A 57,671-nucleotide genomic window follows, 5' to 3' on the forward strand; every position below is an offset into this window, starting at 1 on the left:
TTTCTGTGACTTTGAAGTCTTCATAATCCCTTGGATTGTCGCAGATCGGAATGAAAGTACCTTCATAATAACCACGTTTTATCTTTTTTACTTTAAAAAAAATAACGCTTAAATCGTATTTTTTAGCCAGCATTTCTGATCCCGTGTGAACAGGAACCTCGATTCCCATAAAAGAACTCGAGTGAAAAATACGATCCAATTTTGGTGATTGATCACTTGCCAAACCGTAAAGACTAAGAATTCCGTCTCTCTGGTTTTGGGCCATAAGCGGAATTGTTTTTCGGGTTTCTACTAATTCAGTATCGTATTTAGATCTGATTTTTCGAACCAGTTTATCAAAGTATGGATTGGCGATTTTTTTATAAACACCGACACCTTTAAAGAGTAATTTTTTGTTAATCGTCAGAATCCATTCAAAACTGGCATAATGAGACGTGACCAAAATGGCACTTTTGCCCTTTTTTTCATATTCTCTAATGACCTCCATATTGGTTACGGTAAACCTTTTCTCCATTTCTTCAGGAGAAATGCTCATGGTTTTGATCATTTCAAGAAACATATCACACATGTGCTGATAAAATTTCTTTTCGATTACTTTTCTTTCCGCATCACTTAAATGGGGTAATGCTAAAGCCAGATTCTCACGAACCACTTTTCTTCTGTACCCTAAAACATAATAGACCAGAAAGAATACAAAATCAGAAAACCAATAAAAGATTCGAAAAGGAAGTATAGAGATAAGCCAAAGAATAGGATAGGCTAAAATATAAACGAGGAATTGCATGTAATTTTTTTTTACAAATATAAAAGAAAAATGAATAACGACCGATATTTTGGTTTCTTACTCACTTGTGTTGAAGAATGATTATATTTACATTTCACAATAAACATTTTTTATGAATACCATTTTGATTGGGATAATAGTTGCCAACGTACTAATAAGTTACAAGGGGTTTAATGATTTTGCATTTTTTAGAAAGTACGAATTTCACGTCGGAAGTATTCGTTCCGGAGAGCAAATCAGAATGCTTTCATCAGGTTTTTTGCATGCCGATATGATGCATTTGATTTTTAACATGCTTACACTTTGGTTTTTCGCTCCTGTAGTTTTAAATTGGTTAGGCAATTTTTCTTTTATCTTAGTTTATTTTGGAAGTTTAATTTTCGGAAGTTTACTTACCATGTTGTTTCATAAAAACGATTACAGTTACCGTGCCGTTGGCGCCTCGGGAGCAGTAACGGGTGTTTTGTATTCTGCGATTTTATTACAGCCGGATATGATGTTAGGAATTTTTTTTGTGATTCCTGTACCGGCTTATCTTTTTGGAATTTTATATTTATTATATTCAATTTATGGAATGAAAGCCAAGAATGATAACATCGGACATACGGCTCATTTTGGAGGTGCAGTAGGCGGTTATTTAATCACTTTAATAAAAGAACCTGCTTTATTAGTAGATCATACTGTAATGGTTATTTTGTTGGCAATTCCGATTATAGTACTTTTTGGAATGGCGAAATTAGGAAAGCTGTAAAGCTGGCACAACTTTTGAAAAGCAATTAACAAATAATTTAAAAATCACGAAAATGAAGAAACTAGTATTATTATTAACAATTATGTTTATGACTATGTCTTACGGCCAAGAAACCAAACAAATTCCTCAAATCAATGTAAATGGGGAAGGAAAAGTAAAAGTAGCACCCGATCAGGTTTGTATTTCAGCTACGGTTGAAACAAAAGGGAATAATGCTAAGGATGTCAAAAAGCAAAATGACGAAAAAATGGACGCGGTTTTAAAATTCATTAAAAAAATGAATATTCCAACAGCAGATTTCAAAACAAAACAAGTAGCTCTTAATCCACAATACGATTACGAGAAAAAGAAAACAAGTTACAATGCCAATCAGACTGTAGAAATTGTATTAAAAGATTTGTCTAAATACGATGAGTTAATGGAAGGTTTGGTTCAACAAGGAATTAATCGTTTAGATAACGTTTCTTTTGAATCTTCTAAATTAGCGCAACACGAATCAGAAGCTAGAAAATTGGCGATTAAAGATGCTAAAGCAAAAGCAGAAGATTATGTATCTGTTTTGGGTCAAAAAGTAGGTAAGGCAATTACAATTTCTGATAATTCACAAATTTACCGTCCACAACCTATGTATGCAGCGATGAGAAAGTCAGAGTCTGCAGATGCAATGGGAGGAGCTTCAAATGAAACTCTTGCAATTGGTGAAATCGAAATTACAGCAAACGTAACAGTTAGTTTTATTCTGGACTAAATCAGACTAAATTTCAATATTTTAAAATCCAAATTCCAATTTTATTTATTGGGATTTGGATTTTTTTTGTTTTAAAATTTAATACTAATGTTTTGATAAAAAACGGGTTATCAATTATAGTGTTGAAAATAAAGGCTAAATTTATAGTGTACATAGAAAAAAGGATAACAACTAAAAGCAAAAAATTATGAAATTTTTCACAGAAACAGCAGAATTAATAGAGAGAAAAAACGTTGTTGGTTTTGGAGGAACAGAGCAGGAAGAAATAACGATTAAACTAACATTAAAAGGACGCGCCAATACTAAAGAATTTTCGACCTGGGAAATTTTGAAGATCATAAAAGAGCGTTTAGAGCAGATCAAATCTGATAATCGAAAAGTAAATAACTACAATGATGTAAGTTTTGCCAGAGATAATGTGATGGATGTAATAGATTGTTTGGTTAGTGAAAGTACTTCTGAGAAAAATAATTAATTCAAATGGTTGATTTTATTAACCTAAAATCAAACTAGTTCTGCCTTATTTTCGGAATTAGAATAATGTGAATTTCTTGTAAAAGTTATAAGGTTTTGTAACAGCTTAGTATGAATATTCCGTATCCATTTTCAAAAACCGTAACCCAGATTGGGCACAACTATTTATTAAGAGGCTACTAGTAGAAATTGTATTTGATGGAAAGAGGATAGACAGACGGGCTTAAAATTCAATAAACAATATTATGTAGCACGGGTTGAAGTCCTGTTCTAAATACCAAAAACTTCAATTGGCTAGTGCTAATTGAAGTTTTTTTGTATAAGAATGGTTGGATTCAGGGGCATTCTTATCCCGGATTTACATCGATGAATGGATCCCATGAAAAGTAACCTATTACATTTCCATTAGCATTGTTTACCAACTGAAATGAGAGGGTATACTGGATTTTTACACCAACCTGTATAACTGTACCTTGAGCAAGATATACATTGTTGGTAAACTCTTGCAAAGTACCGCTGTTATTTGGAAGATGTTCTGCTGTCTGTGAATTAAAGTAAAGTAATCCGCTTGGAAGAATTGCACCTGAAGGACTAAATGATCCTGCATACAAAAATGCGGTATTATCTACGTTATTTCCAAATGTGGTCATTGCCCACTGAACGGTATCGCCGGAATTCGCCGAAATTTTTAATTCAGACTGTCCTTCGTTGTTTACAACATTATTGTGTTGTGAAATCATTGCAATATACACATCTGATTGTGACCAAGCTCCTAATGAAGTTGGTGAAGTTTTGGTCCCTGGCTTGATTTTGCCATTAGCAACTTGTTCTGCCAGTTGCGTTCCGTCTACTGCTACTAAAATGTTAATTAATCCCATGATTTTTTAATTTATATGGTTTGTTTTCCTACTCTGTTGAAGGCTTTTCAGATTACGCCTTGTCTTAGTTATCGATATATGTGATTTGAAGACATGACAAAGTTGTGAAAGTTATGAGCCTGATTTGTAAGCCAAAAGAGTGATTTTTTTTAATACCCCATAGTAGGTAGCGGGGCAATTAAGTGCTACTTTTTTATAGTAATACAATACGGAATAGATTACCAAAAGCAGTATCGTTATTTGTGAAGCAAAAAAGCTTTCGTAACGGAGATTACCGAATAAGTACTATATTTTGGCAAATACCTCTTTTGGGGTATCACACCTAAGAAATTTCTAGTTAGATTTGTTAAAAATAAACCTACAAAATAAATCAGCCATGAAAAAAACAAGAAACATTTTTATTCAGATCGATACAGATCGTGTTATTAAAGAATCGGGTTCTAATTTTAAAGAATTTAATTTTGATTTGTCTATTCCACCAGTGAATGTCAGTGAGAGTTCATTTATTTGTGAACAGGGATTAATGGCAATGGGTGATGCTGAAAAAAGTTTTTGCATCAATACTGAAACAGGCGAAACTATTTTTTTTACGATTGTACCACTTCGTCTTTATTCGTATCACAAAATATATTTTACTGAATTTAAGATTCTTAATGATAATAATGAAATAATTACTACATCTTCACTGACAGATAAGCAGGTAAGTTTTGATGTATATATTAAAAAAGCGAATCAAAATAGCAACGTGGCCTTTGATCTTTTGGCTGTTATAGAGTTTAAGAATGTTTTGGGTGAAACAGTGAGTCTTCCGATACTAATTGATCCCGTATTGAGAGCAAACCAAGGCAACTGATAATTATTAAATTTCATTCAAATGAATAAAGGCAGGATAGTGACTATCTTTTGTTTTTTATTGTTTGGCATCAGCTACGGAGTCATGGCGCAAAACCAGGCCAGAGCTGACAGCCTTAAATTACTGTTGGTTAAAACAGATACGCTTTCGTCGAAGGCCAAAATGGGGATTTATGCTAAGATAGCTGCGCATTCTTCTTCGCCGGACGAGGTATTATTGTATGCCAATAAATTGTTGGAGATGGCTTCAATAGATAAGCAGTTCACTTATGTAATTGAAGCCTATCAATCTATAGGTGTAGCATACAGGTTAAAGGGTAATTTAAAAATGGCTTTAAAGAATCTTTTTAAAAGCGCTGATCTTGCAATACAGTATAAGAACGACAAGCTGCTAACGAGTGATTATCTGGAAATAGCCAATACTTACATGTCCAATAACGATTTCAAAAATGCAATTGTCTATAATAAGAAAGCCATAGCCGTTATACGATTGCATGGAAATAAAGAACAATTGGCCATCAACCTTCTCAATACAGGATTTAGTTATTACAGGCTCAACGAACTCGATTCTGCTTTATCGCTTTATAATGAAGCGGCACCTATTTTTGATGAAATTGATCTTGAAATAGGCAAGGCTTATACCATAGGGAATCGTGCACTAGTTTATTGGAAACAAGGAAAATATGCTATTGCCGAAAAAGATCTTCTCAAAGCTATTACAATGCTTGATTTACTTGGTGATACATTTGGTATGGCCGATTATCATAACCAGTTGGGACGCATTTATTCTGAGCTGAAACAGACCGAAAAAGCCATTAATCATACGCTTAAGGCGCTCAATATGGCGAAAGTTCTTGATCTGAAAGAGCAAATTAGGGATGCGGCTTTGCTTTTATCAGAACTATACGAGGTCGAGAAAGACTATCCGAAAGCATTTAGATATCAATCCCAATATATTGCTTATAAAGACAGTATCGAAAATACCGAAGCAACAAAACAACTTGCCAATCTTCGTACCGATTTTGAAGTAACTCAAAAGGAAAAAGAAATCGCACTGCTGGAAAAAAGACAACTTAGCAACCGGATTTATATTATTGTGACTGTTTTTCTGTTGCTTTTTGCCATATTGTTGTTACTGTATTTCCGACAACGGTTTAAAAACACCAGGCTGATGGCCCATAATGAGCGCAATCAGCATGATGAAAAAATAAAAAAACTGCTAAATACGCAAGAGACCAAGACGCTCCAGTCGATGGTACAAGGACAGGAAAATGAACGCAAACGCATTGCAAGGGAACTGCACAATCATTTTGGAAGTTTGCTGGCTACCATAAAAGTAAACCTGAATGCAATCGACGAAAAGAGTATTTCCAACCATCAGACGCTGACTATATTGGTAGATCAGGCCTGCACCGATATCCGAAATTTGTCGCATGAACTCAATATGGGAATCTCGGATAACTTCGGATTGGTACCGGCCTTAAAAGAATTGACCGCGCATTTACAACAAGTCAACGGCCTTGAAGTAGAGTTTAAAGCTGCCATGTGCCAGGAACAAATGAGTTCTGAGAATGAAATAATTGTATATCGCATCGTGCAGGAACTCGTGAGCAATGTATTGAAACATGCAGCAGCCACAAAACTATCCATATTACTGACTTGTTTCGATGATGAAAACCTCATTAATATACTTGTACAAGACAATGGAAAAGGATTTAATGTAACAGAAAAATCAAAAGACATTTCCGGAATGGGACTCAAAACCCTTAAAGAAATAATTTTCAATTTGCAGGGAGACATTAAATTTGATAGCAATCCGGCAAGCGGAACTACTGTAAATATTGATTTGCCTTTTTAGTATCACCTAACTGAACAATTACGGATTATGATTAAAGTATTGATAGTAGACGACCACCATCTGTTTGCCGAAGGCGTAAAATCGATGTTCAAACCGGAAGATGGTATTGAAATAGTCGAGCATACAAAAAACGGAAATACCATTCCATCTATCCTGGATACGATGACAATTGACACCATCCTGATGGATATAGACATGCCAATACTGGACGGAATTGCCAGCATGGAATTATTAAAAAGTAAGGGGTATGATGTGCCAATATTAATGCTGACCATGCACCAATCCATGAAACAAATTAAGAGCGCACTCGAAAAAGGCGCCCAGGGTTATATTCTAAAAGATGCTTCAAAAGCCGAGCTTGTACAGGCGATTATTGATACTAGTCAGCGCAAGAATTATTTTCACAGTAAAATCAACGAGCAACTGTTTAATTATTTTCGTGGAAAAAACTTAAATAAGAACAACATGCAGGAGCTTTCGGAACGCGAAAAAGAAATCATAAAATGCGTTGCCGACGGAATGAACACCAAAGCCATATCCGGTATCCTTTTTATCAGCGAACATACCGTAAAAACACACCGTAGGAATATCATGCACAAACTACAGGTAAAAACTTCGCCTGAACTCATTAAATTGGCCATTGAAAAAGGCATTATCTGAGAGGATTTCTCTTAAGATACCTCATGTGTTTTAAGTTGTAAATGAGTCTGTTCTATGTTCAAGGAGTTTCTTTTGCTTATGCTAAGAAAACCCACAACTTTTAAACTTAATTCTTTTTTAAGTCAATTAGAATGGCTTAGGTGTCAAAAATTTTGAATCTGCCAAACGAAGATTGAGTGGAATCGAAATCGTACATACAGTAAGAAAGAATAAGAGGGTTAATCCTGAAACAAATAGGTTCAAATTATGCTGTAAATTGACTACATAATTTTCATATCTTTAGTTTATATTTTTTTTGATTCACCAGATGTGAGAGAATCTAAGTGTTGGGGCATTAGATTTGTTCCATATCAAACGATTTCGTAAATAATCCGGCGTATTTTTTTAAAATTAATATCTTTGTAGTAAGAAAACTGTAGTATAAGCAATGATTAAATTGTAGAACAAGTTCTACAGACTGTTGCAGAATGTTCTACAGTCGGTTTAATCCCAGCATGCTATTTTTGTTTTTTATTAAGAAAATAGAAATAAGTAAATTTTTATAAACGGAATAAGAATATGTTTATCCTATAAAGTTTATTTATTCAATTAAAAAGATCCCCCAAATCTCTTTTAATAGCTGTTGTGTTGTAGTTAGTGCTGATAAATATTGTTGTTCTTTAAACAAAGAAACAGTATCTTAGAGAGAGTAAAATCTGTTATCCGTATTAAAATTGAATTAGTGACTGCTAATTTTGACTATAGAACAATATTTATTTAAAATGTAGTACATCATTCAGGATGTTCTTCCGATACCTAATTAAAAAAGTTGTGTGAGTTATTGATTTGATTCTTTGACTCCTTATTTTATTTTTCATTTTAAAATATAAATTTTGATTAGAAAACAGCCCCAAAATAGCCCCTTTAGTTTCTTTAGACTAAAGTTCAAACACAGAAAAATAATGCACTATACTTTAATAGCCTGTGTTATTTTTTTACAAATAACTGCAATAGTTATTTGGTACAACGAATCGTCTAATGATTCGGAAATGTCAAAAACGATGAATTCTATGGATTCATTGAATAGAATAACACATTTTACGAACAACATAAACAACTCCTTTGTTGATTCTCAAAAAAGCTTTAATAATTATAGTATTTATAAAGACAAAGAATCGCTCAATGCGTACACCGCCAGCTTAAACGATATCAGTCGTTTGATCGACAGTTTAAGCTTAATTACAAAAGACAATAAAGAGTTCATGAAGGTGCTGCAGGAAAAGAACCAGTCCGAACATTCTGTGGAGTCTCTAAAATCCAGTATCGATTCAATAATTGAATCACAGGTCAATCCGGATAAAAATAATTTGTCCCGACCGTTTAAACTAAATAAGTTTGAGTACAAAAAAATCTTAGACAGTATCAAAACGGATTCTTATATGACGATAGACAGCGTGTCTAAAAAAGGATTATTCTCCAGATTGGGAGCTGCTTTAGCCGGAAAAGTGGACATACAAAAAGAGCAGTTGAAGATCACCGTTACTATGAAATATAATAATAAGATAGTGACCGGGAGTATCGAAGAACAATTTGCAAACCTGTTTAATACTACTAATAAATATTACGAAAATCAGTTTATAAACTTAAAAAAGTCATTCGACAATTTAAAAGATCAAGAAGCTAAACTAAAAAGATTTAATAACGAACTATTGAATTTAGAGGCTGAGGTGATGCCTCATTATAACAATTCATTGAAAGTACTTCAGGACAATACCCAAAAACAGTTGCAGAAGCAGTACGATTCGAATAAAATAGTAAGGAATTATACCATCGCAATTTTGATTCTGCTGATGTTTATCATATCGCTTGTACTTTTTGGTTTTACAAGGTTGGCTTTTCAATATGAAAAGAGACTTACAATGGCTCAGCTGAAGATTCATGAAAGTCTGAATTTTAAGAATAGAATTATGGGGATGGTCAGTCATGAAATAAGGTCTCCTTTAAGCATCATCTCGATTTACAGTAAAATGATTGGCTCCTCTATAAAAGATCCCGAGATAAAAGATACTTTTAAATCGATACAATTTACTACGAACTCATTGCTTCTTTTAGCCAATCAGATTTTGGAATATTCGAAAGATGAAAATTATGCGCCTAAACTAAACAAAAAGAAATTTCACCTTAAAGAAGAAATTCATCAGATTGTGAATTCGATGACTTCACTGGTTGAAAGCAAAGGCAATAAAATAGAAGTGAATTCGAATCTGATTTTAGAACTTGATGTCGATTCGGATGCTGCAAAAATTCATCAGCTTTTTTATAACATTATCGGAAATGCGAATAAGTTTACTGAGAACGGATTGATAAAGGTAAAGATAGACCTTGAAAGAACCTCGGATAAGAAAGTGAATTTAAAAGTTGAAATTGAGGACAGCGGAATTGGAATCGCTAAAAATGATCTTAAAAATATATTTGAACTTTATTATCAGGGAACGGTTTCAGATAAAGTAAACAATCTGGGAGTAGGTTTAGGACTTAATTTATGTAAAGAAATAGTAGAATTGTTTAACGGAAAAATAGACGTTCAAAGCGAGGAAGGAAAGGGGACTAAGATTATTTTTAACCTGCTTATAAGTTTGGTTTAAAATAAGGTCCGATAAGTATACTTTAAATGTATAAAGTTAAAAAGATAATTTGTTAGAGAAAAGCGCTTAAATAATTCTAAATTAGGTAAATGAAAATGAAATCACCATCCAATAACTATAGTTTTTTAGTCGCTGATGACCATACTGTGGTTCGACAGGGCGTTTCTTTGATGATAAAAGAGTTATTTTCGAATGCTTTAATTTATAAGGCGGGGAATTTTAAGGATACACTTGATATTTTAAAAGAACATAGGATAGATTTACTGATATTAGATGTGAATTTTCCCGATGGAAACAGCATCAATATCATAACAGAAATAAAAACAATCCAGCCGGAAATAAAAATACTAATCTTCTCCGCTTACGATGAGAATGTTTACGCAATGCGGTATTTGAATGCAGGCGCTTCAGGATATCTGAACAAAGAAACCTCTGAAGAAGAAATGAAAAATGCCATCAGTTCGATGATCTTGTCCGGAAAATATATTACGCAGAATCTTAAAGACAGAATTCTGGATTCTTATATTTCAAAAAAGCCAACAAATCCGTTAGATGTATTGTCCAACAGAGAAATTGAAGTGGCGCAGCTTTTAATTAAAGGTTATGGTAATCTGGAAATAATAGAACATTTAAACATAAAAAAAACAACGGTAAGTACCTATAAAAACAGAATTTTTGAAAAACTGGAAATAGATAATCTGGCCGATTTAATCAATTTTTTTCATTTGTATTCTGATTAACAAATAGCTAAAACGAATTAGGAACCACAGACCGGAGATAGGTTTTGAGATACTTATTAAAAAACAGGAGCGTATAGTCTCCTGTTTTTTTTGGAGCTGATTTTTAAATTTATGAGGAATTTTCAGTAGTAATAATTCTACAACAACCTGTCCAATGTTCTATAAAGTATTGATTTTATTGCATGTATATTTGTTCTGTCAGGAAGACGCAGTTGCTGAGACTTTATAGATAAGGATGGATTTGCAGCAGAATGGATTATTTTTTTCGGCATCTGGCTTCCTGTATTATGAGATTTACTTTTGTTGTTACAGACGGCTTTTTTAGTTTGTTTTTTCTAGGTTATACACGCCATGTCATTTTTTATTTTTTTTTGGAAGATGTCCGTCTGAGCAACAATTTTAAAGTCCGGTACTAATTTTGCATAAGCAAAAACTACAATCAACAGAAAGAGAAAAGAGAACGTAAAGAAGTAAAGTTATGGAATTTGATTTTTACAATACAAAGAAAAAAGCAAACACAAATATTTTTAAATCTAAAGTATTTGATGAGATTCAGGACGCTCTTTTCGTATTTACGATTTCGGCAGATAACGACTATGACATACCTTTTATAAATGATGTAACTTATGAAATGTTTGAAGTCTTATCGAATGTGATGTTTACTGATACCGTATTTTCTATTTACGACCGAATTCATAAGGATGATAAAAAACTAGTTGTGAACTCTTTGTTTGACGCTATTAAAAAAAGAAGAAAATGGAGTGTGGAGTTTCGGGCAGAATTGCCTTTGAACGGATTAAGCTGGTTTAAAGTGACCTCAAAACGAATGGTCAATAAAGATGGAAGTTCAGAATTTTGTGGCCGAATAAGAGATATTACAGAGTTTAAAGAGCAAGAATTAAGACTTAAAAGAACCGAAGAACGTTTCAAGTTTATGTTAGAGACTTCAAATGCCGGTATTTGGGATTGGGACCTGAAAACGAACAGGTTTTGCTACTCACCACAATCACTGAATATATTAGAATGGAAAGCTTCCGATATTTCTAATACACAAGAGGGATGGAATAAAATAATGCATCCGAATGATCGTGAAGCATACACTGAAGCACTGAAGGATCATTTTAATAATAAAACTCCTTTCTTCGAAAACTTTATGCGCGTACTGACTTCTGATCAAAAATACAAATGGATTCTTAGCAAAGGAATGGTAGTAGAACGTGATGCTGCCGGGAGATCCTTAAAAATAATAGGAACTCACAGTGATGTTTCTTTTCAAAAAGAAAAAGAGCTGGAGTTGAAGAGAGAGCTGGAAGTATACAAGGAGAAAAACAACAGATTGTTGAATTTTTCGCATATCGTATCTCATAATCTAAATGCGCACGCAGGTAATTTTAAAGTACTTCTGGACCTGATCGATTCCGAAGAAAGTTTTGATGATAAAGTTGAAACCATAAAATACCTGCGTGCGGTTTCGGGAGATCTTAGCAAAACAATTGAAGATTTGTCTCAAATTGTAAATGTTCAGAACAATACCGAAATCAATGTTGAGACGCTGAATTTGAACAGTTATTTAAGCAGGGTACTCAATATTGTTAATGCCTATAGCGAGAGTAATAATGTTACGATACTAAATAACGTTTCCCCCGAGGCAGTTGTCCGTTTTAATCCGGCATATCTTGAAAGCGTATTGCAAAATTTGAGTACCAATGCTATTAAATATGCAGATCCTGAAAAACCGCTAGTCGTTGAATTTAATTTTTTCATTGAAAACGGAAAAAAAACATTCACAGTAAAAGACAATGGTTTAGGAATCGACCTGGAGAAATATGGAAATTTAATTTTCGGAATGTATAAAACATTTCATAAAAACGAAAAAGCAAACGGTTTAGGTTTGTACATTACAAAAAACCAAATCGAGTCTATGAATGGAAAGATTACGGTAGAAAGTAAGGTAGGAGTAGGGACGACATTTAAAATTGTGTTTAATGATTAAGGAGTATCGTAATTAATGATTTAATTTTTGGTTTTGTGGTATTTCTCAGTAGTTCTCGAATTGTGCTGTGAATGAATGCTAAAGGGTTTTTTTTCTTGAGTGTTTATTCTTCGGATAGTATATTTCAAGTTAAGATTTGTTTTGATCTATATTGATGTTGAGGTGATTGTGAAATTAAAATCATAAAGCTAAAATCATTTTATTCTTTTGTTTTCAGGTAGATTTAGCAGATTTTTTTTTCGTTGTTTTCTTCGAAAATCTGTTTTTCGAGCTATAGCGTAATTCCATTAAGTTAAGGATTGTCAAAAAAAGTCTCACATTGATTTTAGCGGAATAGAATAAAAAAATCCGTAGAATCAGCAGAATCTGCGTGAAAAGTATCTTAATTTAATGACATTTTGTTATAGCGGACATTCGAAGCAAATCTGTGGCAAAATAAGAAAGTATCAATTCATCAAGTCCTGTTTCTTGCAATTTTGTCATTTCAAATGAAAAATATCGTGTACGTTTTTTAAATAAACTAAATTTCCAAATTCAATTTTGTGCTGCTTCACAGCTTTTGTCTTTGATGCTGGAAAACTAAATCTAAATTAAGGACAGATTCAAAATCTTATAATTTGTATTGGATAATTTGTAAGTTTTACTATATTTTTGCGAAACAGAAATAAAAGGAAAATTCCAACTTCATTTTAATAAATTCCCATCTGTTTGTAAATTATGAAAGATAATAGAAATAAAATTATTGCCCTTCCTTTTGCCGGAGGTAATAAATATAGTTTTAGCAGTATTGAAAAACACATACCTAAAAGTTTAAATTGGGTAACCTTGGAATTACCAGGAAGAGGTGGTCGTTTTAAAGAGAATTTGTTAGTGGATGTTGATGAATTAGTAGACGATCTTATCAAACAAATTATTCCGCTTATCGAAGATTGCAGTTATGTGATTTATGGACATAGTATGGGAACGTTATTGGGATACGAATTAGCAAAAAAAATAATTCTGCTGGGGTTAAAACAGCCAACATGTCTTTTCTTTACCGGTAGGGGAGCACCGGGCTTTAATCGGTTTACTAATAAAAAATCTTTATTACAAGAAGAGGAGTTTTGGCAGGAAGTTGAAAAAATTGGAGGATTACCAAAAGAGATCTTAGAATGTAAAGAGCTTTTAGAGTTGTATTATCCCATAATGAAATCAGATTTTCAAGCTATTGAAGATTATAATTTTAAAGTGATGGAGGAGCCGTTTACCTTTCCTATTCATATCTGCATGGGAAAAGAGGAAATCGGCGAAGGAGAAGAAAAAACAACTTTAACCGACATGAAAGCATGGAAAGATGAAACATCTTCGCCTTGTACGTTTGAGTTACTGGAAGGCGATCACTTTTTTATTCTTAAACATCCGGAAGTAATGGCACAAAAAATAGCTCATATGGCTCATGGTGCCAGAATAAATGCGTACTAATATTTGATGGTACTTTAAAAGATTTAGCACTAATGCCATTTATTGAAAAATAAGTGGCTTTTTTTTAAAAAATTGTTTTAAAATAATTCAGGTCTTGTAAAAAAGTTTTTTTATTGAAAATGGTAACTAAAAAAACAATTAAATAGTACATAGCTCTAGAGCGTTTTGTGTTTTTAGTGGCTTAAAATGGCGACTCGACTTTCTTAATGTTGGTCTGTATTATTTTCTTCTCTTTAAAACCGGTAGAATAATCAACCTCAAAAAAAAGGAAATTTGGGTTTGCAATGGTTGTTGCTACACTAGCGCAACTATTTTCGCTTAAGACTAACTCAGTCAGATTCCATGACTTGTTATCGTATAGTACTTTATTGTTATGTATAGTGATATCTAATAATGGAATGGACAGACCGTTTCCTACTGCTTTGATCAAACTCTCTTTCATAGTCCAAAGTCTGAAAAAGGATTTCAGAGGATCTTCTGATAGATGAATTTTTTGCCATTCTTCTGCTGTCAAAATATAGTTGTAATCTTTAAAATCAATAGGAGTTATCACTTCAATGTCAATGCCTAATTTTGCTTTTTGTGCAATGGCGCAAATCACAAAATTACCTGAATGAGAGATATTAAAATCAATATCGTTATTTAAAAAAGGCTTTCCAAATTCGTTGTATTTTATATCAAGTATGGCGTTTTTACTTATACCTATTTCGTTTAAACATTCCATTAGCAGCAGTCTTCCAAGGACAAACGCATGTTGGTCTTCCCATTTTCGGTATGAATTACTTTTTTTACGTAATTCCGGCGATAGATATTCTTGTAAACGGGACCAATTATCAGAAGAAATTGGTTTGTCAAATCTTGTAAAAAAAAGATGTATCAAAAAAAGAATGTTTTAGTGGAGAGTTTTGCAAATATAGTATTTGTATTATTATCTTTAGAAATATAGTCACACTTGCTAGTTTGTAACAAACGTTATAGTCGTAAAAAGTTCGGGTTTTTTGCCTGCAATGTTTGAACTTTTTAATACTTCAATTCTAAGATCAATAGCATTAAAATAGGGTTTAAGTAAAAGCCAAATTCATTAAGATTTAGTAATTGTTAACTATTTTTAAGTAGTCGTACGAATGAAAAAAATCGGGAGTTTTATTTATCAAAAAGAAAGAAATATTGGGTAATAATAATCATTTTGTTGATTGCGAGTTTGTTATGTTTCTCGTTGCGGATTTATGAGTTATTTTTTAAAAATATGTAAGAATAGTGTGTTATTTGTAATTTTTTATGTATAAAAATAATTTTTAATCAGAATTATTATGTTAAAAAAATTATGAAATATGTTTTAATTAACAATTTTATTAATTAAATACGGATTGTTTTTTATTAATAATTAATATTATTCAGTATTTTGGCTTTATTTTTTAATTATTGTCAAAACATGTAGGTTTTTTGGTTTTTTATTGAGTTTTTTCTTGTTTTATGATATATATTTGTGATCAGGAATATCGCATAAAACCCAGATTAACCATTTAAAATTCAAACATTGGAAAGAATAACTTTGCTGAAAGTATTAAAATTAAAATTAAATGTAGCCCTGCCACTGTTAGGATTATTTGCTTTAATAAACGGATTGTGGAGTAGTAGTTTGTTAATGCTTGTCAGTAATAAAGTTGCCGGTACCCCTTTACCGTTTTTAAGTGATTATGATTGGTTGATTTATTTGGTTTTAGTTATTGTTTCGTTTGTCCTGACTTATTATTTTAAAAGGTACATGATTAAGGTTACTTTGAATTTTGGTAAAGAAATGGTACTTCAAATTATAGACAAACTTAGGTTATGTAATTATGAATCTTATTTGCGGATCGGAGAAGCAAGAGTTAGAACTGCGATGCAGGATGTAGGTACATTAGAAGCGTTACCAGAATCTTTTATCGTTTTTTTTAATGCAATAATCATGATAATTGCAGGGATAGGGTATATGTTTTGGCTTTATCCGAAAGGAGCTGTAATGATGATAATTATTATTATAGCTTTAGCTTTAGTTTATGTTAAGAGAAATGAAGCCATTGAGAATAGTATGACTGAAGAACGAGATCTTGATGATAGTTTTATGGCTAATTATAACGATTTTTTGCATGGTTTTAATAGCATTAAGATGAGTAGTAAGAGAAGTCATTCGATCTATTTTAATCACATTGTTAAAAATCGTAACAATGCAATCAAATTAAGCATTAAGGCTGAGTTGGCAGCGTTTGGAAATGAATTAATAGGGCAGTATTTTTTTTATGTGATAATCGGTGTCGTGCTTTTTGTGCTGCCTTTGATTTTTGAGTTAGATCAAATTGTTATTTCCGGTTTCATGGTTGCTTTTCTCTTTTTAATGGGGCCAATAACTATTTTTATAAATCTTATGAAAAACATTATTGGATTTAAAATTGCATTTGACAGGATTAATGAATTTAATGAAATTACCAGTGGAAGCATAAAAGACTCGGATTTAAGTACAAGTTCGACTAATCCATTACCTGTTTTTGAAAATTTAGTGATAAAAAACTTGAGTTATAAACACATTGATCCTAACGGTGTAGTTACGTTTGAACTTCAACCGATCAATCTGGAAATAACAAAAGGCGAAGTCATTTTTATTTCCGGAGGAAACGGAAGTGGAAAAAGTACTTTTATCAACTTATTATCCGGACTTTATATACCTAAATCAGGTGAGATATTTTTGAACAATACCAATCTTATTGATCGAGAGAATCGATCTGATTACAGAGATATGATATCATGTATTTTTTCAGATAATTATTTGTTTTCTGAAAATTATGATGGTTTTGATTTGCTTCCGTCTAATGAAAACCTGACAGAACTCCTGAATAAAATGAAACTGGAAGAAGTGATTCGGGTAGATGTGGCGAATAATAAAATATTTCAAAATTTGTCCAGCGGTCAAAAGAAAAGGATGGCATTGATCTATTCATTATTAGAAGACAAAGAGATTTTTATTTTTGATGAATGGGCTGCTGAACAAGATCCGGAGTTCCGAAAATATTTTTATGAAAGTATAATTCCGGAGCTTAAGAGTAAGGGAAAAACCGTAATTGCGATTACACATGACGATGCTTATTATAAATTTTGTGATCGATTAGTAAAATTTAATTATGGCAAAATAGTAGATCAGGAAATTTTATTTTCTTCGGTTCTGGCATAACATTACAATTAAATAATATTTGTTTCTCTTTATTTTTGGACTATACTTTTATTTTTGAATTAATTATTTCGTTTTTAAAATCATTCTTTAATTTTTTTAGAATTAGTTCAATGATTCACCAGATCATTGGATATAATTCTATGTTTATAATTTAAATACAACCACTCATTATTACAACCACTTATTATTATGGAATTACTTAAGGATTATCATTTGTCTCAAGGGGCAAAAATCATTTCATCTTCATTACCTGGAGAAAAATCAAAAGTTTTATTAGAATTACAGAAAAACATTGAAGGTAGTGTTGTTTCATATCCTAAGAAAATGCCCATTGCTTTAAAACGTGCAAAAGGTAGTATTGTAGAAGATGTAGACGGAAATCAATTTATTGATTTTTTTGGAGGTTGTGGCGTATTAAATGTAGGGCACAGTAATGCCTTTGTAATGGAATATGTTAAAGAACAACAGGAAGAATTAGTTCATGCATTGGATTTTCCAACAGAAAACAAGCTTTTTTTAATTCAAAAAATATTAAACAATTTACCGGAAGAGATTCGCGAAGATTACAAAGTTAGTTTTGGTGGACCAACAGGTTCTGATGCAGTTGAAGCTGCAATAAAATTGGCGAAAATAAAAACAGGTCGTGATGGTATTATTGCTTTCTCAGGTGGATACCACGGAATGACTTCCGGTGCTTTGGCGGTAACCTCAGATACTTTTTTTAGAAAAAAAATATCCTCACTTATTCCAAATGTACATTTTGTACCCTATAGTTATTGCTATCGTTGTCCATTTAATAAAGAAGAGAGTACTTGTAATTATGATTGTGCAAATCATTTTGAATGGATCTTGGAAACAGGACATTCCGGTATAACACTTCCTGCTGCAATTATATTAGAACCAATACAAGGAGAAGGTGGAAATATTGTTCCAAGAAAAGGATTTTTGGAGCGTATTGTCAAAATAGCAAATAAGCATGGCGTAATTGTAATTTTTGATGAGATTCAAAGTGGTTTCTACAGAACAGGAAAATTTTTGGAATTCATGAATACAAAAGCTGTTCCGGATATAATTACATTCTCAAAAGGTTTTGGAGGAATAGGATTTCCAATTTCCGGACTAATTTATAAAAGAGATATTGAGGCTTGGGAAACAGCAGAACATATTGGAACTTTTAGAGGTAATCAAGTGAGTATAGCTGCAGCCAGAGGGGCGTTTGATTTTATAGAAAAATATAAAATTGAAGATTACGCAAACTTTATCGGGGACTATTTGAAAGAGGAATTGAATTTGTTGGCATTGGATCATCCGTTTATAGGAGAAGTACGTGGAAGAGGAATGATGATAGGGGTAGAGTTTGTAAAAAATAAAACTTCTAAAAAACCTTTCCCGGAGTATTTGAAAGAGTTTAGAACAGAATGTTTTCACAGAGGATTATTGTTTGAGGTAGGAGGTCATTATAACAACGTATTGCGATTAGTTCCGCCTTTAATTACAACTAAAGAAATTGTTGACGCTGCCATAATAATAATGAAAGAGGCCTTTGTTGTTTGTGAAGAAAAGAATTTATCACAAGCTCTGGTTTAATCCTTTAAATACTATAATGAATATAAAATCAAAATTACATATAGCACAGCAAGAAGTCTATTACGGGCAATTGATGAATCCGGAAAGTCCATTATATAATATTGGTGGTTATACAATTTTTAAAGGGTCTTTTGATGTCTCTCAATTTAAGCAAGTAATAGAAGGTTTGTCTGATGTTTTTGATGTTTTTAATATCAAATTTGATTTTACAGAAAATGAACCGGCATTTTATATTAGTGATTTTCCAGAGAAAGTTTTTATCGATGAATTGGATTTTTCGTCAGAATTGGAGCCAAGAAAAAAGGCAAGCGAATGGATGCAAAACCAGTTTAACATTGCTTTTGACTTAAAAGAAGAAAAATTATATAAATACACACTGATCAAAATTGGAAAAGATGAATATTGGTGGTTTGTTTGTTTTCATCATTTAATTACAGATGGATTTGGTTTTGCAATAAAAGTTGATTATGTAATTAATCAATATGAAAATTTTATAAAGGGAGAAGAAGGATCTGAGGTACAGTATCCTTCTTATCTTGATGCTACACAAAAAAGTTTTGAGTATATTAATTCAGAACAATGTAGTAAAGACAAGATTTATTGGGAAGAAAAATATAACGCTGTTCCTAAAAAAACAGTAAATAAAAAATACATAAACGAAGTAGGAGGTGGGCGATTTTCACTTACTGTTTCAGACTCAGATAAAGCATTGTTTAATCGTTTGTCAGAGTCAACAAAGGCAAATATCCCACAACTTACGATAGCAGCCTTGTTGTTGTATTTCGGAAAAACAACAGATGAGGAAAGTTTTAGTTTTGGAATCCCTATTCACAACAGAGTAGGAAGACAGGAAAGAAAAACATTAGGAATGTTTGCCGGAATGCTTCCCTATAAAGGAAATTACGCTAAAGATCAAGTCTTGTCAGATCTTCTGTCAGAGATTAGTCAAACGCAACGAAATGATTACAGACATCGTTTGTATCCTATTTCGTTTTTGAACAGATCTTTAAAATTATTGTCAGAAAACCGATTGCAGGTTTTTGATGTGGCAGTAAACTATGAGCCTCTTCCTTTTCCAAAATCATTATCTCCGGATCTTAGTATAGAGATAAAACATTTATCCAGTAGCTTGGTTGAATATCCACTGTCTATTCGATGGTGTGATTACGGGCAAGATCTTCCTATGGAATTAAATGTCGACTATCAAAAAGAATATTTTAATAGTAATGAAATAGAAGTACTCGTTACAAGACTACTTCATATTATAAGACAGTTTGAGTTTGGATTAGATCAATCTGTTGCAGATCTGTCTATTCTTACCAAACAGGAAGAGTATCAGTTATTGAATGTTTTCAATAACACCACGGTTGAATATCCAAAGGATAAAACTATAGTTGATTTATTTGAAGAGCAGGTTAAAAAAACTCCTGATGCCACTGCGGTGGTTTATGAAGGAAAAGAATTAAGTTATAAAGAAGTAAATGAAAAGTCCAATCAATTAGGACATTATTTAAAAGAAAAGGGTGTTGAGGCAGATACCCTTGTGGGGATTTGTCTGGAGCGTAGTTTAGAGATGCTGGTGGGAATCTTAGGAATCTTGAAATCAGGAGCAGCTTATGTTCCAATAGATCCTGATTATCCGGAAGATCGCATTGCTCATATGGTGAGTGATGCAGGTATGGAGCTGATACTAAGTAGTGCAGCGAGTCATAAGGCATTGAGAAACCCTACTGGTGTTAATGTTGTTTTGTTAGACCGGGATTGGGATTTGATCTCTGGGTATGCTAAAGAAAATTTAAGTGTTGAAGTCGCACCAAGTCATTTGGCTTATGTTATTTATACGTCAGGAAGTACTGGCAGACCTAAGGGAGTGATGATTGAACATACTAATGTTGTAAATTTAGTTGCTTCGCAAATTGCCCTATTTAGTATTGATTCAAGCGATGTTGTTTTACAGTTTTCAAACTTTGTATTTGATGCTTCAGTAGAACAAATTTTTATGGCTTTGTGCAGTGGCAGTAAGTTGGTTCTTATCAACAAAGAAACAATTCTAGATACCGAAAATTTACTTGATTTTATTGATAATCAATATGTAACGCATTTTCATACTACTCCAAGTATGTTAAGTACTTTAGCTGTAAGGACAGATTTAAAATCATTGCGAAGAGTAGTGGTTGGAGGAGAGACTTGCAGTAAAGATTTAATGGAGGACTGGAACAAGGGATATGCATTTTATAATGAATATGGACCAACAGAAACAACCGTAACTTCTACGATATCTTTTTACAATAAAGGTAGTTTTGCTTCTAAAGAAATTAGCATAGGACGACCTATAGGTAATACGGGAATTTATATTTTAAATGCTTCGTTAGATTTAGTACCGGTTGGCGTTATTGGAGAATTATGTATTGGAGGTTCAGGAGTGGCTCGTGGTTATTTAAACCAGGAAGGGTTAACTCAGGAGAAGTTTATCAGAAATGCTTTTGTTGAAGGAGACAGAATTTATAGAACAGGAGATTTAGTACGTTGGCTTGCCGATGGAAATATTGAATATATTGGAAGAAAAGACGATCAGGTTAAGATCCGTGGTTATCGTATCGAGCTTGGTGAGATCGAGAACGTTTTATCTTCATTAGAATCGGTTACCCAATGTTGTGTTTTAGCCAAAGAAGATGCAGGAGGTAACAAACGTCTGGTTGCTTATGTAGTGGTAGAAGGCAAGCTAAATAAAACAGCTTTACAGGATCAATTAAAGTTAAGTTTACCCGAATATATGGTTCCGATGATCTGGATTGAACTGGACCAGATGCCCTTAACTTCTAATGGCAAACTGGACAGGAAAGCGTTACCGGATCCGGATAATTCAGATTTATCTAGTCAGGCTTATGTTGCGCCTCGTACAGAGATTGAGGAACAATTAGTAGCTATCTGGCAGAATTTATTAGGCATAGAAAAAGTGGGAGTTTATGATAACTTCTTTGAGTTGGGTGGTCATAGTTTATTGGCTGTTCAATTAATTTCTCGTTTACAGAAGTTAGATTTTCATATTGAGGTAAAAGATATTTTTGCAGGCCCTACGATAGTATCGATGAGTGAGAAGTTATCTTCTTTATCATTGGCCTATCGTGTCCCAACCAATGGTATAACAGTTGATAGTGATGTTATTACTCCGTCAATGGTTCCTTTGGTAGATTTGAGCCAAAGTGATTTAGACAAGATAATAGATACTGTAAGGGGAGGTGTCTCTAATATTGAGGATATCTACCCTTTATCGCCGTTACAGGAGGGAATTCATTTTCATCATTTGATGAGTGATTCTAAAGAGGGAGATCCATATGTTTTACCTAATTTACTTTCTTTTTCAGATCAGAGTAAACGAGATTCTTTTATAGAGGCCTTACAATTTGTAGTGAACCGTCATGATGTTTTACGTACCTGTATTTTGAGTTCGGGTTTACCGGTCGCAGTTCAGGTTGTTTTACGTGAAGCGCCTTTATGGGTTGAGCATTTAGAATTGGATCATTCAAAAGCAGTTTTACCGCAACTGGAACTTCTGATAGCCCCTGGAGGGTATTGGATGGATGTTACAAAAGCACCATTACTGCAGTTGAAATCAGCAGATGATGCTCAGAATGGTTGTTATTATTTGATTGTATACCAACACCACCTCATATCAGATTTTTATGGTATGGAGAAAATCATATCTGAAATTACGACGTATTTATCAGGTAATGGCGATAGTTTAGGAGTTCCTGTTTTGTACCGTGATTTTATAGGTCATACTTTGCATGCAAAATCGGTTAATAACGGAGCATCTTATTTTAAGTCTTTATTGGGAGCGATCGAAGAACCTACCTATCCTTTTGATTTAGTGAATGTTTTAGGAGACGGTAGAAATATTGAAGAATCTCATATAGTGCTCTCCAAAGATTTAAGCACAGAATTGCGTAAATTAAGTGTACTGCACGCCATAAGCCCTGCAGTTCTGTTCCATGCCGCGTACGGATTGGTAGTGGCTAAGTGTAGTAATAAGGACTATGCAATTTTTGGATCCTTGTTTTCCGGAAGACTTCAAGGGGCTGTAGGAGCAGCAGATTCCTTAGGGTTGTTTATCAATACATTGCCGGTAATAGTAACGTTAAAAGGTGGTGTGTCAGCGTATTTGAATGAGGTTAAAGTTCTGTTACAGGATTTACTGTCTTATGAGCAAACGCCTTTATCGCATATTCAGGATTGGAGTGGTATAGGTAATGATAAAGCTTTTTTTAGTGCCTTATTAAATTACCGTCATTCGACATCTTCTTTATCACAAGACAATCAAACCGATAAATTTGATTCCGGCATAACTGTCCTTGGAGGTCACGAGCGTACTAATTATCCATTTACATTGAGTATAAATGATTATGGAGATGATTTTAGTTTAAATGCTCAGGTTGATGGGAGTATAGGTGCTAAGCGTATCCTGATTTATATGGAAAACGCTTTGACGGAACTTTTAGAAGGTTTAAAAAGAGAAGAATTAAATATAAATACCTTAAATATTTTATCAAAAGGTGAAGAGCACCAATTATTGAATATTTTCAATAATACAGCAGTTGAGTATCCAAAAGATAAAACCATAGTAACCTTATTTGAAGAACAGGTTAAAAATACTCCTGATGCCATTGCGGTAGTTTATGAAGGAGCCAAATTAAGTTATAGAGAATTAAATGAAAAGTCCAATCAACTAGGATCTTATTTAAGAGAACAAGGCGTTCAGCCAGACACTCTTGTGGGGATCTGTGTAGAGCGTGGTTTGGAGATGTTGGTTGGAATCTTGGGAATCTTAAAATCAGGAGGTGCTTATGTGCCAATCGATCCGGATTATCCTGAAGATCGTATTGCCTATATGGTGGGTGATGCCGGAATTAATTTAGTATTGAGCAGTGCAGCAAGTCATAAAGTACTAGAGGAATACGCAGACATCAATGTTGTATTGTTAGACACGGATTGGGACAAGATTTCAAACTATTCAACAGAAAACTTAAGTGCTGTTGTAGCACCGGATCATTTGGCTTATGTGATTTATACATCAGGAAGTACAGGTAATCCAAAAGGAGTTTTAATTACCCATAGTAATGTTGTTCGTTTGTTTAAAAACGAATCCTGTTTATTTGATTTCGGAACTCATGATGTCTGGACACTGTTTCATTCGTTTTGTTTTGATTTCTCGGTATGGGAAATGTATGGAGCCTTGCTTCATGGAGGCCGTTTGGTAGTGGTTCCAAAAGCAGTAACCAAAGACGCTATTTCCTTTAAAGAGTTATTGATCACTGAAGGAGTAACGGTTTTAAACCAGACCCCGGGATCTTTTTATGCACTTCAGGAAGCATTCTTATCAGAGAATTTTGATCATGCGATTAGATATGTGATTTTTGGAGGAGAGGCATTAAACCCTGTTTATTTACAAAATTGGAAAGCATTATATCCGTCTTGTAAAATGATAAACATGTATGGTATTACCGAAACTACGGTTCACGTTACCTATAAAGAACTAACAAGTTCAGATATGTTAAGTTCGGTTAGTGCTATTGGTTCAGCGATTCCTACTTTAGGATGTTATATTTTAGATGCCAATCTAAATTTAGTACCGGTAGGCGTTATTGGAGAGTTATGTGTAGGAGGAGCAGGAGTTGCAAGAGGATATTTAAACAGAGAAGAATTAACGCAAGAGAAGTTTATCGCAAACCCTTTTGTAGCAGGAGACCGCTTGTATAGATCAGGTGACTTAGGACGTTGGCTAGCTGACGGTAGTATAGAATATATTGGAAGAAAGGATAATCAGGTTAAGATCCGTGGTTATCGTATAGAATTGGGAGAGATCGAAAATGCTTTGTCCTTATTGGAATCGGTTACTCAATGTTGTGTATTGGCCAAAGAAGATGTATCAGGTAATAAGCGTTTAGTTGGTTATGTAGTGTTGGAAGGTTCATTGAACAAAGAGTTACTACAAGAACAATTAAAAGTAAGTTTACCGGAATATATGGTTCCGATGATTTGGATTGAACTGGATCAGATGCCTTTAACGTCTAATGGTAAATTGGACAAGAAAGCGTTACCGAATCCGGATAGTTCAGATTTGTCTACGCAAGAGTATGTTGCGCCACGCACAGACACAGAGAGACAATTGGCAGCCATCTGGCAGAATTTGCTGGCTATTGAAAAAGTAGGGATTTATGATAATTTCTTCGAATTGGGCGGTCATAGTTTACTGGCTACCCGATTGGTATCAATGATACGTAAAGAATTGTCTACAGAAGTATCTATAAGAGAGGTATTTGAGAGTACCACTATAGCCGCTTTAGGGGCTTGTGTTTCAGCTCAATCAAAGGGAGCAGCACTAACGCTTACAACTGTTGTTGTAGAGGATCGACCAAAACGAATTCCGTTGTCTTTTAGTCAGGAACGTTTATGGTTTTTAGATCAATTGCAAGGTAGTACAGAATATCATATTTCTATTGCATTGCGTTTGGAAGGAGAATTAGATGTATTGATTTTAGAACAAACCCTGCACACTATTGTATCTCGTCATGAGGTTCTTCGTACCATGTTGTTGTCAGAGGACGGTCTAGGTTATCAGGAAATTATAAGTCCTGAGGATTGGAGACTGGATCAATTTGAAATAACAAATAAAAGTGTATTAGACAGTAATCTGCAGGATTATTTAAAGATTCCTTTTGATTTGTCAAAAGACTATAAGTTAAGAAGTGGTCTGTTTGATTTAGGGAATCAGAACCATGTATTGACTTGTGTATTTCATCACATTGCCAGCGATGGTTGGTCAAGTGGTATTTTGGTCAATGAATTTACGGAGATCTACAATGCCTTACAATCAGGAAGAACTGCTGTTTTACCGGAACTTACTTTGCAATATTCGGATTATGCAATCTGGCAAAGAAAGTATCTCGAAGGAGCTATTTTAAAGTCCCAGTTAACGTATTGGCAGGAGAAGCTTCAAGGAGTAGCTACCTTATCCTTACCAACAGATTACGCTCGTCCTTCTGTGCAAAGTACAGCAGGATCAAATGTTTCACTAGTTTTGGATAAAGAGCTTAGTGCTTCGTTAAGAGCGTTATGCCAAAAAGAAGGTGTTACCTTGTTTATGTTGCTGTTATCTGCTTTTAAAGTATTGTTATCTCGTTATAGTGGTCAGGACGATATTTGTGTGGGAACACCAATTGCAAACCGTACTCAATCGGAGTTAGAGGGTATGATTGGCTTTTTTGTCAATACTTTGGCACTTCGCAGTGATTTGGGAGGCAATCCAAGTTTTAGTGAGCTTTTATCCAGAATAAAGAAGACTACACTGGATGGTTATGACCATCAGTTGGTTCCATTTGAGAGGGTTGTAGACCAAGTGGTTACTGCCCGGGATATGAGTATGACTCCTCTGTTTCAGGTAATGTTCGTCTTACAGAATACACCGGAAGAGTCAGGTGAATTGGCCTTAGAGAATATAACACTGACAAGTTATGAGTTTGACGCTGTTACTTCTCAATTTGATTTAACGCTGAATGTAGTTGAAGATAATAATAGTATTGCACTTGATATTAATTATTGCACTGCTTTGTTTGATAAAGTTACAATTGATTATATGTTGTTGCATTATCAAGAGTTATTGGCAGGTATTGTGAATGATATCAACCAGTCAATAGGTAATCTTTCAATGCTTACTGCGAAGGAAGAACATCAATTATTGGATGTTTTCAATAATGCGGCAGTTGAGTATCCAAAAGATAAGACATTAGTTACCTTGTTTGAAGAACAGGTTAAAAATACTCCTGATGCTATTGCGGTGGTTTATGAAGGAGCCAAATTAAGTTATAAAGAATTAAATGAAAGGTCGAACCAACTAGGATCTTATTTAAGAGAACAAGGCGTTGAGCCGGATACTCTTGTGGGGATCTGTGTAGAGCGTGGTTTGGAGATGCTGGTTGGAATCTTGGGAATCTTGAAATCAGGAGGTGCTTATGTGCCAATCGATCCGGATTATCCAGAGGATCGTATTGCTTATATGGTAGGTGATGCCGGAATTAATTTAGTACTGAGTAGTGCAGCAAGCCATAAAGTACTGGAGGAATACGCAGCTATTAATGTTGTATTGTTAGATACAGATTGGGAGAAGATTTCGGGTTATTCTAAGGAAAATCAGGACATTGTAGTATCGCCGGATGATTTGGCTTATGTGATTTATACTTCAGGAAGTACAGGTAATCCAAAAGGAGTTTTAATTACCCATAGTAATGTAGTTCGTTTGTTTAAAAACGAGTCCTGTTTATTTGATTTCGGAACTCATGATGTCTGGACGCTGTTTCATTCGTTTTGTTTTGATTTCTCGGTATGGGAAATGTATGGAGCTTTGCTTCATGGAGGCCGTTTGGTAGTGGTTCCAAAAGCAGTAACCAAAGACGCTATTTCGTTTAAAGAATTATTGATCACTGAAGGGGTAACGGTTTTAAACCAGACTCCTGGATCTTTTTATGCACTTCAGGAAGCATTCTTATCAGAGAATTTTGATCATGCGATCAGATATGTGATTTTTGGAGGAGAGGCATTAAACCCTGTTTATTTACAAAATTGGAAAGCATTATATCCGTCTTGTAAAATGATAAACATGTATGGTATTACCGAGACTACGGTTCACGTTACCTATAAAGAGCTAACAAGTTCAGATATGTTAAGTTCGGTTAGTGCCATTGGTTCAGCGATCCCTACTTTAGGATGTTATATTTTAGATGTCAATCTAAATTTAGTACCGGTAGGTGTTATTGGAGAATTGTGTGTAGGAGGTTCAGGAGTGGCTCGTGGTTATTTAAATCAGGATGAGTTAACGCAAGAGAAGTTTATAACAAATCCTTTTGTAGCAGGAGACCGCTTGTATAGATCAGGAGATTTAGGACGTTGGCTAGCTGACGGCAGTATAGAATATATTGGAAGAAAGGATAATCAGGTTAAGATTCGTGGTTATCGTATCGAATTGGGAGAGATCGAGAATGCTTTGTCATTATTGGAATCGGTTACTCAATGTTGTGTGTTGGCCAAAGAAGATGCAGGAGGTAACAAACGCCTGGTTGCTTATGTAGTTTCAGAGAACAAACTAGATAAAACAGCTCTACAGGATCAATTAAAGTTAAGTTTACCGGAATATATGGTTCCGATGATTTGGGTTGGACTGGATAAAATGCCTTTAACGTCTAATGGCAAACTGGACAGAAAAGCGTTGCCGAATCCGGATAGTTCAGATTTGTTTACGCAAGAGTATGTTGCGCCACGCACAGACATAGAAAGGCAATTGGCAGCCATCTGGCAAAATTTGTTGGCTATTGAAAAAGTAGGGATTTATGATAATTTCTTCGAATTGGGCGGTCATAGTTTACTGGCTACCCGATTGGTGTCAATGATACGTAAAGAATTATCTATTGAGTTGTCAATCAGAGAAGTATTTCAATATACAACCATATCAGCTTTAGGAACTCATATGTCGGCTCAATCAAAGGGAGTATTACTTCCGGTTATTGTTGTTGAAGATCGTCCGGAGCGAATCCCATTGTCTTTCAGCCAGGAACGTTTGTGGTTTTTAGATCAATTGCAAGGTAGTACAGAATATCATATTCCTATTGCGTTACGTTTGGAAGGGGAATTAAATGTGTCGATACTGGAACAAACATTACAAGTTATAGTTTCACGCCATGAGGTACTTCGTACCATTTTGTTGTCAGAGGACGGTCTAGGTTATCAGGAAGTTATTAGTCCTGAGAATTGGAGACTGGATCAATTTGAAACAACAAATAAAGGTGTATTAGACAACAATCTGCAGGAGTATTTAAAGATTCCTTTTGATTTGTCAAAAGATTATAAACTAAGAAGTGGTCTGTTTGATTTAGGGAATCAGAACTATGTATTGACTTGTGTATTTCATCACATTGCCAGCGATGGTTGGTCAGGAGGTATTTTGGTCAATGAATTTATGGAGATCTACAATGCCTTGCAATCAGGAAGAGCTGCGGTTCTTCCGGAGCTGATTTTACAATATTCGGATTATGCAATCTGGCAAAGAAAGTATCTTAATGAAGCTGCTTTAGAATCTGAATTATCGTATTGGGAAGCAAACTTACAGGGAGTGGCTACCTTATCCTTACCAACAGATTATGCTCGTCCTTCCGTGCAAAGTACAGCAGGATCGAATGTTTCGCTAGTCTTGGATAAAGAGCTTGGTGATTCGTTAAAATCGTTATGCCAAAAAGAAGGTGTTACCTTGTTTATGTTGCTGTTATCTGCTTTTAAAGTATTGTTATCTCGTTATAGTGGTCAGGATGATATTTGTGTGGGAACACCAATTGCAAACCGCACACAATCGGAGCTAGAGGGTGTGATTGGTTTTTTTGTCAATACTTTGGCGCTTCGTAGTGATTTGGGAGATAATCCAAGTTTTAGGGAGTTGTTATCCAGAGTAAAGGAAACTACTTTAGGAAGTTATGACCATCAGTTGGTTCCATTTGAGAAGGTTGTAGGCCGTGTAGTTACGACCCGCGACAGGAATACGACTCCTCTGTTTCAGGTGATGTTTGTGTTGCAAAATACACCGGAAGGCTCGGGTGAATTAGCTTTAGAAAATGTTGCGCTTTCAAATTATGAGTTTAACACTGTTACCTCTCAATTTGATTTAACATTGAATGTAGCCGAAGAAAGTAATGGTATTGCATTAGATTTAGTGTATTGTACAGACTTGTTTGATAAGGCTACGATTGATCGTATGCTGATGCATTACCAAGAGCTTTTGGTTGCGGTCATCAGTGACAGTACTCAGCCAATAAACAGTCTGTCGATATTAACGTTACAAGAAGAGCAGCAATTATTAGATAAATTCAATAATACAACGGCTGAATATCCAAAGGATAAAACGCTTGTTGATTTGTTTGAAGAACAGGTTAAAAAAACTCCTGATGCTATTGCGGTAGTTTTTGAGGGAGAAGAATTAAGTTATAAAGAATTAAATGAAAAGTCCAATCAATTAGGGTTTTATTTAAGAGAACAAGGTGTTGAGCCTGATGCCCTTGTGGGGATTTGTCTGGAACGCAGTTTGGAGATGTTGGTTGGTATCTTGGGAATCTTGAAATCAGGAGCAGCTTATGTGCCAATAGATCCTGATTACCCATCAGATCGTATTGTTTATATGTTGAATGATACCGGAATAAAACTGATGGTAAGCAGCGAAAAATGTCATAAGGTTTTGAAAGATCCTGTTGGTATTAATGTTTTGCTGTTAGATAGGGATTGGGATTTGATCTCTGGGTATGCTAAAGAAAATTTAAGTGTTGAAGTAGCACCAAGTCATTTGGCTTATGTTATTTATACGTCAGGAAGTACTGGCAGACCTAAGGGAGTGATGATTGAACATACTAATGTTGTAAATCTAATTTTTTCTCAGATTAACACATTTAGTATTGATTCAAGCGATGTTGTTTTACAGTTTTCAAACTTTGTATTTGATGCTTCAGTAGAACAAATTTTTATGGCTTTGTGCAGTGGCAGTAAATTGGTTCTTATAAACAAAGAAACAATTCTCGATACCGAAAATTTACTCGATTTTATTGATAATCAAAATATAACACATTTTCATACTACTCCAAGTATGTTAAGTGCTTTAGTTGTAAGGACAGATTTAAAATCATTGCGAAGAGTAGTGGTTGGAGGAGAGACCTGCAGTAAAGATTTAATGGAGGACTGGAACAAGGGATATGCATTTTATAATGAATACGGACCAACAGAAACAACCGTAACTTCTACTATATCTTTTTACAATAAAGGTAGTTTTGCTTCTAAAGAAATTAGCATAGGGCGACCTATAGGTAATACAGGAATTTATATTTTAAATACTTCGTTAGATTTAGTACCGATAGGCGTTATTGGAGAATTATGTATTGGAGGTTCAGGAGTGGCTCGTGGTTATTTAAACCAAGTAGAATTAACTCAGGAGAAGTTTATCACAAATCCTTTTGTAAAAGGAGACAGAATTTATAGAACAGGAGATTTAGTACGTTGGTTAGCTGACGGAAACATAGAATATATCGGAAGAAAAGACGATCAGGTTAAGATTCGTGGTTATCGAATCGAGCTTGGTGAGATTGAGAACGTTTTATCTTCATTAGAAGCTGTGATTCAGTGTTGTGTTTTAGTTAAAGAAGATGCATCAGGTAACAAACGTTTGGTTGCTTATGTAGTTTCAGAGAGCAAACTAGATAAAACAGCTTTACAAGAACAATTAAAATTAAGTTTACCCGAATATATGGTTCCGATGATTTGGGTTGAACTGGATCAGATGCCTTTAACGTCTAATGGTAAATTGGACAAGAAAGCGTTACCGAATCCGGATAACTCAGCTCTTTCTACACAGGAGTATGTTGCGCCTCGCACAGAGACGGAACAACAATTGGCAGTCATTTGGCAAAACTTATTGGGAATAGAAAAAGTCGGAGTTTATGATAATTTCTTCGAATTGGGTGGTCATAGTTTACTGGCTGTTCAATTAATTTCTCGTCTACAGAAGTTAGATTTTCATATTAGAGTAAAAGATATTTTTGCAGGACCAACGATAGCTTTAATGAGTGAGAAGTTATCTTCTTTATCATTAGTGTATCGTGTTCCGTCCAATGGTATAACAGTTGATAGCGATGTTATTACCCCAGCAATGGTTCCTTTGGCTGATTTGAGTCAAAGCGATCTGGATTTTATAATAGACACAGTAACGGGAAGCATTACCAATATAGCGGATATCTATCCTTTATCACCTTTGCAAGAAGGAATTCATTTTCATCATCTGATGAGTGATCCTAAAGAGGGAGATCCTTATGTGCTTCCAAGTTTGCTTTCTTTTACAGATCAGAGTAAACGAGATTCTTTCATAGAGGCCTTACAATTTGTGGTGAATCGTCATGATGTTTTGCGTACCAGTATTTTGAGTTCAGGTTTGCCAAGAGCCGTTCAGGTTGTTTTACGTGAAGCGCCTTTATGGGTTGAGCATTTAGAATTGGATTATTCAAAAGCAGTTTTACCACAATTGGAACTTCTGATAGCCCCTGGAGGATATTGGATGGATGTTACAAAAGCACCATTACTGCAGTTGAAATCAGCAGATGATACTCAGAATGGTTGTTATTATTTGATTGTATACCAACACCACTTAATAATTGACCACGTGGGTATGGAGAAAATCATATCCGAGATTACGATGTATTTATCAGGAAATAAAGCCAGTTTAGGAGTTCCTGTTTTGTACCGTGATTTTATAGGTCATACTTTGCATGCCCAATCAGTAAATGATGGAGCATCTTACTTTAAGTCTTTATTTGGAGCGATCGAAGAGCCTACTTATCCTTTTGACTTATCTAATGTTTTAGGAGGTGGCAGGAATATTGAGGATTCAGAAGTTAAACTTTCAGAATCTTTCAGTATCGAATTGCGTGCAACATGCGTTAGATTCGGTATGACTCCGGCGGTATTGTTCCATGCTGCTTACGGACTGGTAGTGGCCAGATGTAGTAATAAAGACTATGCTGTTTTTGGGTCGTTGTTTTCCGGAAGGCTTCAAGGAGCTTTAGGAGCAGCAGATTCTTTAGGTTTGTTTATCAATACCTTACCGGTGTTGTTGGAATTAAAAGGCAGCACATCTGAGTATGTGAATCAGGTGAAAGGGCTGTTACAGGATTTATTGTCCTATGAGCAAACGCCTTTATCACATATCCAGGATTGGAGTGGTATAGGAAATGATAAAGCCTTTTTCAGTGCTTTATTGAATTACCGTCACTCGGCACATGTTTTAACAGAGCAGGATGAGACAGGTGAATTTGATTCAGGTATAACCGTTGTTGGTGGTCAGGAACGTACCAACTATCCATTTACATTAAGTGTAGACGATCATGGAGATGATTTTAGCTTAACAGCTCAGATTGACCAGAGTATAGGCGCTAAGCGTATTCTGATTTATATGGAAAATGCTTTGGCGGAACTTTTAGAAGGTCTGAAAAGAGAAGAATTACATATAAATGCTTTAAGTGTTTTATCAAAAGAAGAGTCTGATCAGTTATTAGATGTTTTTAATAACACAGCGGTTGAATATCCAAAAGATAAAACGATCCTTGCTTTATTTGAAGAGCAGGTTAAAAATACTCCTGATGCCATTGCGGTTGTTTATGAAGGAGAAGAATTAACTTATAAAGAATTAAATGAAAAGTCCAATCAACTAGGACATTATCTAAGAGAACAGGGCGTTGAGGCAGATACTTTTATAGGGATCTGTGTAGAGCGTAGTTTGGAAATGATGGTCGGTATTTTAGGAATCTTGAAATCAGGAAGCGTTTATGTACCCATAGATCCTGATTACCCATCAGATCGTATCGCTTATATGATTGATGATGCAGGTATGAAACTGGTATTAAGTAGTGCAACGAGTCATAAAGTATTAGAGGAGTATACCGCAATTAATGTTGTACTCTTAGACACGGATTGGGATACGATTTCAGGATATTCAACAGAAAATCCGGGTATTGAAGTAACACCGGATGCTTTGGCGTATGTGATTTATACTTCGGGAAGTACCGGCAGACCCAAGGGAGTGATGGTTACTCACGGAAACATTGTAAGTTTATCTAAGAGTTGTGATTATATCTCTTTAAATTCAGAAACAGTATGGTTGTCAACAGGTTCAATCTCTTTTGATGCGACTACAATAGAATTTTGGGGAACTTTATTAAATGGAGGACAATTAATAGTAGCCTCTATTAATACGCTTTTAAATTCAGTTAGTTTAAAAGAACTGCTTATTGAACGAAAAGTCAATACTTTATGGATGACCGCTTCGTGGTTTCATCAGGTAGTAGAATCTGATTTATCTCTTTTTGAACCCCTTGATTATTTAATAGTAGGAGGAGATGTAGTTTTATTTAATTATACAAATAAGTTAAAAGAACTTTATCCGAATCTTAAAGTGGTTAACGGTTATGGTCCGACAGAAAATACTACTTTTTCAACGACTTATACCATTGATAATATAACGAACAAGAATCTTCCGATTGGAAAACCAATTAATAATAGCGTTGCTTATATTTTAGATGCCAATCTAAATTTGGTACCGGTAGGCGTTATTGGAGAATTGTGTGTAGGAGGTTCAGGAGTGGCTCGAGGTTATTTAAACCAGGATGAGTTAACTCAGGAAAAGTTTATCACAAATCCTTTTGTAGCAGGAGACAGAATTTATAGAACAGGAGATTTAGTACGTTGGTTAGCTGACGGAAACATAGAATATATCGGAAGAAAAGACGATCAGGTTAAGATCCGTGGTTATCGTATTGAACTAGGTGAGATCGAGAACGTTTTATCTTCATTAGAAGTTGTGATTCAGTGTTGTGTTTTAGCCAAAGAAGATGCATCAGGTAACAAACGTCTGGTTGCTTATGTAGTTTCAGAGAGCAAACTAGATAAAACAGCTTTACAGGATCAATTAAAATTAAGTTTACCCGAATATATGGTTCCGATGATTTGGGTTGGACTGGATAAAATGCCTTTGACTTCAAACGGAAAACTAGACAGAAAAGCGTTACCGAATCCGGATAATTCAGATTTATCTAGTCAGACTTATGTTGCGCCTCGCACAGAGACGGAACAACAATTGGCAGCTATTTGGCAAAACTTATTGGGAATAGAAAAAGTCGGAGTTTATGATAATTTCTTCGAATTGGGTGGCCATAGTTTACTGGCTGTTCAGTTGATTTCTCGTCTACAGAAGTTAGATTTTCATATTAGAGTAAAAGATATTTTTGCAGGACCAACGATAGCTTTAATGAGTGAGAAGTTATCTTCTTTATCATTAGTGTATCGTGTTCCGTCCAATGGTATAACAGTTGATAGCGATGTTATTACCCCAGCAATGGTTCCTTTGGCTGATTTGAGTCAAAGTGATCTGGACAGCATACTGGCAACTGTAAGGGGAGGCATTACCAATATAGCGGATATCTATCCTTTATCGCCGTTACAGGAAGGAATTCATTTTCATCATTTGATGAGTGATCCTAAAGAGGGCGATCCTTATGTGCTTCCAAGTTTACTTTCTTTTACAGATCAAAGTAAACGAGATTCTTTTATTGAGGCCTTACAATTTGTGGTGAACCGTCATGATGTTTTGCGTACCAGTATTTTGAGTTCAGGTTTACCAAGAGCCGTTCAGGTTGTTTTGCGTGAAGCGCCTTTATGGGTTGAGCATTTAGAATTGGATCATTCAGAAGCAGTTTTACCACAACTGGAACTTCTGATAGCCCCTGGAGGATATTGGATGGATGTCACAAAAGCACCATTATTGCAGTTAAAATCAGCAGATGACACTCAGAATAGTTGTTATTATTTGATTGTATACCAACATCACTTGATAATTGACCACGTGGGTATGGAGAAAATCATAGTTGAGATTACGATGTATTTATCAGGAAATAAAGCCAGTTTAGGAGTTCCTGTTTTGTACCGTGATTTTATAGGTCATACTTTACATGCCCAATCGGTAAATGATGGAGCATCTTACTTTAAGTCTTTATTTGGAGCGATCGAAGAGCCTACTTATCCTTTTGACCTATCTAATGTTTTAGGAGGTGGCAGGAATATTGAGGATTCAGAAGTTAAACTTTCAGAATCTTTCAGTATCGAATTGCGTGCAACATGCGTTAGATTCGGTATGACTCCGGCGGTATTGTTCCATGCTGCTTACGGACTGGTAGTGGCCAGATGTAGTAATAAAGACTATGCTGTTTTTGGGTCGTTGTTTTCCGGAAGGCTTCAAGGAGCTTTAGGAGCAGCAGATTCCCTAGGGTTGTTTATCAATACCTTACCGGTGTTGTTGGAATTAAAAGGCAGTACATCTGAGTATGTGAATCAGGTGAAAGGGCTGTTACAGGATTTATTGTCCTATGAGCAAACGCCTTTATCACATATCCAGGATTGGAGTGGGATTGGTAATGATAAAGCCTTTTTCAGTGCTTTATTGAATTACCGTCACTCGGCACATGTTTTAACAGAGCAAGATGAGACAGGTGAATTTGATTCAGGTATAACCGTTGTTGGTGGTCAGGAACGTACCAACTATCCATTTACATTAAGTGTAGACGATCATGGAGATGATTTTAGTTTAACAGCTCAGATTGACCAGAGTATAGGCGCTAAGCGTATTCTGATTTATATGGAAAATGCTTTGACGGAACTTTTAGAAGGTCTGAAAAGAGAAGAATTAAATATAAATGCTTTAAGTGTTTTATCAAAAGAAGAGTCTGATCAGTTATTAGATGTTTTTAATAACACAGCGGTTGAATATGCAAAAGATAAAACGATCCTTGCTTTATTTGAAGAGCAGGTTAAAAATACTCCTGATGCCATTGCGGTGGTTTATGAGGGAGAAGAATTAAGTTATAAAGAATTAAATGAGAAGTCCAATCAATTAGGACATTATCTAAGAGAACAGGGCGCTCAGTCTGATACTTTTATAGGGATCTGTGTAGAGCGTAGTTTGGAAATGATGGTCGGTATTTTAGGAATCTTGAAATCAGGAAGCGTTTATGTACCCATAGATCCTGATTACCCATCAGATCGTATTGCTTATATGGTAGATGATGCAGGTATGAAACTGGTATTAAGTAGTGCAGCTAGTCATAAAGTATTAGAGGAGTATACCGCTATTAATGTTGTACTCTTAGACACGGATTGGGATTCGATTTCGGGATATTCAACAGAAAATCCAGGTATTGGAGTAACACCGGATGATTTGGCCTATGTTATTTATACTTCGGGAAGTACCGGCAGACCCAAGGGAGTGATGGTTACTCACGGAAACATTGTAAGTTTATCTAAGAGTTGTGATTATATCTCTTTAAATTCAGAAACAGTATGGTTGTCAACAGGTTCAATCTCTTTTGATGCGACTACAATAGAATTTTGGGGAACTTTATTAAATGGAGGACAATTAATAGTAGCCTCTATCAATACGCTTTTAAATTCAGTTAGTTTAAAAGAACTGCTTATTGAACGAAAAGTCAATACTTTATGGATGACCGCTTCGTGGTTTCATCAGGTAGTAGAATTTGATTTATCTCTTTTTGAACCTCTTGATTATTTAATAGTAGGAGGAGATGTAGTTTTATTTAATTATACAAATAAGTTAAAAGAACTTTATCCGAATCTTAAAGTAGTTAACGGTTATGGTCCGACAGAAAATACTACTTTTTCAACGACTTATACCATTGATAATATAACGAACAAGAATCTTCCGATAGGAAAACCGATTAATAATAGCGTTGCTTATATTTTAGATGCCAATCTAAATTTAGTACCTATAGGAGTTATTGGAGAATTATGTGTAGGAGGTTCAGGAGTGGCTCGTGGTTATTTAAACCAGGATGAGTTAACTCAGGAAAAGTTTATCACAAATCCTTTTGTAAAAGGAGACAGAATTTATAGAACAGGAGATTTAGTACGTTGGTTAGCTGACGGAAACATAGAATATATCGGAAGAAAAGACGATCAGGTTAAGATTCGTGGTTATCGTATTGAATTGGGAGAGATCGAAAACGTTTTATCTTCATTAGAATCGGTTACCCAATGCTGTGTATTAGCCAAAGAAGATACATCAGGTAATAAACGTTTGGTTGCTTATGTAGTTTCAGAGAACAAACTAGATAAAACAGCTTTACAGGATCAATTAAAATTAAGTTTACCGGAATATATGGTTCCGATGATTTGGGTTGAACTGGATAAAATGCCTTTAACGTCTAATGGTAAATTGGACAGAAAAGCGTTACCGAATCCGGATAATTCAGCTCTTTCTACAGAGGAGTATGTTGCGCCTCGTACAGAGACGGAAGAACAATTGGCTGCCATTTGGCAAAACTTATTGGGAATAGAAAAAGTGGGAGTTTATGATAATTTCTTCGAATTGGGAGGTCATAGTTTATTGGCTACGCGCTTGGCATCAATGATTCGTAAAGAACTGTCAATTGAAATAGCAATCAGGGAAGTATTTGAATACACTACTATAGCAGCTTTAGGAGCTCATATATCGGTTCAATCAGAAGGAGTAGTATTACCGGCTATTGTTATGGAAGAGCGTCCAAAACGAATTCCGCTGTCTTTCAGTCAGGAACGTTTGTGGTTTTTAGATCAGTTACAGGGTAGTACAGAATATCATATTCCTGTGGTGTTGCGTTTGGAAGGGGAATTAGAAGTATCAATATTAGAACAAACATTACAAACTATAGTTTTACGTCATGAAGTGCTTCGCACGGTTCTGTTATCAGAAGAGGGTGTAGGATATCAAGAAGTTATAAGTCCGAGGAATTGGATGTTGGATCAGGTTAAAATAAGAGACAGATCCTTATTAGAAAGTACTGTTAAAACCTATTTGATGAGTTCTTTTGATTTGTCAAAAGACTATAAATTAAGAGGTTGTTTGTATGATTTAGGAAATCGCGAGTATGTATTGGCTTGTGTGTTTCATCACATTGCCAGCGATGGTTGGTCAGAAGGTATTTTGGTGCGTGAGTTCATGGAGCTTTACAGTGCCTTGAAGTCAGGGAGAGCAACGGTTTTACCGGAACTTACTTTACAATATTCCGATTATGCAATTTGGCAAAGAAAGTATCTCGAAGGAGCTGTTTTAGAATCCCAATTAACGTATTGGCAAGAGAAGCTTCAGGGAGTAGCTACCTTATCCTTAGCAACAGATTATGCACGTCCTTCTGTGCAGAGTACAGCGGGATCAAATGTTTCTTTCACTTTAAATAAAGAAACTAGTGAATCGTTAAGAGCGTTATGCCAAAAAGAAGGTGTTACCTTGTTTATGTTGCTGTTATCTGCTTTTAAAGTATTGTTATCTCGTTATAGCGGTCAGGACGATATTTGTGTGGGAACACCAATAGCAAACCGTACGCAATCGGAGTTAGAAGGTATGATTGGCTTTTTTGTGAATACCTTGGCACTTCGTAGTGATCTTGGAGATAATCCAAGTTTCAGTGAACTTCTAGCAAGAGTAAAAGAAACTACATTAGATGGTTATGATCATCAATTGGCTTCATTTGAGAAGGTCGTGGATCGAGTGGCTAGTATCAGGGATATGAGTATAACACCTCTGTTTCAGGTGATGTTCGTCTTACAGAATACACCGGAAGACTCAGGTGAATTGACCTTAGAGAATATAACACTGACAAGTTATGAGTTTGATGCTGTTACCTCTCAATTTGATTTAACATTGAATGTAGCCGAAGAAAGTAATGGTATCGCATTGAATATGAATTATTGTACCGCTTTGTTTGATAAGACTACAATTGATCGTATGGTAATACATTACCAAGAGCTGTTGGTTGCTATCACCAGCGATAGTACTCAGCTAATAAGCAGTTTGTCGATGTTGACTTTAGAGGAAGAACACCAGTTATTGGATATTTTTAATACCACAGCTGTTGAATATCCAAAGGATAAAACCATAGTTGATTTATTTGAAGAGCAGGTTAAAAATACTCCTGATGCTATTGCGGTAGTTTATGAGGGAGCCAAATTAAGTTATAAAGAATTAAATGAAAGGTCGAACCAACTAGGATCTTATTTAAGAGAACAAGGCGTTCAGCCTGATACGCTTGTGGGGATCTGCGTAGAACGTGGTTTGGAGATGCTGATTGGAATCTTAGGAATCTTAAAATCAGGAGGTGCTTATGTGCCAATCGATCCGGATTATCCAGAGGATCGTATTGCTTATATGGTAGGTGATGCCGGAATTAATTTAGTACTGAGTAGTGCAGCAAGTCATAAAGTACTGGAGGAATACGCAGCTATTAATGTTGTATTGTTAGATACAGATTGGGAGAAGATTTCAAACTATTCAACAGAAAACTTAAGTGTTGTAGTGGCACCGGATCATCTGGCTTATGTGATTTATACATCAGGAAGTACAGGTAATCCAAAAGGAGTTTTAATTACCCATAGTAATGTAGTTCGTTTGTTTAAAAACGAATCCTGTTTATTTGATTTCGGAACTGATGATGTCTGGACGCTGTTTCATTCGTTTTGTTTTGATTTCTCGGTATGGGAAATGTATGGAGCCTTACTTCATGGAGGCCGTTTGGTAGTGGTTCCAAAAGCAGTAACCAAAGACGCTATTTCGTTTAAAGAATTATTGATCAGTGAAGGAGTAACGGTTTTAAACCAGACTCCGGGATCTTTTTATGCGCTTCAGGAAGCATTCTTATCTGAGAATTTTGATCATGCGATTAGATATGTGATTTTTGGAGGAGAGGCATTAAACCCTGTTTATTTACAAAATTGGAAAGCATTATATCCGTCTTGTAAAATGATTAACATGTATGGTATTACCGAGACTACGGTTCACGTTACCTATAAAGAACTTACAAGTTCAGATATGTTAAGTTCGGTTAGTGCCATTGGTTCAGCGATCCCTACTTTAGGATGTTATATTTTAGATGCCAATCTAAATTTAGTACCGGTAGGCGTTATTGGAGAGTTATGTGTAGGAGGAGCAGGAGTTGCAAGAGGATATTTAAACAGAGAAGAATTAACGCAAGAGAAGTTTATCACGAATCCTTTTGTAGCAGGAGACCGCTTGTATAGATCAGGAGACTTAGGACGTTGGCTAGCTGACGGTAGTATAGAATATATTGGAAGAAAGGATAATCAGGTAAAGATCCGTGGGTATCGTATCGAATTGGGAGAGATCGAAAATGCTTTGTCATTGTTAGAATCGGTTACCCAATGTTGTGTATTGGCTAAGGAAGATGTATCAGGCAATAAACGTTTGGTTGGTTATGTAGTGTTGGAAGGTTCATTGAACAAAGAGGTACTACAAGAACAATTAAAATTAAGTTTACCCGAATATATGGTTCCGATGATTTGGGTTGAACTGGATCAGATGCCTTTAACTTCAAATGGTAAACTGGACAAGAAAGCCTTACCGGATCCTGATAATTCACAGCTATCGAGTAAGGAATATGTTGAGCCGCGTACCGATACAGAAAGACAGTTGGTGGAAATCTGGCAGAATTTGTTGGGTATCGAAAAAGTAGGGATTTATGACAACTTCTTCGAATTAGGTGGTCATAGTTTATTGGTGACTCGCTTGATATCTATTATACGTGATGAATTAGCGATAGAAGTCTCTATTCGAAACGTTTTTAAATTCAAAACTGCGGAAGAGTTGGCATCTTATATCGATTATAAGATACGTATTGCTGAAAATGATACAATTAATTATAGTGTAAATATTAATATATAGTTTAGTAAATAGAATATGGAATTTTTAAGTTTTTTTAGAAAATTAGATAAAGAAAAAATAAAGCTAGTATTAATAGATGGTTCATTAAATATTAAAGCAAATTCTGAAATTGATCCTGAACTTATTTTAGAAATAAGAGAGAATAAGGCTGGTATTATTAAATATTTGGAAGGGTTAGAAAATGAAGATACGGTAGGTGAATTATTGAAAAAAATCACTCCGCATACCAAGGATGATGCTGCCCGTATTCCATTGTCTTTTAGTCAGGAACGTTTGTGGTTTTTAGATCAGCTGCAGGGTAGTTCAGAATATCATATTCCTATTGCATTGCGTTTGGAAGGAGAATTAGACGTATTGATTTTAGAACAAACCTTGCAGACCATTGTATCTCGTCATGAGGTACTTCGTACCATGCTGTTGTCAGAGGACGGGTTAGGTTATCAAGAAGTTATAAGTGAAAAGGACTGGATGTTAGACCAGTTTAAAATAGAAAGTGCATCATTATTTGAAAGTAATCTACAGGATTATTTAATGACCCCTTTTGATTTAGCAAAGGATTATAAATTAAGAGGAGGCTTATACGATTTAGGAGATCAAAAGTATATATTGGTGTGTGTCTTTCATCATATTGCCAGTGATGGTTGGTCTGAGAGTATTTTGGTGAATGAGTTCATGGAGCTTTACAGCGCTTTGCGATCTGGCCGAACTGCCGTACTTCCGGAACTTAGTTTACAATATTCCGATTATGCAATTTGGCAAAGAAAGTATCTGACAGGAACTGTTTTGGAATCTCAATTATCGTATTGGGAAGAGAAACTTCAGGGAGTGGCTACGCTGGCATTACCAACAGATTATGCTCGTCCATCTGAGCAGAGTACAGCAGGATCAAGTGTTTCTGTTGTTTTAAATAAAGAAATTAGTGAGTCTTTAAATATTTTATGCCAAAGAGAAGGCGTTACCTTGTTTATGGTGATGCTGTCTGTTTTTAAGGTATTGTTGTCGCGTTATAGCGGGCAAGATGATATCTGTGTAGGAACGCCAATAGCAAACCGTACCCAATCGGAGTTAGAAGGAATGATTGGCTTTTTTGTCAATACGTTGGCCCTTCGCAGTGATTTGGGAGGCAATCCAAGTTTCAAAGAACTTTTATCAGAAGTTAAAAGAACTACATTGGACAGTTATGATCATCAGTTGGTTCCATTTGAGAAGATAGTGGAGCGTGTGGTTACGACCCGCGACAGGAGTATGAGCCCTTTATTTCAGGTGATGTTTGTGTTGCAAAATACACCCGAAGGTTCAGGTGAATTAGACTTAAAGGATCTTACGCTTTCAAACTATGAGTTTGACACTGTTACTTCAAAGTCTGATTTAATGTTGAATGTATCCGAAAAGAAAAACGGTATTGCATTGGATGTGGTCTATTGTACCGCTTTATTTGATAAAGTGACGATTGATCGTATGTTACAGCATTACCAAGAGTTATTGGCAGGTATTGTGAATAATATCAACCAGCCAATAGATAGTCTTTTAATGCTTACTGCGAAGGAAGAAGATCAATTGTTGAATGTTTTCAATAACACAGCTGTTGAGTATCCAAAGGATAAAACCATAGTTGCTTTATTTGAAGAACAGGTTAAAAATACTCCTGATGCCATTGCGGTAGTTTATGAGGGAGCCAAATTAAGTTACAAAGAATTAAATGAGAAGTCGAACCAATTAGGATCTTATTTAAGAGAACAAGGTGTTGCACCGGATACTCTTGTAGGGATCTGTGTAGAGCGTGGATTGGAGATGTTGGTTGGAATTTTGGGAATCTTAAAATCAGGAGGTGCTTATGTGCCAATTGATCCGGATTATCCAGAGGATCGTATTGCCTATATGGTAGGTGATGCCGGAATTAATTTAGTATTGAGCAGTGCAGCAAGTCATAAAGTACTGGAGGAATACGCAGCTATTAATGTTGTATTGTTAGATACAGATTGGAATAAGATTTCGGGGTATTCTAAGGAAAATCAGGACATTGTAGTATCGCCGGATGATTTGGCTTACGTGATTTATACTTCAGGAAGTACAGGTAATCCAAAAGGAGTTTTAATTACCCATAGTAATGTTGTTCGTTTGTTTAAAAACGAATCCTGTTTATTTGATTTCGGAACTCATGATGTCTGGACGCTGTTTCATTCGTTTTGTTTTGATTTCTCGGTATGGGAAATGTACGGGGCCTTGCTTCATGGAGGCCGTTTGGTAGTGGTTCCAAAAGCAGTAACCAAAGACGCTATTTCGTTTAAGGAATTATTGATCACTGAAGGAGTCACGGTTTTAAACCAGACTCCGGGATCTTTTTATGCGCTTCAGGAAGCATTCTTATCCGAGAATTTTGATCATGCGATCAGATATGTGATTTTTGGAGGAGAGGCATTAAACCCTGTTTATTTACAAAATTGGAAAGTATTATATCCGTCTTGTAAAATGATAAACATGTATGGTATTACCGAGACTACGGTTCACGTTACCTATAAAGAGCTAACAAGTTCAGATATGTTAAGTTCGGTTAGTGCTATTGGTTCAGCGATTCCTACTTTAGGATGTTATATTTTAGATGCCAATCTAAATTTAGTACCGGTAGGCGTTATTGGAGAGTTATGTGTTGGAGGAGCAGGAGTTGCAAGAGGATATTTAAACAGAGAAGAATTAACGCAAGAGAAGTTTATAACAAATCCTTTTGTAGCAGGAGACCGCTTGTATAGATCAGGTGACTTAGGACGCTGGCTAGCTGACGGCAGTATAGAATATATTGGAAGAAAGGATAATCAGGTTAAGATTCGTGGGTATCGTATTGAATTGGGTGAGATCGAAAATGCTTTGTCCTTATTAGAAACAGTTACCCAATGTTGTGTATTGGCCAAAGAAGATACAGCAGGTAATAAACGTTTGGTTGCTTATGTAGTTTCAGAGAACAAACTAGATAAAACAGCTTTACAGGACCAATTAAAATTAAGTTTACCCGAATATATGGTTCCGATGATTTGGGTTGGACTGGATAAAATGCCTTTAACGTCTAATGGTAAATTGGACAAGAAAGCGTTACCGAATCCGGATAATTCAGATCTTTCTACCCAAGAGTATGTTGCGCCTCGCACAGAGACGGAACAACAATTGGCAGCTATTTGGCAAAACTTATTGGGAATAGAAAAAGTCGGAGTTTATGATAATTTCTTCGAATTGGGTGGTCATAGTTTACTGGCTGTTCAATTGATTTCTCGTTTACAGAAGTTAGATTTTCATATTAGAGTAAAAGATATTTTTGCAGGACCAACGATAGCTTTAATGAGTGAGAAGTTATCTTCTTTATCATTAGTGTATCGTGTTCCGGCCAATGGTATAACAGTTGATAGCGATGTTATTACCCCAGCAATGGTTCCTTTGGCTGATTTGAGTCAAAGTGATCTGGATAGCATACTGGCAACTGTGACGGGAGGCATTACCAATATAGCAGATATTTATCCTTTATCGCCGTTACAGGAAGGAATTCATTTTCATCATCTGATGAGTGATCCTAAAGAGGGAGATCCTTATGTGCTTCCAAGTTTGCTTTCTTTTACAGATCAGAGTAAACGAGATTCTTTTATTGAGGCCTTACAATTTGTGGTGAACCGCCATGATGTTTTACGTACGAGTATTTTAAGTTCAGGTTTACCAAGAGCCGTTCAGGTTGTTTTACGTGAAGCGCCTTTATGGGTTGAGCATTTAGAATTGGATCATTCAAAAGCAGTTTTACCACAACTCGAACTTCTGATAGCCCCTGGAGGATATTGGATGGATGTCACAAAAGCACCATTATTGCAGTTGAAATCAGCAGATGATACTCAGAATAGTTGTTATTATTTGATTGTATACCAACACCACTTGATAATTGACCACGTGGGTATGGAGAAAATCATAGCTGAGATTACGATGTATTTATCAGGAAATAAAGCCAGTTTAGGAGTTCCTGTTTTGTACCGTGATTTTATAGGTCATACTTTACATGCCCAATCAGTAAATGATGGAGCATCTTATTTTAAAATTTTATTTGGAGCAATCGAAGAACCAACCTATCCTTTTGGATTATCGAATGTTTTAGGAGATGGTAAGGGGATTGAAGAATCTCATATAGTGCTCTCCAAAGATTTAAGTACAGAATTACGTAAATTAGGTGTAATGCACGCCATAAGCCCGGCAGTTTTGTTTCATGCCGCTTACGGATTGGTAGTAGGGAAGTGTAGTAATAAGGACTATGCGATTTTTGGTTCTTTGTTCTCGGGAAGACTTCAAGGTTCTCTAGGAGCCGCAGATTCCTTAGGATTATTTATCAATACCTTACCGGTGTTATTGGAATTAAAAGGCAGCACATCAGAATATTTGAATCAGGTGAAAGGGCTGTTACAGGATTTATTGTCCTATGAGCAAACGCCTTTATCACATATTCAGGATTGGAGTGGGATAGGAAATGATAAAGCCTTTTTTAGTGCTATATTGAATTACCGTCACTCGACACCGTCTTTATCAGAAGAGGATCGTGCAAATGAGTTTGATTCGGGGATAACGGTTCTTGAAAATCAGGAACGCACCAATTATCCATTTACATTAAGTGTAGATGATTATGGAGATCATTTTAGTTTAACAGCTCAGATTGACCAGAGTATAGGAGCAGATCGTATCCTTGTTTATATGGAAAATGCTTTGAGAGAACTTTTAGAAGGTCTAAAAAGCGAAGAGTTAATTATAAATACTTTAACTGTTTTATCAAAAGAAGAGGAACATCAATTACTAAACGTTTTCAATAACACAGTAGTTGAATATCCAAAAGATAAAACAATACTTGATTTGTTTGAAGAACAAGTTAAAAATACTCCTGATGCCATTGCGGTGGTTTATGAAGGAGAAGAATTAAGTTATAAAGAATTAAATGAGAAGTCCAATCAATTAGGACATTATTTAAGAGAACAAGGCGTTCAAGCTGATACTCTTGTGGGTATTTGCGTGGAACGTAGTTTGGAGATGTTGGTTGGAATCTTAGGAGTCTTAAAATCAGGAGGCGCTTATGTGCCAATAGATCCCGATTATCCCGAGGATCGTATGGCCTATATGGTGAGTGATGCTGGTATAAATTTGGTATTAAGCAGCGCAGCGAGTTATAAAACAATAGCAGAACATACAAGCGGTAATGTTGTTTTACTGGACACGCACTGGGATAAGATCTCAAAATATGCAACAGAAAAATCAGGTATTGCAGTAGCACCGGATGATTTGGCCTATGTAATTTATACTTCAGGAAGTACCGGTAAACCTAAGGGAGTCTGTATTGATCATGTTAGCCTGTTTAATTTTTTACAAAGCATGATTGGCCGCTTAGAAATGGAAGACCTCAAGAGTTTTCTTTCGGTTACCACCTATACTTTTGATATCTTTTACTTAGAGTTTTTCGCGCCACTTTTGTTAGGCGCAAAAGTTATCGTTTTAAATAATGCAACTATCAGAGATGGCGATGAGCTTCAATCTGCTATCGCTCATTATCACCCTGATTTTATGCAGGCAACTCCATCGACTTGGCAAATGCTTGTTGATACGGGTTGGCAGAACAAGGAAGAAGTAAAGATTCTAAGCGGAGGAGAAGCGATCAAGGAATCCTTAAAAAACAGCCTTACTTCTATTAGTAAAGAGGTTTGGAATTTATATGGACCAACAGAGGCTACTATCTGGATTACAGCTCAAAAGTTAGATTTCTCGAAAAAAGTAATTATCGGTAAAGCCATTGCTAATGTTCAGTTGTACATATTAGATGATCATAATGCGATATTGCCTTGTGGTATAATTGGAGAATTGCATATTGGCGGAGCTCAGTTGGCTCGTGGTTATTTGAACAGAGCAGAATTAACCAAGGAGAAGTTTATTGCAAATCCATTTGTAGAAGCAGAGCGAATTTATAAAACAGGCGATTTGGCACGCTGGCTCGCTGACGGTACTATAGAATATATCGGCAGGAAAGACGATCAGGTAAAGATTCGAGGCCATCGTATTGAACTCGGTGAGATCGAGAACGCCTTATCTTCATTAGAATCTGTGATCCAGAGTTGTGTATTGGCCAAAGAAGATACAGCAGGTAACAAACGTTTGGTTGGTTATGTAGTTTCAGAGAACAAACTCGATAAAACAGCTTTACAAGAACAATTAAAATTAAGTTTACCCGAGTATATGGTTCCGATGATCTGGGTTGAACTGGATCAGTTGCCTTTGACTTCAAATGGTAAATTGGACAGAAAAGCGTTACCGGATCCTGACAGTTCAGATTTGTCCAGTCAGGCCTATGTTGCGCCACGTACAGACACAGAAAGACAATTGGCTGTTATCTGGCAGAACCTATTGGGTATAGAAAAAGTGGGGATTTATGATAATTTCTTCGAATTGGGCGGTCATAGTTTATTGGCTACCCGATTGGTATCGATGATTCGTAAAGAAATGGTTCTTGAGATATCAGTAAGAGAAGTATTTGAACATACAACTATAGCAACTTTAGGAGCTCATGTATCGGATCAATCCGAGGGAGTACTACTGCCGACTATTGTTTCAGAGGATCGTCCCGAGCGCATTCCATTGTCTTTCAGTCAGGAACGTTTGTGGTTTTTAGATCAGCTGCAAGGTAGTACAGAATATCATATTCCTGTGGTGTTACGTTTGGAAGGCGAATTAGAAGTATCGATTTTAGAGAAAACCCTGCAGACTATTGTATCTCGTCATGAGGTGCTTCGTACGATACTATTATCGGAGGCTGGTGTAGGTTATCAGCAAATAATACCTGCAGAAGACTGGATATTGGATCAGGTTAAAACAACAGAATCTTTATTAGAAAGCGCTGTTAAAACGTACCTTATAACACCTTTTGATTTATCCAAGGACTATAAGTTAAGAAGTTGTCTTTATGATTTAGGAAATCAAAAGTACGTACTGACTTGTGTGTTTCATCACATTGCCAGTGATGGTTGGTCAAGTGGTATTTTGGTGAATGAATTCATGGAACTTTACAGTGCCTTACAATCAGGAAGTGCTACAGCTACAGCTACAGCAACAGTTTTACCTGAACTTACTCTGCAATATTCCGATTATGCAATCTGGCAAAGAAAATATCTCGAAGGAGCTGTTTTAGAATCTCAATTATCATATTGGGAAGAGAAGTTACAGGGAGTGGCTACACTGGCATTGCCAACAGATTATGCTCGTCCTTCTGTGCAGAGTACAGCAGGATCAAATGTTTCTTTCGCTTTAAATAAAGAAATTAGTGAGTCGATAAATGCTTTAGCTCAGAGAGAAGGGGTTACCTTGTTTATGATGTTACTGTCTGCCTTTAAGGTTTTATTATCTCGCTATAGTGGACAGGATGATATTTGTGTGGGAACGCCAATAGCAAACCGTACCCAGTCAGAATTAGAAGGTATGATTGGCTTTTTTGTCAATACTTTGGCCCTTCGCACGGATCTTGGAGATAATCCAAGTTTCAGTGAACTTCTGGAAAGAGTAAAAGAAACTACATTGGAGAGTTATGACCATCAGTTAGCGCCATTTGAGAAGGTGGTAGACCGTGTGGTTACGACCCGTGATAGGAGTATGAGTCCTGTGTTTCAGACAATGTTTGTGTTGCAAAATGCCCAGTCAGGTTTAGAGCAAACAACAAGAGGTTTGCAAAACGTTAGCCTTTCAGCTTATGATTTTGATGTTGTTACAGCCCAATTTGATTTAACATTGAATGTAGCCGAAAGCAATAATGGTATTGTTTTGAATCTGAATTATTGTACCGCTTTGTTTGACAAAGCGACAATTGAGCGTATGCTACTGCATTACCAAGAACTGTTGACAGGTATTGTAAGTGATAGCAACCAGCCAATAAACACCCTGTCAATCTTGACTACAGGAGAACAGCACCAATTATTGGATGTTTTCAATAATACGGCAGTTGAGTTTCCAAAGGATAAGACATTAGTAACTTTATTCGAAGAGCAGGTTAAAAATACTCCTGATGCTATTGCGGTGGTTTATGAGGGAGCCAAATTAAGTTATAAAGAATTAAATGAGAAGTCGAACCAATTAGGATCTTATTTAAGAGAACAAGGTGTTGAGCCAGACACTCTTGTGGGTATCTGTGTAGAGCGTGGTTTGGAGATGTTAGTTGGAATCTTGGGAATCTTAAAATCAGGAGGTGCTTATGTGCCGATTGATCCCGATTATCCACAGGATCGTATTGCCTATATGGTGGATGATGCAGGTATGAAAGTGGTGCTAAGTAGCGCAGCAAGTCATAAAGTACTGGAGGAATATAGCGCTATTAATGTTGTACTCTTAGATACAGATTGGGAGAAGATCTCAAACTATTCAACAGAAAATCTAAGTGTTGTAGTAGCACCGAATCATCTGGCTTATGTGATTTATACTTCAGGAAGTACTGGTAGACCAAAAGGGGTGATGAACGAGCATGGTGGTATTGTAAATCGATTGTTATGGACGCAATCCCATTATCAGTTAACGGCTGAAGACACCATTCTTCAAAAAACTTCCTTTAGTTTTGATGTTTCTGTTTGGGAACTATTATGGTCTGTTATCTGCGGTGCTAAATTGGTTTTTGCGAAACCGGAAGGCCATAAAGATGCTGTTTATTTAAAAGAACTCATCGAGCAAAATAATATCACTACGATCCATTTTGTTCCTTCAATGTTAAGCGTTTTCCTTAGTTCAATTGAGTTAGGAGACTGTAGTTCATTAAAGCGTGTTTTATGTAGTGGAGAAGCCTTACAACTGGATCATGTTAGTCTGTTTAGAGAGAAATTTAATAATGTACGTTTAGATAATTTATACGGTCCTACCGAGGCAGCGATTGACGTTAGTTCTTGGGAAGTTCCTCTTAAAGGGGACTTGTCAGGAGTTTTAATCGGTAAACCGGTCGCCAATACCAGCTTGTATGTTTTAGATGAAGCACACGAACTTTTACCACTTGGTGTAACAGGTGAATTATGTATTGGAGGAATTCAGGTAGCCCGAGGTTATTGGAATAAAGAAGAATTAACACAAGAGAAATTTATAGCGAATCCTTTTATTGAAGGAGAAAGAATTTATAAAACGGGCGATTTAGCACGTTGGTTACCGGATGGAAATATAGAATACATTGGCAGAAAGGACAATCAGGTTAAGATCCGTGGTTTCCGTATCGAATTGGGTGAGATCGAGAATGTGTTGTCATTGTTGGAATCAGTTACCCAATGTTGTGTATTAGCCAAAGAAGATGCATCAGGAAACAAACGTCTGGTTGGTTATGTAGTTTCAGAGAACAAACTTGATAAGACTGATTTACAGGATCAATTGAAATTAAGTTTACCGGAATATATGGTTCCGATGATCTGGGTTGAACTGGATCAAATGCCTTTAACTTCAAACGGTAAACTAGACAAGAAAGCTTTACCTGACCCGGATGGTTCAGAATTATCCAGTAAAGAATATGTTGCGCCACGTACAGAAACGGAACGACAGTTGGTTGCTATTTGGCAAAATGTACTGGGAATAGAAAAAGTTGGAGTTTATGATAATTTCTTTGAAATAGGAGGAGATTCCATTATATCAATCCGATTGATATCAAAAATAAATGAAACGTTTAAGAAACGGATTCAATTACTCGATCTTTTTAAATACAGTACTATAGAGCGTTTTGCAATTTCAGCATTAAATGATGATACGCATGATGCTAAGACAGAACAGCTTTATCAAAGTGTCGATTCTGAGATAGAAAAACTGAGCTTATCTATTAGGAATTCTATGGAGAATTCAGATTTGATTGAAGACATTTACCCAATGACAGATGTTCAGCAAGGGATGATTATGGAATCATTAGTAGATCCGGGATTAGGTGTTTTTCATGATCAGATGACATTTCCTTTTAAAGATGATTCTTTTGATTTTGCTAAGTTTGAAAAAGCAATGGCATTATTAATCGAAAAACATTCTATTTTTCGTACGAGTTTTAATTTTTCAGATTATGAACAACCGGTTCAAATCGTATATAAAAATGTTTCTTTTGACATAGAACAAAGAGATTTAAGTTTATTTGATAAGAAGGAACAAGAAAGGAAAATTGAAGCATTTCTGATATCAGAAAGAGCCATTCCTTTTAGTATTGAGGAGGGAGCATTATATCGTTTTACTGTTTTTACTATTGACGCCCATACTAAGTTATTTGTATACCAGTTTCATCATGCTATTATGGACGGATGGAGTCTCGCTACATTTACGACGGAACTTTATAAAACGTATTTTGAGTTAAAGAAGGAAAATAATTCTTTTTCTTCCGAAATAGCTTGTAATCAGAGGGATTATATCATTAAAGAATTGATGGCTAAGCAAGATGTTGAGGCTATTTCTTTCTGGAAAGAAGAATTGACAGGATATAAATATTTGGATATTTTCTCAGAAGAAACACGAGTGACTGAGTATTACACCAAACGATATGATTTATCTTTTTTAAATGATCTGAAAAAACAATGTAAAGAGCATAATTTGACGCTAAAAAGTGTGTTTTTTGGGGTCTATATCTATGCACTAAAGCTGCTGACTCATGAAACAGAGCTAACGGTTGGTTTGGCGGCAAATAACCGTCCATCAGTCGAAGATGGGGACAAAATTTTAGGATGTTTTTTAAATACGATACCGGTACGCTATATTTTTGAATCAGAGGGAAGCTGGTTGTCGTATTTTAAAAGTGTCGAAGAAAAGATGAATGAAATAAAACGCTATAGTCATCTGACATTTTTTGAAATTAAACGTCTTATCGGAGTAGACAGAGATGATTCTTTTTTTGATGTATTGTTCAATTATGTTGATTTTCATGTGTATAATGAAATCACTCCGGAGAATTTTTCAACAGGAGTTTTACTTCCGGATACGAATGATGAGCATAAAGAGGATATAAAAAATAGTTCTTTTGAGCGAACAAGTTCAGGTCTAAATTTAACAATAAATTTAACTGGAACTACTGGATTTGAAGTTCAATATTCGATGTACAAAAATCTTAACTCAGAAATATCTTTAGAGCGTTTTCATTCTTATCTGAATAATATTTTAGATTGTTTCAGGAACAAACCTGAAGCGAGTGTAAGTATGGACTCGATTTTATCAAAAGAAGAGTCTGATCAGTTATTAGATGTTTTTAATAACACAGCTTTTGAATATCCAAAAGACAAAACGATCCTTGCTTTATTTGAAGAGCAGGTTAAAAATACTCCTGATGCTATTGCGGTTGTTTATGAAGGAGAAGAATTAAGTTATAAAGAATTAAATGAGAAGTCCAATCAATTAGGACATTATTTAAGAGAACAAGGCGCTCAGTCTGATACTTTTATAGGGATCTGTGTAGAGCGTAGTTTGGAAATGATGGTCGGTATTTTAGGAATCTTAAAATCAGGAAGCGTTTATGTACCTATAGATCCCGATTACCCATCAGATCGTATTGCTTATATGGTAGATGATGCAGGTATGAAACTGGTATTAAGTAGTGCAGCGAGTCATAAAGTATTAGAGGAGTATACCGCAATTAATGTTGTACTCTTAGACACGGATTGGGATGCGATTTCGGGATATTCAACAGAAAACTTGGGTATTGGAGTAACACCGGATGATTTGGCGTATGTGATTTATACTTCAGGAAGTACCGGCAGACCCAAGGGAGTGATGGTTACTCACGGAAACATTGTAAGTTTATCTACAAGTTGTGATTATCTCTCTTTAAATTCAGAAACAGTATGGTTGTCAACAGGTTCAATCTCTTTTGATGCGACTACGATAGAATTTTGGGGAACTTTATTAAATGGAGGACAATTAATAGTAGCCTCTATTAATACGCTTTTAAATTCAGTTAGTTTAAAAGAACTGCTTGTTGAACGAAAAGTCAATACTTTATGGATGACCGCTTCGTGGTTTCATCAGGTAGTAGAATCTGATTTATCTCTTTTTGAACCCCTTGATTATTTAATAGTAGGAGGAGATGTAGTTTTATTTAATTATACAAATAAGTTAAAAGAACTTTATCCGAATCTTAAAGTGGTTAACGGTTATGGTCCGACAGAAAATACTACTTTTTCAACGACTTATACCATTGATAATATAACGAACAAGAATCTTCCAATAGGAAAACCAATTAATAATAGCGTTGCTTATATTTTAGATGCCAATCTAAATTTAGTACCGGTAGGTGTTATTGGAGAATTGTGTGTAGGAGGTTCAGGAGTTGCGAGAGGTTATTTAAATCAGGACGAGTTAACTCAGGAGAAGTTTATCACAAATCCTTTTGTAGTAGGAGACAGAATTTATAGAACAGGAGATTTAGTACGTTGGTTAGCTGACGGAAATATTGAATATATCGGAAGAAAAGACGATCAGGTTAAGATTCGTGGTTATCGTATTGAATTGGGAGAGATCGAGAATGCTTTGTCATTGTTAGAATCAGTTACTCAATGTTGTGTTTTAGCCAAAGAAGATGCATCAGGCAATAAACGCCTGGTTGCTTATGTAGTTTCAGAGAACAAACTAGATAAAACAGCTTTACAGGATCAATTAAAATTAAGTTTACCGGAATATATGGTTCCGATGATTTGGATTGAACTGGATAAAATGCCTTTAACTTCTAATGGTAAATTGGACAGAAAAGCGTTACCGAATCCGGATAGTTCAGATTTGTCTAGGCAAGAGTATGTTGCGCCTCGCACAGAGACGGAAGAACAGTTGGCAGTTATTTGGCAAAACTTATTGGGAATAGAAAAAGTCGGAGTTTATGATAATTTCTTCGAATTGGGTGGCCATAGTTTACTGGCTGTTCAGTTGATTTCTCGTTTACAGAAATTAGATTTTCATATTAGAGTAAAAGATATTTTTGCAGGACCAACGATAGCTTTAATGAGTGAGAAGTTATCTTCTTTATCATTAGTGTATCGTGTTCCGGCCAATGGTATAACAGTTGATAGCGATGTTATTACCCCAGCAATGGTTCCTTTGGCTGATTTGAGTCAAAGTGATCTGGATAGCATACTGGCAACTGTGACGGGAGGCATTACCAATATAGCAGATATTTATCCTTTATCGCCGTTACAGGAAGGAATTCATTTTCATCATCTGATGAGTGATCCTAAAGAGGGAGATCCTTATGTGCTTCCAAGTTTGCTTTCTTTTACAGATCAGAGTAAACGAGATTCTTTTATTGAGGCCTTACAATTTGTGGTGAACCGCCATGATGTTTTACGTACGAGTATTTTAAGTTCAGGTTTACCAAGAGCCGTTCAGGTTGTTTTACGTGAAGCACCTTTATGGGTTGAGCATTTAGAATTGGATCATTCAAAAGCAGTTTTACCACAACTGGAACTTCTGATAGCCCCTGGAGGATATTGGATGGATGTCACAAAAGCACCATTATTGCAGTTGAAATCAGCAGATGATACTCAGAATAGTTGTTATTATTTGATTGTATACCAACACCACTTGATAATTGACCACGTGGGTATGGAGAAAATCATAGCTGAGATTACGATGTATTTATCAGGAAATAAAGCCAGTTTAGGAGTTCCTGTTTTGTACCGTGATTTTATAGGTCATACTTTACACGCCCAATCAGTAAATGATGGAGCATCTTATTTTAAGTCTTTATTTGGCGCAATCGAAGAACCTACTTATCCTTTTGGATTATCGAATGTTTTAGGAGATGGTAAGGGGATTGAAGAATCTCATATAGTGCTCTCCAAAGATTTAAGTGCAGAATTACGCAAATTAGGTGTAATGCACGCCATAAGTCCGGCAGTTTTGTTTCATGCCGCGTACGGATTGGTAGTAGGGAAGTGTAGTAATAAGGACTATGCGATTTTTGGTTCTTTGTTCTCGGGAAGACTTCAGGGTTCTTTAGGAGCCGCAGATTCCTTAGGATTATTTATCAATACCTTACCGGTGTTATTGGAATTAAAAGGCAGCACATCAGAATATTTGAATCAGGTGAAAGGGCTGTTACAGGATTTATTGTCCTATGAGCAAACGCCTTTATCACATATTCAGGATTGGAGTGGGATAGGCAATGATAAAGCCCTTTTTAGTGCTATATTGAATTACCGTCACTCGACACCGTCTTTATCAGAAGAGGATCGTGCAAATGAGTTTGATTCCGGGATAACGGTTCTTGAAAATCAGGAACGCACCAATTATCCATTTACATTAAGTGTAGATGATTATGGAGATCATTTTAGTTTAACAGCTCAGATTGACCAGAGTATAGGAGCAGATCGTATCCTTGTTTATATGGAAAATGCTTTGAGAGAACTTTTAGAAGGTCTAAAAAGCGAAGAGTTAATTATAAATACTTTAACTGTTTTATCAAAAGAAGAGGAACATCAATTACTAAACGTTTTCAATAACACAGGAGTTGAATATCCAAAAGATAAAACGATCCTTGATTTATTTGAAGAACAAGTTAAAAATACTCCTGATGCTATTGCGGTGGTTTATGAAGGAGAAGAATTAAGTTATAAAGAATTAAATGAGAAGTCCAATCAATTAGGACATTATCTAAGAGAGCAGGGAGTTCAAGCTGATACTCTTGTGGGTATCTGTGTGGAACGTAGTTTGGAGATGTTGGTTGGAATCTTAGGAGTCTTGAAATCAGGAGGCGCTTATGTGCCAATAGATCCCGATTATCCACAGGATCGTATGGCCTATATGGTGAGTGATGCCAGTATAAATCTGGTGTTAAGCAGCGCAGCGAGTTATAAAACAATAGCAGAACATACAAGCGGTAATGTTGTTTTACTGGACACGCACTGGGATAAGATCTCAAAATATGCAACAGAAAATTCAGGTATTGCAGTAGCTCCTGGTGATTTGGCCTATGTGATTTATACTTCGGGAAGTACCGGCAAACCTAAGGGAGTCTGTATTGATCATGTTAGCCTGTTTAATTTTTTACAAAGTATGATTGGCCGCTTAGAAATGGAAGACCTCAAGAGTTTTCTTTCGGTGACCACCTATACTTTTGATATTTTTTACTTAGAGTTTTTTGCGCCACTTTTGTTAGGCGCAAAAGTTATCGTTTTAAATAATGCAACTATCAGAGATGGCGATGAGCTTCAATCTGCTATCGCTCACTATCACCCTGATTTTATGCAAGCAACTCCATCGACTTGGCAAATGCTTGTTGATACGGGTTGGCAGAACAAGGAAGAAGTAAAGATTCTAAGCGGAGGAGAAGCGATCAAGGAATCCTTAAAAAACAGCCTTACTTCTATTAGTAAAGAGGTTTGGAATTTATATGGACCAACAGAGGCTACTATCTATATTACAGCTCAAAAGTTAGATTTCTCGAAAAAAGTAATTATCGGTAAAGCCATTGCTAATGTTCAGTTGTACATATTAGATGATCATAATGCGATATTGCCTTGTGGTATAATTGGAGAATTGCATATTGGCGGAGTTCAGTTGGCTCGCGGTTATTTGAACAGAGCAGAATTATCCAAGGAGAAGTTTATTGTAAATCCTTTTGTAGCAGGAGACAGAATTTATAAAACAGGCGATTTGGCACGCTGGCTCGCTGACGGTACTATAGAATATATCGGCAGGAAAGACGATCAGGTAAAGATTCGAGGGCATCGTATTGAACTCGGTGAGATCGAGAATGTGCTTTCTTCAGTATCAGGAATTACCCAGAGTTGTGTATTGGCCAAAGAAGATACAGCAGGTAACAAACGTTTGGTTGGTTATGTAGTTTCAGAGAACAAACTCGATAAAACAGCTTTACAAGAACAATTAAAATTAAGTTTACCCGAGTATATGGTTCCGATGATCTGGGTTGAACTGGATCAGTTGCCTTTGACTTCAAATGGTAAATTGGACAGAAAAGCGTTACCGGATCCGGATAGTTCCGATTTGTCTAGTCAGGCCTATGTTGCACCACGTACAGACACAGAAAGACAATTGGCTGTTATCTGGCAAAACTTATTGGGTATAGTAAAAGTGGGAATTTATGATAATTTCTTCGAATTGGGCGGTCATAGTTTATTGGCTACCCGATTGGTATCGATGATTCGTAAAGAAATGGTTCTTGAGATATCAGTAAGAGAAGTATTTGAACATACAACTATAGCAACTTTAGGAGCTCATGTATCGGATCAATCCGAGGGAGTACTACTGCCGACTATTGTTTCAGAGAATCGTCCCGAGCGTATTCCATTGTCTTTCAGTCAGGAACGTTTGTGGTTTTTAGATCAGCTGCAAGGTAGTACAGAATATCATATTCCTGTGGTGTTACGTTTGGAAGGCGAATTAGAAGTATCGATTTTAGAGAAAACCCTGCAGACTATTGTATCTCGTCATGAGGTGCTTCGTACCATTCTTTTATCGGAGGCTGGTGTAGGTTATCAGCAAATAATACCTGCAGAAGACTGGATATTGGATCAGGTTAAAACAACAGAATCTTTATTAGAAAGTGCTGTTAAAACGTACCTTATAACACCTTTTGATTTATCCAAGGACTATAAGTTAAGAAGTTGTCTTTATGATTTAGGAAATCAAAAGTACGTACTGACTTGTGTGTTTCATCACATTGCCAGTGATGGTTGGTCAAGTGGTATTTTGGTGAATGAATTCATGGAACTTTACAGTGCTTTAC

Annotated in this window: 17 protein-coding genes (2 of these 17 cut by a window edge); 14 read left to right on the forward strand and 3 right to left on the reverse strand. The window is 35.7% G+C overall.

The genetic code is table 11. The features are described from left to right. Nucleotides 1-784 carry the 5' portion of a lysophospholipid acyltransferase family protein gene (locus ACHRV3_RS17655; RefSeq protein WP_395427635.1) on the reverse strand. It extends 92 nt beyond the left edge of the window, so the window shows 784 of its 876 coding nt (coding positions 1-784); it begins with the start codon at nt 782-784; its stop codon lies beyond the left edge, outside the window. A gap of 112 nt (nt 785-896) precedes the next feature. Here ACHRV3_RS17655 and ACHRV3_RS17660 point away from each other — a divergent pair, with 112 nt between their 5' ends. From ACHRV3_RS17660 to ACHRV3_RS17670, 3 genes are all read left to right on the forward strand, one after another. Then, nucleotides 897-1,535: a rhomboid family intramembrane serine protease gene (locus ACHRV3_RS17660; RefSeq protein WP_047779039.1), complete on the forward strand. Its 639-nt coding sequence runs from the start codon at nt 897-899 to the stop codon at nt 1,533-1,535. 52 nt (nt 1,536-1,587) lie between these two features. Beyond that, the gene (locus ACHRV3_RS17665) at nt 1,588-2,283 is read left to right on the forward strand and encodes an SIMPL domain-containing protein (RefSeq protein ID WP_047779040.1); all 696 of its coding nucleotides are present in this window, start codon (nt 1,588-1,590) and stop codon (nt 2,281-2,283) included. Nucleotides 2,284-2,470: 187 nt separating this feature from the next. Continuing rightward, on the forward strand, nt 2,471-2,758 hold the full coding sequence (locus tag ACHRV3_RS17670; protein WP_395436022.1) for a hypothetical protein: 288 nt from the start codon (nt 2,471-2,473) through the stop codon (nt 2,756-2,758). A 346-nt stretch (nt 2,759-3,104) separates the two neighbouring features. On the opposite strand, the gene ACHRV3_RS17675 is transcribed toward ACHRV3_RS17670, so the two are convergent. After that, on the reverse strand, nt 3,105-3,635 hold the full coding sequence (locus tag ACHRV3_RS17675; RefSeq protein WP_395436023.1) for an AidA/PixA family protein: 531 nt from the start codon (nt 3,633-3,635) through the stop codon (nt 3,105-3,107). 376 nt (nt 3,636-4,011) lie between these two features. Here ACHRV3_RS17675 and ACHRV3_RS17680 point away from each other — a divergent pair, with 376 nt between their 5' ends. The 7 genes from ACHRV3_RS17680 (at nt 4,012) to ACHRV3_RS17710 (ending at nt 13,823) form a co-directional block, all read left to right on the forward strand. Continuing rightward, nucleotides 4,012-4,488 carry a hypothetical protein gene (locus ACHRV3_RS17680; protein ID WP_395436024.1) on the forward strand — a complete coding sequence of 159 codons (477 nt, stop codon included), beginning with the start codon at nt 4,012-4,014 and terminating at the stop codon, nt 4,486-4,488. A gap of 21 nt (nt 4,489-4,509) precedes the next feature. After that, on the forward strand, nt 4,510-6,345 hold the full coding sequence (locus ACHRV3_RS17685; RefSeq protein WP_395436026.1) for a tetratricopeptide repeat protein: 1,836 nt from the start codon (nt 4,510-4,512) through the stop codon (nt 6,343-6,345). Nucleotides 6,346-6,372: 27 nt separating this feature from the next. Beyond that, nucleotides 6,373-7,005: a response regulator transcription factor gene (locus ACHRV3_RS17690; protein ID WP_047779045.1), complete on the forward strand. Its 633-nt coding sequence runs from the start codon at nt 6,373-6,375 to the stop codon at nt 7,003-7,005. A 941-nt stretch (nt 7,006-7,946) separates the two neighbouring features. Next, nucleotides 7,947-9,629, forward strand: a complete 1,683-nt coding sequence (locus ACHRV3_RS17695; protein WP_395436027.1) for an ATP-binding protein — start codon at nt 7,947-7,949, stop codon at nt 9,627-9,629. An 89-nt stretch (nt 9,630-9,718) separates the two neighbouring features. Next, nucleotides 9,719-10,369 carry a response regulator transcription factor gene (locus ACHRV3_RS17700; RefSeq protein WP_047779047.1) on the forward strand — a complete coding sequence of 217 codons (651 nt, stop codon included), beginning with the start codon at nt 9,719-9,721 and terminating at the stop codon, nt 10,367-10,369. Nucleotides 10,370-10,847: 478 nt separating this feature from the next. Then, nucleotides 10,848-12,362 (forward strand): PAS domain-containing protein, encoded by a 1,515-nt coding sequence (locus tag ACHRV3_RS17705; protein ID WP_395436028.1) that lies wholly within the window; start codon nt 10,848-10,850, stop codon nt 12,360-12,362. A gap of 717 nt (nt 12,363-13,079) precedes the next feature. After that, the gene (locus ACHRV3_RS17710; RefSeq protein ID WP_395436029.1) at nt 13,080-13,823 is read left to right on the forward strand and encodes a thioesterase II family protein; all 744 of its coding nucleotides are present in this window, start codon (nt 13,080-13,082) and stop codon (nt 13,821-13,823) included. Nucleotides 13,824-14,004: 181 nt separating this feature from the next. On the opposite strand, the gene ACHRV3_RS17715 is transcribed toward ACHRV3_RS17710, so the two are convergent. Continuing rightward, nucleotides 14,005-14,703, reverse strand: coding sequence for a 4'-phosphopantetheinyl transferase family protein (locus ACHRV3_RS17715; protein WP_395427628.1), 699 nt, complete (start codon nt 14,701-14,703; stop codon nt 14,005-14,007). A 657-nt stretch (nt 14,704-15,360) separates the two neighbouring features. Here ACHRV3_RS17715 and ACHRV3_RS17720 point away from each other — a divergent pair. The 4 genes from ACHRV3_RS17720 to ACHRV3_RS17735 form a co-directional block, all read left to right on the forward strand. Next, nucleotides 15,361-17,028: a cyclic peptide export ABC transporter gene (locus tag ACHRV3_RS17720; RefSeq protein WP_395436030.1), complete on the forward strand. Its 1,668-nt coding sequence runs from the start codon at nt 15,361-15,363 to the stop codon at nt 17,026-17,028. Between the two features lie 189 nt (nt 17,029-17,217). After that, complete coding sequence (locus tag ACHRV3_RS17725; RefSeq protein WP_047779051.1) at nt 17,218-18,615, forward strand: aspartate aminotransferase family protein; 1,398 nt, start codon at nt 17,218-17,220, stop codon at nt 18,613-18,615. 16 nt (nt 18,616-18,631) lie between these two features. Next, nucleotides 18,632-40,963, forward strand: a complete 22,332-nt coding sequence (locus ACHRV3_RS17730) for a non-ribosomal peptide synthase/polyketide synthase (RefSeq protein WP_395436031.1) — start codon at nt 18,632-18,634, stop codon at nt 40,961-40,963. A gap of 15 nt (nt 40,964-40,978) precedes the next feature. Continuing rightward, on the forward strand, nt 40,979-57,671 hold the 5' portion of the coding sequence (locus ACHRV3_RS17735) for a non-ribosomal peptide synthase/polyketide synthase (RefSeq protein ID WP_395442785.1). The gene runs 2,732 nt beyond the window's last position; 16,693 of the gene's 19,425 nt are visible here — the first part of the coding sequence; the start codon lies at nt 40,979-40,981; its stop codon lies beyond the right edge, outside the window.

It is taken from the genome of Flavobacterium sp. FlaQc-49 (assembly GCF_044005985.1).
Lineage (GTDB): Bacteria > Bacteroidota > Bacteroidia > Flavobacteriales > Flavobacteriaceae > Flavobacterium > Flavobacterium cupriresistens.

What these genes read in the sequence shown, in the direction of transcription:
- ACHRV3_RS17660 (WP_047779039.1), top strand. Translation starts at nt 897, where the DNA reads ATGAATACCATTTTGATTGGGATAATAGTTGCCAACGTACTAATAAGT.
- ACHRV3_RS17665 (WP_047779040.1), top strand. Translation starts at nt 1,588, where the DNA reads ATGAAGAAACTAGTATTATTATTAACAATTATGTTTATGACTATGTCT.
- ACHRV3_RS17670 (WP_395436022.1), top strand. Translation starts at nt 2,471, where the DNA reads ATGAAATTTTTCACAGAAACAGCAGAATTAATAGAGAGAAAAAACGTT.
- ACHRV3_RS17675 (WP_395436023.1), bottom strand. Translation starts at nt 3,635, where the DNA reads ATGGGATTAATTAACATTTTAGTAGCAGTAGACGGAACGCAACTGGCA.
- ACHRV3_RS17680 (WP_395436024.1), top strand. Translation starts at nt 4,012, where the DNA reads ATGAAAAAAACAAGAAACATTTTTATTCAGATCGATACAGATCGTGTT.
- ACHRV3_RS17685 (WP_395436026.1), top strand. Translation starts at nt 4,510, where the DNA reads ATGAATAAAGGCAGGATAGTGACTATCTTTTGTTTTTTATTGTTTGGC.
- ACHRV3_RS17690 (WP_047779045.1), top strand. Translation starts at nt 6,373, where the DNA reads ATGATTAAAGTATTGATAGTAGACGACCACCATCTGTTTGCCGAAGGC.
- ACHRV3_RS17695 (WP_395436027.1), top strand. Translation starts at nt 7,947, where the DNA reads ATGCACTATACTTTAATAGCCTGTGTTATTTTTTTACAAATAACTGCA.
- ACHRV3_RS17700 (WP_047779047.1), top strand. Translation starts at nt 9,719, where the DNA reads ATGAAAATGAAATCACCATCCAATAACTATAGTTTTTTAGTCGCTGAT.
- ACHRV3_RS17705 (WP_395436028.1), top strand. Translation starts at nt 10,848, where the DNA reads ATGGAATTTGATTTTTACAATACAAAGAAAAAAGCAAACACAAATATT.
- ACHRV3_RS17710 (WP_395436029.1), top strand. Translation starts at nt 13,080, where the DNA reads ATGAAAGATAATAGAAATAAAATTATTGCCCTTCCTTTTGCCGGAGGT.
- ACHRV3_RS17725 (WP_047779051.1), top strand. Translation starts at nt 17,218, where the DNA reads ATGGAATTACTTAAGGATTATCATTTGTCTCAAGGGGCAAAAATCATT.
- ACHRV3_RS17730 (WP_395436031.1), top strand. Translation starts at nt 18,632, where the DNA reads ATGAATATAAAATCAAAATTACATATAGCACAGCAAGAAGTCTATTAC.